The sequence below is a fragment of the Vibrio sp. 1731 genome (genome assembly GCF_033339955.1).
Lineage (GTDB): Bacteria > Pseudomonadota > Gammaproteobacteria > Enterobacterales > Vibrionaceae > Vibrio > Vibrio alginolyticus.
Window position 1 is genome coordinate 57,672 of record NZ_JAWOVO010000017.1, and the last position, 45,843, is coordinate 103,514.

General features: G+C 44.5%; 38 protein-coding genes, 4 tRNA genes and 1 pseudogene (1 of these 43 cut by a window edge). 34 read left to right on the top strand and 9 right to left on the bottom strand.

Going from position 1 to position 45,843, the window contains the following annotated elements; all coding sequences use genetic code 11:
• Window positions 1-559: the beginning of a DNA polymerase II gene (locus R7035_RS18145; protein WP_054574749.1), read on the bottom strand. The gene continues 1,805 nt to the left of window position 1, outside the view; the window shows 559 of its 2,364 coding nt (coding positions 1-559); it begins with the start codon at window positions 557-559; its stop codon lies off the left edge, out of view.
• A gap of 427 nt (window positions 560-986) precedes the next feature.
• On the opposite strand from R7035_RS18145, the gene uvrY reads away from it, so the two are divergent.
• From uvrY to nspC, 10 genes are all read left to right on the top strand, one after another.
• Entirely contained in the window at window positions 987-1,631 is a 645-nt protein-coding gene (gene uvrY / locus R7035_RS18150; protein WP_005386783.1) for a UvrY/SirA/GacA family response regulator transcription factor, read from the top strand.
• Window position 1,632: 1 nt separating this feature from the next.
• Window positions 1,633-3,465 carry an excinuclease ABC subunit UvrC gene (gene uvrC / locus R7035_RS18155; protein WP_132936801.1) on the top strand — a complete coding sequence of 611 codons (1,833 nt, stop codon included), beginning with the start codon at window positions 1,633-1,635 and terminating at the stop codon, window positions 3,463-3,465.
• 46 nt (window positions 3,466-3,511) lie between these two features.
• Window positions 3,512-4,069, top strand: a complete 558-nt coding sequence (pgsA, locus tag R7035_RS18160; protein ID WP_005394805.1) for a CDP-diacylglycerol--glycerol-3-phosphate 3-phosphatidyltransferase — start codon at window positions 3,512-3,514, stop codon at window positions 4,067-4,069.
• A 463-nt stretch (window positions 4,070-4,532) separates the two neighbouring features.
• Window positions 4,533-4,606 (top strand) — tRNA-Cys (locus tag R7035_RS18165).
• A 37-nt stretch (window positions 4,607-4,643) separates the two neighbouring features.
• Window positions 4,644-4,719: transfer RNA gene (locus tag R7035_RS18170), tRNA-Gly, on the top strand.
• 77 nt (window positions 4,720-4,796) lie between these two features.
• Window positions 4,797-4,883, top strand: a tRNA-Leu gene (locus tag R7035_RS18175).
• Between the two features lie 13 nt (window positions 4,884-4,896).
• Window positions 4,897-4,972, top strand: a tRNA-Gly gene (locus R7035_RS18180).
• 897 nt (window positions 4,973-5,869) lie between these two features.
• The gene (locus R7035_RS18185; protein ID WP_132936800.1) at window positions 5,870-8,746 is read left to right on the top strand and encodes a pyridoxal phosphate-dependent class III aminotransferase; all 2,877 of its coding nucleotides are present in this window, start codon (window positions 5,870-5,872) and stop codon (window positions 8,744-8,746) included.
• Window positions 8,747-8,764: 18 nt separating this feature from the next.
• Window positions 8,765-10,009, top strand: coding sequence for a carboxynorspermidine synthase (locus R7035_RS18190; RefSeq protein ID WP_132936799.1), 1,245 nt, complete (start codon window positions 8,765-8,767; stop codon window positions 10,007-10,009).
• Window positions 10,010-10,112: 103 nt separating this feature from the next.
• Entirely contained in the window at window positions 10,113-11,246 is a 1,134-nt protein-coding gene (nspC, locus tag R7035_RS18195; protein WP_132936798.1) for a carboxynorspermidine decarboxylase, read from the top strand.
• A 78-nt stretch (window positions 11,247-11,324) separates the two neighbouring features.
• Here nspC and R7035_RS18200 read toward each other — a convergent pair whose 3' ends face one another.
• Entirely contained in the window at window positions 11,325-11,837 is a 513-nt protein-coding gene (locus R7035_RS18200) for a glycine cleavage system protein R (RefSeq protein ID WP_005376814.1), read from the bottom strand.
• Between the two features lie 221 nt (window positions 11,838-12,058).
• A complete protein-coding gene (locus tag R7035_RS18205; RefSeq protein ID WP_005376815.1) occupies window positions 12,059-12,961 on the bottom strand; it encodes a DUF3943 domain-containing protein in 903 nt (300 codons plus the stop codon).
• 191 nt (window positions 12,962-13,152) lie between these two features.
• Between R7035_RS18205 and R7035_RS18210 the strand changes: the two genes are divergently transcribed.
• Window positions 13,153-14,385 (top strand): CinA family nicotinamide mononucleotide deamidase-related protein, encoded by a 1,233-nt coding sequence (locus R7035_RS18210; protein ID WP_301873209.1) that lies wholly within the window; start codon window positions 13,153-13,155, stop codon window positions 14,383-14,385.
• A gap of 96 nt (window positions 14,386-14,481) precedes the next feature.
• Here the strand turns inward: R7035_RS18210 and yfaE are convergent, their stop codons facing one another.
• The 4 genes from yfaE to ubiG all read right to left on the bottom strand — a co-directional run bounded on the left by yfaE (window position 14,482) and on the right by ubiG (window position 19,471).
• The gene (gene yfaE, locus R7035_RS18215) at window positions 14,482-14,763 is read right to left on the bottom strand and encodes a class I ribonucleotide reductase maintenance protein YfaE (protein ID WP_005376817.1); all 282 of its coding nucleotides are present in this window, start codon (window positions 14,761-14,763) and stop codon (window positions 14,482-14,484) included.
• On the bottom strand, window positions 14,763-15,896 hold the full coding sequence (nrdB, locus tag R7035_RS18220) for a class Ia ribonucleoside-diphosphate reductase subunit beta (protein WP_005376818.1): 1,134 nt from the start codon (window positions 15,894-15,896) through the stop codon (window positions 14,763-14,765). Before nrdB ends, yfaE begins: the two co-directional genes overlap by 1 nt.
• A gap of 83 nt (window positions 15,897-15,979) precedes the next feature.
• Window positions 15,980-18,262, bottom strand: coding sequence for a class 1a ribonucleoside-diphosphate reductase subunit alpha (nrdA, locus tag R7035_RS18225; RefSeq protein ID WP_017820470.1), 2,283 nt, complete (start codon window positions 18,260-18,262; stop codon window positions 15,980-15,982).
• 501 nt (window positions 18,263-18,763) lie between these two features.
• Complete coding sequence (gene ubiG, locus R7035_RS18230; RefSeq protein ID WP_017636129.1) at window positions 18,764-19,471, bottom strand: bifunctional 2-polyprenyl-6-hydroxyphenol methylase/3-demethylubiquinol 3-O-methyltransferase UbiG; 708 nt, start codon at window positions 19,469-19,471, stop codon at window positions 18,764-18,766.
• A gap of 475 nt (window positions 19,472-19,946) precedes the next feature.
• On the opposite strand from ubiG, the gene gyrA reads away from it, so the two are divergent.
• From gyrA to R7035_RS18245, 3 genes are all read left to right on the top strand, one after another.
• Window positions 19,947-22,658, top strand: a complete 2,712-nt coding sequence (gene gyrA, locus R7035_RS18235; RefSeq protein WP_017636128.1) for a DNA topoisomerase (ATP-hydrolyzing) subunit A — start codon at window positions 19,947-19,949, stop codon at window positions 22,656-22,658.
• A 123-nt stretch (window positions 22,659-22,781) separates the two neighbouring features.
• Window positions 22,782-23,405 (top strand): tetratricopeptide repeat protein, encoded by a 624-nt coding sequence (locus R7035_RS18240; protein ID WP_165935359.1) that lies wholly within the window; start codon window positions 22,782-22,784, stop codon window positions 23,403-23,405.
• A 42-nt stretch (window positions 23,406-23,447) separates the two neighbouring features.
• Window positions 23,448-24,002 carry a hypothetical protein gene (locus tag R7035_RS18245; RefSeq protein ID WP_318146214.1) on the top strand — a complete coding sequence of 185 codons (555 nt, stop codon included), beginning with the start codon at window positions 23,448-23,450 and terminating at the stop codon, window positions 24,000-24,002.
• Between the two features lie 127 nt (window positions 24,003-24,129).
• On the opposite strand, the gene nrfA is transcribed toward R7035_RS18245, so the two are convergent.
• Window positions 24,130-25,557 (bottom strand): ammonia-forming nitrite reductase cytochrome c552 subunit, encoded by a 1,428-nt coding sequence (gene nrfA, locus R7035_RS18250; RefSeq protein ID WP_132936792.1) that lies wholly within the window; start codon window positions 25,555-25,557, stop codon window positions 24,130-24,132.
• 450 nt (window positions 25,558-26,007) lie between these two features.
• Here nrfA and nrfB point away from each other — a divergent pair, with 450 nt between their 5' ends.
• The 15 genes from nrfB (at window position 26,008) to R7035_RS18325 (ending at window position 40,501) form a co-directional block, all read left to right on the top strand.
• On the top strand, window positions 26,008-26,610 hold the full coding sequence (nrfB, locus tag R7035_RS18255) for a cytochrome c nitrite reductase pentaheme subunit (RefSeq protein ID WP_318146215.1): 603 nt from the start codon (window positions 26,008-26,010) through the stop codon (window positions 26,608-26,610).
• A 1-nt stretch (window position 26,611) separates the two neighbouring features.
• Window positions 26,612-27,298 (top strand): cytochrome c nitrite reductase Fe-S protein, encoded by a 687-nt coding sequence (gene nrfC, locus R7035_RS18260; RefSeq protein WP_017636123.1) that lies wholly within the window; start codon window positions 26,612-26,614, stop codon window positions 27,296-27,298.
• Complete coding sequence (gene nrfD, locus R7035_RS18265; RefSeq protein WP_005386801.1) at window positions 27,295-28,266, top strand: cytochrome c nitrite reductase subunit NrfD; 972 nt, start codon at window positions 27,295-27,297, stop codon at window positions 28,264-28,266. Before nrfC ends, nrfD begins: the two co-directional genes overlap by 4 nt.
• A gap of 9 nt (window positions 28,267-28,275) precedes the next feature.
• Window positions 28,276-30,183, top strand: a complete 1,908-nt coding sequence (locus R7035_RS18270) for a heme lyase CcmF/NrfE family subunit (RefSeq protein ID WP_104975450.1) — start codon at window positions 28,276-28,278, stop codon at window positions 30,181-30,183.
• On the top strand, window positions 30,161-30,694 hold the full coding sequence (locus R7035_RS18275) for a DsbE family thiol:disulfide interchange protein (protein WP_054577026.1): 534 nt from the start codon (window positions 30,161-30,163) through the stop codon (window positions 30,692-30,694). Before R7035_RS18270 ends, R7035_RS18275 begins: the two co-directional genes overlap by 23 nt.
• Window positions 30,681-31,091 carry a heme lyase NrfEFG subunit NrfF gene (gene nrfF / locus R7035_RS18280; protein WP_085569796.1) on the top strand — a complete coding sequence of 137 codons (411 nt, stop codon included), beginning with the start codon at window positions 30,681-30,683 and terminating at the stop codon, window positions 31,089-31,091. The genes R7035_RS18275 and nrfF overlap by 14 nt, the downstream gene beginning before the upstream one ends.
• 146 nt (window positions 31,092-31,237) lie before the next feature.
• Window positions 31,238-31,414: a hypothetical protein gene (locus tag R7035_RS18285; protein WP_020480909.1), complete on the top strand. Its 177-nt coding sequence runs from the start codon at window positions 31,238-31,240 to the stop codon at window positions 31,412-31,414.
• Window positions 31,415-31,685: 271 nt separating this feature from the next.
• Window positions 31,686-32,282 (top strand): GTP cyclohydrolase II, encoded by a 597-nt coding sequence (locus R7035_RS18290; RefSeq protein ID WP_025767283.1) that lies wholly within the window; start codon window positions 31,686-31,688, stop codon window positions 32,280-32,282.
• Window positions 32,283-32,456: 174 nt separating this feature from the next.
• Entirely contained in the window at window positions 32,457-33,719 is a 1,263-nt protein-coding gene (locus tag R7035_RS18295) for an imelysin family protein (RefSeq protein WP_186584863.1), read from the top strand.
• Window positions 33,720-33,811: 92 nt separating this feature from the next.
• A complete protein-coding gene (locus R7035_RS18300) occupies window positions 33,812-35,194 on the top strand; it encodes a di-heme oxidoredictase family protein (protein ID WP_104979495.1) in 1,383 nt (460 codons plus the stop codon).
• A 10-nt stretch (window positions 35,195-35,204) separates the two neighbouring features.
• Window positions 35,205-36,242, top strand: a complete 1,038-nt coding sequence (locus R7035_RS18305; RefSeq protein WP_186584864.1) for an imelysin family protein — start codon at window positions 35,205-35,207, stop codon at window positions 36,240-36,242.
• The gene (locus R7035_RS18310) at window positions 36,223-37,305 is read left to right on the top strand and encodes a DUF1513 domain-containing protein (protein WP_186584865.1); all 1,083 of its coding nucleotides are present in this window, start codon (window positions 36,223-36,225) and stop codon (window positions 37,303-37,305) included. Before R7035_RS18305 ends, R7035_RS18310 begins: the two co-directional genes overlap by 20 nt.
• A gap of 153 nt (window positions 37,306-37,458) precedes the next feature.
• Complete coding sequence (locus R7035_RS18315; protein WP_005376852.1) at window positions 37,459-39,000, top strand: murein L,D-transpeptidase; 1,542 nt, start codon at window positions 37,459-37,461, stop codon at window positions 38,998-39,000.
• A gap of 166 nt (window positions 39,001-39,166) precedes the next feature.
• Complete coding sequence (locus tag R7035_RS18320; RefSeq protein WP_031778936.1) at window positions 39,167-39,715, top strand: DUF882 domain-containing protein; 549 nt, start codon at window positions 39,167-39,169, stop codon at window positions 39,713-39,715.
• 129 nt (window positions 39,716-39,844) lie between these two features.
• Window positions 39,845-40,501, top strand: coding sequence for an MBL fold metallo-hydrolase (locus R7035_RS18325; protein WP_005376855.1), 657 nt, complete (start codon window positions 39,845-39,847; stop codon window positions 40,499-40,501).
• Window positions 40,502-40,519: 18 nt separating this feature from the next.
• Here the strand turns inward: R7035_RS18325 and R7035_RS18330 are convergent, their stop codons facing one another.
• A complete protein-coding gene (locus R7035_RS18330) occupies window positions 40,520-41,185 on the bottom strand; it encodes a DUF2982 domain-containing protein (RefSeq protein ID WP_186584868.1) in 666 nt (221 codons plus the stop codon).
• A gap of 273 nt (window positions 41,186-41,458) precedes the next feature.
• On the opposite strand from R7035_RS18330, the gene R7035_RS18335 reads away from it, so the two are divergent.
• The 5 genes and pseudogenes from R7035_RS18335 to R7035_RS18355 form a co-directional block, all read left to right on the top strand.
• On the top strand, window positions 41,459-41,863 hold the full coding sequence (locus tag R7035_RS18335) for a hypothetical protein (RefSeq protein WP_005376863.1): 405 nt from the start codon (window positions 41,459-41,461) through the stop codon (window positions 41,861-41,863).
• Window positions 41,864-42,277: 414 nt separating this feature from the next.
• Window positions 42,278-43,369 carry a TRAP transporter substrate-binding protein gene (locus R7035_RS18340; protein WP_017636112.1) on the top strand — a complete coding sequence of 364 codons (1,092 nt, stop codon included), beginning with the start codon at window positions 42,278-42,280 and terminating at the stop codon, window positions 43,367-43,369.
• Between the two features lie 115 nt (window positions 43,370-43,484).
• The gene (locus R7035_RS18345; protein ID WP_005376869.1) at window positions 43,485-44,024 is read left to right on the top strand and encodes a TRAP transporter small permease subunit; all 540 of its coding nucleotides are present in this window, start codon (window positions 43,485-43,487) and stop codon (window positions 44,022-44,024) included.
• 12 nt (window positions 44,025-44,036) lie between these two features.
• Entirely contained in the window at window positions 44,037-45,323 is a 1,287-nt protein-coding gene (locus tag R7035_RS18350) for a TRAP transporter large permease subunit (protein ID WP_005376871.1), read from the top strand.
• 151 nt (window positions 45,324-45,474) lie between these two features.
• A pseudogene (locus tag R7035_RS18355) lies at window positions 45,475-45,774 on the top strand (histidine kinase); the annotation flags it as partial.
• Window positions 45,775-45,843: the final 69 nt, after the last annotated feature.

Consider the following 45,843-nt stretch of genomic DNA (forward strand, 5'->3'; position numbering starts at 1 on the left):
CGATCATGATAACGCGGGAATCCATGACGCTGTCTAATCCGATTGAGTAAAGAATGCCTTTCTCAGAGCATTCTAGATCTAACGAGACAACGTTTAACTTCGGCTCATATTGCCCCGCACGGCATTTTGCGCTCTGGACGCGTTGGTAGCCATTGGTGCGAGTCACATTGCCTGTAAACTCGATACTGCCTTTGATAAAACGCTCCATTAGGTAGCGATCGGCGAGGCGAATATCACTTTCATACGTAGTGATATCTTTTTGAGCGAATGTGTCTTTGAGTGCGAGAGCGTCTCTGGTTACATTGGTATAGCAGGCAGCAAGAGGCGTATGTTCAAACGTTTTGAGATCCAAAAGGCGGATGTCGACGAATATGTTTTTTTCTCGTGCGAGTGTCTTTGCTTGCTCTGAGTGTTTCTGAGCGATGAAAAATACTGGCTTCTCACCATTAATAAGTAACTGAGTAGGACCTGCTTCTGTCGAAAGCCACAGCTCGATTTGAGTTTGACCTTTGATGTCTCGTGCCTGTCGAGTTAGCAGGAAGCCTTGTTGAATATTCAAATGTGAGAAACCTTAGAAAACTTGAAGAACGTTAGTTTAACACTAAGAACTGTAAAAATAACCAGTAAAGAAAGCGTCTCAAATTTTTGCTGGAATTAGTGATTACAAGTTAGTCTTTGGTGCAAGAGGGACAGTGTCATTTTAAGTTATAGCGTGTTTCTCTGGGCAATATGAAACCTAGTTACTTGATTTATTGTACTTAATGTTGTTAATTGTCTTTTCTTAGATTTCGGTTCTGCTCATCACGCTCTAAAATAATAGAGTGGTTTATGAATAAGTTCTTGCTAAAGTTTGCGTTTCAGCACATATTCATAGAAAGCAATTTTTTGTCGATTACGTTAGTATATAGGCAGTCATACTGATATCCACATTTAACAAATAATGGTTATGTGGGTGCAGAACCAATACAAAGTGTGGAGATACAAGTTTGATAAATGTTTTCCTTGTAGATGATCACGAGCTGGTTCGCACAGGGATACGACGTATTATTGAAGACGTCCGTGGAATGAACGTAGCAGGAGAAGCTGACAGCGGTGAAGATGCAGTAAAATGGTGTCGCAGTAATCATGCTGACGTCGTTTTAATGGACATGAACATGCCAGGAATTGGCGGCTTGGAAGCCACTAAAAAAATTCTTCGCGTGAATCCTGATGTGAAAATCATCGTACTTACCGTTCATACAGAAAACCCGTTTCCAACCAAGGTGATGCAGGCAGGTGCGTCTGGTTATTTAACCAAAGGTGCTGGCCCTGACGAAATGGTGAATGCGATTCGTGTAGTTAATAGTGGGCAGCGTTACATCTCGCCAGAGATTGCGCAGCAGATGGCATTGAGTCAATTTTCTCCAGCCTCTGAGAACCCTTTTAAAGACTTATCCGAACGTGAATTGCAGATCATGCTTATGATCACCAAAGGCCAAAAGGTAACGGATATTTCTGAGCAACTTAATTTAAGTCCAAAGACAGTCAACAGCTATCGCTACCGACTCTTTAGTAAATTGGACATTAATGGTGACGTTGAGTTAACTCACTTAGCGATTCGCCACGGAATGCTGGACACCGAGACCCTTTAGCGTGAATCCTCCTTTCGATTCGGCTTCCTTTCTCAAGACAGTAACTCATCAGCCCGGCGTTTACAGAATGTACAACGCCGAAGCTGTTGTAATCTACGTAGGTAAAGCCAAAGACCTTAAAAAGCGCCTTTCAAGCTACTTTCGGAAAAAAGTAGACAGTGAGAAAACTCGCGCGCTTGTCAGTAATATCGCCAAAATAGACGTCACGGTGACTCACACTGAGACAGAAGCGCTGATCTTAGAGCATAACTACATCAAGCAGTATTTGCCGAAATACAATGTGTTGCTGCGAGATGATAAGTCTTACCCTTATATCTTTATTAGCGGTCATAAGCACCCACGGCTTTCTATCCACCGTGGCGCCAAGAAGCGCAAAGGTGAATATTTTGGCCCCTACCCAGATTCTGGTGCAGTAAGAGAAACATTGCATTTGCTGCAAAAGATATTTCCTGTGCGCCAGTGTGAAGACACTGTCTATTCCAACCGAACGCGCCCATGTTTGATGTACCAAATTGGTCGTTGTGCAGGACCATGCGTTAATACCATCATTTCTGATGAAGAATATGCAGAGTTGGTTGGCTTTGTGCGCATGTTTTTGCAAGGCAAAGATCAGCAAGTACTCAAACAACTGATCGAGAAAATGGAAGTTGCCAGTCAGCAATTGCGCTTTGAAGATGCCGCTAAATTTCGCGATCAAATCCAAGCGATTAGGCGTGTTCAAGAGCAGCAGTACGTCTCAGAAGACAGCATGGATGATATGGATGTACTCGGGTTTGCTCAGGAGAATGGTATCGCGTGTATCCATATCCTGATGATACGTCAAGGCAAAGTGCTTGGTAGCCGTAGTCATTTTCCGAAAATACCACAAAATACAAGCCAGCAGGAAGTGTTCGATAGTTTTCTGACTCAATACTATTTGAGCCATAACGAAGCACGTACAATTCCTTCTCGTATTATTTTGAATCAAGAGTTGGCAGAAGATATTGCGCCAATACAGAAAGCGTTAAGTGAAGTGGCAGGCCGTAAGGTTCATTTTCATACGTCGCCAACTGGCTCTCGAGCAAGGTATCTCAAGCTTTCGAACACGAATGCACTAACGGCGATTACCACCAAAATCAATCACAAAATGACGATTAATCAGCGTTTTCATGCGCTTCGCGAAACATTGAATTTGGAGTCTATAGCTCGAATGGAATGTTTTGATATCTCCCATACGATGGGGGAAAGCACGATTGCGTCATGTGTGGTGTTCAACAATGAAGGCCCCGTTAAGCAAGAGTATCGTCGCTACAACATTACTGGGATTACCGGTGGTGATGATTACGCAGCAATGGGACAAGCGTTGGAGCGCCGTTATTCGAAGCAATTGGACGTAGAGAAAATTCCCGACATCATCTTTATCGATGGCGGTAAAGGTCAGTTAAATCGTGCGCATGACATCATTTCGCAGTACTGGGGGGATTGGCCAAAGTGTCCTATCATGATTGGTATTGCAAAAGGCGTTACTCGCAAACCAGGTTTAGAAACGCTGATTACAGTCGATGGGGACGAGTTTCATTTACCAAGCGATGCTCCTGCGCTGCATCTTATTCAACATATTCGTGATGAAAGCCATAACCATGCTATAGCGGGGCACCGTGCTAAGCGAGGTAAAACCAGACGTACGAGTGCACTCGAAGGGATTGAGGGAATCGGCCCTAAACGACGTCAGGCGTTACTCAAGTACATGGGTGGGTTACAAGAACTTAAACGTGCAAGTGTCGAAGAAATCGCCAAAGTACCGGGAATAAGTCACTCTTTAGCAGAAATTATTTTCCAAGCATTGAAACAATAAGGAAAATCGCGCAACATTAAGCCGCAATGTGTAAGAGAATAATAAAATGCGTTTGAATATCCCGAACATTCTGTCTCTTCTTAGACTGTTCCTAATCCCTGTTTTTGTGGTTGTCTTTTATCTACCTTATTCATGGGCACCGTTTGCAGCAGCAATGGTGTTTTGGGTAGCGGGTTTTACTGACTGGCTTGACGGCATGTTGGCCCGTAAACTTGGCCAAACTTCTCGTTTTGGCGCGTTTATTGATCCTGTCGCTGATAAAGTGCTAGTGGCAACGGCATTGATTCTAATCACGGAACATTATCATTCAATTTGGGTGACCATTCCTGCGGTAACGATGATTGCGCGAGAAATCATTATCTCAGCATTGCGAGAATGGATGGCTGAAATCGGTAAGCGAGCGAGTGTTGCGGTATCTTGGGTTGGCAAAGTAAAAACTGTTTCGCAAATGTTCGCCTTATGGGTGTTGATATGGCGTTACGATGAATGGATGGTTTGGCTAGGCTTTGCGGCCTTGTATGTGGCAACTTTCTTGACATATTGGTCAATGATTCAATATTTAGCTGCTGCGAAAGACGATCTGTTGAATGAAGAGCACCATTAAATACTGATGTTAGAAAGCAGGCTTAGTAGCCTGCTTTTTTGTATCTAAGGCAATCTACAGCATTTTTTTGCTTCTCTCGCTTTTCAATGCTTGTTAACGGCCATGCTTGCAATTTGTATCTGGGGCTTTTGCTTCGATAGAGTTCTATTTGTGATCTAAGTCTTGTTTTTGTCCTTGGAGAGTCTTAGAGAGGCGAGTCTTCTGATTATTAATACTTCAATGCACGCAACGCACGGCCAGCAGTGTAAGGCGTAGCCAAAGTTTTATGATAAACAAGTGTATTTAAGCGATTTTTAGTATTAAAACTAAGCAATCCATCGTCTTTCGCACAAATTCTAGTCAAACGATTTAAAAAAATAAAAATAGTGTTGACTCGATCGCTCGAATCCGTAGAATGCATCCCGTACCCAAGAGAGCACGGCTCAAAAGGGTTGTGAAAAAGCTTAGCTTTATTCACAAATGAGGCGCCTTGGCAGAGTGGCTATGCAGCGGATTGCAAATCCGTGGACCTCGGTTCGACTCCGGGAGGCGCCTCCATTATTCTTTTGAGAGCGAATGGCTTTCGAGAATAAATGCGACACTAGCTCAGTTGGTAGAGCGCAACCTTGCCAAGGTTGAGGTCACGAGTTCGAACCTCGTGTGTCGCTCCAAGTTTTATTGATATGGCATTAGCGGTATCAGATGGTGTTTTACTTTTCTGTAAAGGCATCACAAAGAATATTTGTGTGCCCTGGTGGTGGAATTGGTAGACACAAGGGATTTAAAATCCCTCGACGTTCGCGTTGTGCCGGTTCAAGTCCGGCCCGGGGCACCATCTCATATTAAATGCGACACTAGCTCAGTTGGTAGAGCGCAACCTTGCCAAGGTTGAGGTCACGAGTTCGAACCTCGTGTGTCGCTCCAGATTTAAGGCCTAACATGAAAATGTTAGGCCTTTTTCGTATTTTTTGAAAATCTCAAACTTCTTTTCTGTCACAGACTTCGTTAAGTAACGAACCCTTTGTCTCATTGACTCAAGTGATTGTTCATTCTGCCATTGCAAAGCATCTTAGCCATTCCTACTAGTCTATGTTTAAACCATCACTTGTGGAGAATAACCACTCTTGAACCAGGCAAAGCTGTGACGAGAATGCTATCTTTTTAAATGTTCCGGATATAGAAAGGAATGTTTTACGATTAAGCAGCACAACCTTAAACCTCTGTTGGGTGAGGTGATGATATCTCAAGAATATTTGTTTAAATAACAGCTGTTTGAGAGAAGCAGAAAAGCATAGCTCATGAATATGAACATGCGAGTTACGATGGGGTATGTTTTGTTGTGATTTACATCACTGTTACTAATATGAAAAATCGTTGCCAGAAGATTTTATTTTGTGATAAATTCGCGCGCAATCTCGGAGCGTAATTAACAACGTTTGATCTCTGGGGGATACGCGTAGTGACCATTCAAGCTGATTGTGACACTGCGTAGGGTAGGTATCGGCAAAGCCTTTTGTCGATAGACGGGATACTAATGCTGTAAACGCGGCATATTAATGGGAAACCCAACATTGAAACCTTTGAATAAACACACACTAATCAGCTTCATACTGCCGAAATGTCCTGTTTTACAAAACGGGTGCATTACAGAACCTTGATTAATCCCTTTTACATATAAAGTCGCGAGTATCGTGGCGGATGATCTGTATTTGTCATTTATGCACTGACAAATGCGGAGGGGTATTCACACCTCCTGTAATTTCATTCTAATGATTATTAATACAGGATACAGAATTATTATAATTCAAGGGATTATGTAGTATGAGCACTGCCTTTGAAGTCGATAGCAATATCGCAAACATTTTTTCGTCTCAGGTTCCTATCGTTGAGGGAACGTATGACTTAACGCCAGATCAAGTATTGATTGATCAGGCTGAGCATGAATCTGAAGTACGTTCTTATCCACGTCGTTTGCCGATCGCAATTAAACAAGCCTTTGGGTGCTTGGTTGAAGATACGCGTGGACAGATCTTTCTAGACTGCCTTGCTGGGGCAGGCACTCTAGCTTTGGGGTATAACCATCCTGAAATAAACCAAGCTCTGAAAGAGCAATTAGATTCAGGACTGCCATATCAGACGCTAGATATTGCAACATCAGCAAAAACGACGTTTATTCAATCTGTTAAGTCTTTTCTTCCTCAAGAGTTAAGCGAGAACAGCGTTATCCAATTTTGTGGCCCGTCTGGAGCTGATGCGGTTGAAGCTGCTATCAAGCTCGCGAAACAGACTACCGGTCGCAACACTATGTTTGCCTTCCGTGGCGCATACCATGGTATGACTAATGGTACGATGGGGATGATGGGTAACTTAGGCACGAAAGCTCGTCGAACCGGTTTGATGTCGGATGTGCACTTTATGCCTTTCCCATACAACCTGCGTTGTCCTTTTGGGCTTGGCGGTGACGAAGGTGCGAAAGCAAGTATTCGCTATATCGATCGTCTTTTAAACGATGATGAGTCAGGCATTATGAAGCCTGCCGCGATTATCGTGGAGCCAGTGCAAGGTGAGGGTGGTGTTGTTCCTGCGCCAGCATTCTGGCTACGAGAGTTACGTCGTATTTGTGATGAACACGGTATCTTACTGATCTTCGATGAGATCCAGTGTGGTGTTGGTAAAACTGGCTACAATTTCGCGTTCGAAGAGTCGGGCATTGTTCCAGATATTCTGTGCTTATCAAAAGCAATTGGCGGTGGATTACCAATGTCGCTATTGGTTATCAACAAGCAACATGATACATGGAAGCCGGGCGAGCACACAGGTACATTTCGTGGTAACCAGTTAGCCATGGTCTCTGGTGCGAAAGCATTAGAAATTATCCAACGTGATAATCTTGTTGAGCATGCCAATATTGCGGGTCAGTACTTGCGCTACGGCCTTGAAAGTATTCAAAAGCGTGTGAACTGTATCGCAGAGGTTCGTGGCAAAGGTTTGATGCTAGGCGTGGAGATTAAAAATCCAAACGGTGAGCTCAATAAATTTGGTGAACCTCAAGCGGATAGTGAACTCACACTTTCTATTCAACGCGCAGCACTCGAGCGTGGCTTGATCGTTGAGAAAGGTGGACGCGAAGGCGCAGTAATTCGTTTCCTTCCTCCTCTTATCATCTCGTTTGAGCAAATCGACTTTGCTTTACGTGTATTTGAAGACGCGATTTTAGCCGCTGGCGGTAGTCACATCGAAACTCAGCCACAAGATGAATGGAAGAAGCATTTCATCCACACTGGAGAGATGGGCAGCAATGAATTTGCTTCGGTGATGAATCACACTACTACGGCAATGAAGTCAGTGTTTGAACAAGTGACTGCACCGTATTCAGGTATGGATCCAAAAGCATTGGAAACAGCGATTCACGACGTTGATCTTGATAATGGAAATGCGCCTCTTAAAACCGTTATCGACGATGCTGCTGAGCTGGTCGCGAAAAACGCAATTTTTACTCAACATCCAGATTGTATTGCTCACCTACATACTCCACCGTTGATGCCAGCGATTGCGGCAGAGGCAATGATTGCGGCTTTGAACCAGTCGATGGACTCATGGGATCAAGCTTCATCAGCGACTTATGTTGAACAGAAAGTTGTGAACTGGCTATGCGATAAATATGAGTTAGGTGAAAAAGCGGACGGTATCTTCACGAGCGGCGGCACGCAAAGTAACCAAATGGGTTTGATGCTTGCGCGAGATTGGATTGCTGACAAACTCAGTGCACACTCAATTCAAAAGCTTGGCCTTCCTGAATACGCAGACAAGCTACGTATTGTATGTTCGAAAAAATCCCACTTCACGGTTCAAAAATCAGCCTCTTGGATGGGATTGGGTGAAAAAGCGGTCATGACCGTCGATGCTAATGCCGATGGAACGATGGATGTCACTAAATTAGACGAAGTTCTCAATCAGGCCAAAGCAGAAGGTTTGATCCCATTTGCCATTGTTGGTACAGCGGGTACAACGGACCACGGTGCTATTGATGACTTAGACTTTATCGCCGATATCGCAGCGAAACATGACATGTGGATGCACGTCGACGGTGCATACGGTGGAGCTCTGATTCTAAGTAGCCAAAAAGCGCGTCTGAAAGGTTGTGAGCGTGCACATTCCATCAGCGTAGACTTCCATAAGCTGTTTTACCAAACCATCAGTTGTGGTGCGCTATTGGTAAATGACAAGTCTAACTTTAAATTCCTGCTTCACCATGCAGACTATTTGAACCGCGAACACGACGAACTACCGAACTTGGTGGATAAGTCTATTGCGACAACTAAGCGTTTTGATGCGCTCAAAGTGTTTATGACGATGCAAAGCGTAGGGCCAAAAGCCCTAGGCGATATGTATGATCATTTGCTTGAGCAGACGCTTGAAGTGGCGGACATGATTCGAGATACCAAACACTTTGAGTTGTTGGCTGAACCATCACTGTCTACGGTTCTGTTCCGCGCGACACATGAATCAGCGGATCTTGATGAACTGAACAAAACGTTGCGCTTAGAAGCGTTAACACGCGGTATCGCGGTATTGGGTGAAACCATTGTCGACGATAAAACTGCATTGAAATTTACGATTTTGAACCCGTGTCTGACGACGGCGGACTTTGAATCTTTGCTCTCAAAAATCAATACGCTAGCGGCAGAGCTAGTTTAACAAAGGTAACGGAAAACTATGGCAATTCTACAGATTGGTGCAGGCGGCGTTGGCTGGGTAGTTGCACATAAAGCAGCACAAAACAACGACGTTCTGGGTGATATAACAATCGCATCACGTACCGTAGGTAAGTGTGAGAAAATCATCGAATCGATTCAGAAGAAAAATAATCTGAAAGATTCAACTAAGAAATTAGAAGCGCGAGCGGTAAACGCGGACGACGTAGATTCTTTAGTTGCTTTAATTAAAGAAGTACAACCTGACTTAGTGATCAACGCAGGTCCTCCTTGGGTGAACATGTCTATTATGGAAGCATGTTACCAAGCTAAAGTGTCATACCTTGATACATCTGTTGCGGTTGATTTGTGCTCTGAAGGCCAACAAGTACCTCAAGCTTACGATTGGCAGTGGGGCTACCGTGAGAAGTTTGAAGAAGCGGGCATTACAGGTATTCTTGGTGCTGGTTTCGATCCAGGCGTAGTATCGGTGTTTGCCGCATACGCAGTCAAGCATCTGTTCGATGAAATCGATACTATCGACGTAATGGATGTAAACGCAGGCGACCACGGTAAGAAGTTCGCAACTAACTTTGATCCAGAAACGAACATGCTTGAGATTCAAGGCGATTCGTTCTACTGGGAAAGCGGCGAGTGGAAACAAGTACCTTGTCACTCACGTATGCTTGAGTTTGAATTCCCGAATTGTGGTTCACACAAAGTGTACTCAATGGCGCACGACGAAGTTCGATCTATGCAAGAGTTCATCCCTGCGAAACGCATCGAATTCTGGATGGGCTTTGGTGACCGTTACCTAAACTACTTCAATGTGATGCGCGACATCGGTCTACTCAGCCCAGATCCACTAACGCTTCACGACGGTACGGTTGTTCAACCTTTGCACGTGCTAAAAGCACTACTACCAGATCCAACATCACTCGCGCCAGGCTACACTGGCCTAACGTGTATCGGTACTTGGGTTCAAGGTAAGAAAGATGGTAAAGAGCGCAGTGTATTTATTTACAACAACGCTGATCACGAAGTCGCATACGAAGATGTTGAACACCAAGCTATCTCATATACCACTGGCGTACCAGCGATCACTGCTGCTTTGCAGTTCTTCCGTGGCAAATGGGCAGACAAAGGCGTGTTCAACATGGAGCAGCTAGATCCTGACCCATTCCTAGAAACCATGCCATCTATTGGTCTAGATTGGCATGTTCAAGAACTGGAGCCAGGACAACCTGTTATCCATAAATTGAAGTAAGAATTTAGCGACTCTTATTTGTACGTTTAAGCCGATGCACTTGCGTCGGCTTTGTTCGATTTTATAGTGCCTTTGCTAAGGCGAAGGGACGTAAGGTATCAAAATGCAACAAAACGAACTAAAAACGCCATACTTCATGATCAATGAAGACAAGCTGATTGAGAATCTAGAGAAAGCAAAACAGCTAAAAGACATCTCTGATGTGAAGCTTGTATTAGCACTGAAGTGCTTCTCAACATGGGGTGTATTCGACATCATCAAGCCTTACCTAGACGGAACAACAAGTTCTGGCCCGTTTGAAGTGAAGCTTGGCTACGAAACGTTCGGTGGTGAGACACACGCATACAGTGTGGGTTACAGCGAAGATGACGTTCGCGATGTGGCGGACATCTGTGACAAGATGATCTTTAACTCTCAGTCACAGCTAGCGGCTTATCGTCATATTGTCGAAGGCAAAGCATCGATTGGCTTGCGCCTAAACCCAGGTGTGAGCTATGCAGGGCAAGACTTAGCAAACCCAGCGCGTCAATTCTCTCGTCTTGGTGTTCAGGCTGATCACATCAAACCGGAAATTTTTGATGGTATTGATGGCGTAATGTTCCACATGAACTGTGAGAACAAAGACGTGGATGCGTTTATCGGTTTACTCGATGCTATTTCAGATCAGTTTGGCGAGTACCTAGATAAGCTGGACTGGGTAAGCATGGGCGGCGGCGTGTTCTTCACATGGCCGGGGTACGATATCGAGAAGTTGGGGTTAGCACTTAAAGCGTTCTCAGAGAAACACGGCGTACAAATGTATTTAGAGCCGGGTGAAGCGATAATTACTAAGACAACTGATCTCGTTGTAACAGTGGTTGATATTGTAGAGAACGTAAAGAAGACGGCGATTGTCGATTCAGCCACAGAAGCTCACCGCTTAGATACGTTGATCTACAATGAGCCAGCGTCAATTCTTGAAGCATCTGAAAATGGTGAACATGAGTATGTGATCGGCTCGTGCTCTTGTTTGGCTGGTGACCAGTTCTGCGTAGCGAACTTCGAACAGCCTCTAGAGATAGGACAGCGTCTGCATATTCTAGATAGTGCCGGTTACACCATGGTGAAACTGAACTGGTTTAACGGTCTACGTATGCCGTCGGTTTACTGTGAACGCTCGAATGGTGACATTCAAAAACTGAATGAATTTGACTACTCTGATTTCAAACGTTCACTATCTCAGTGGTCAGTGAAATAAGACGCATCGCGCCATAAGCACCAAAAGAGCAGCTTAATCGCTGCTCTTTTTTATTGGGGAAACGATAACAGTACGTGATTAACTCTCCACAATCACACGAGTGTCTTCACTCAGAGATTCTAACTCATTGGCTATGTCTTCAATTTCTAGCTCGCTAGGCAGTTTTATCGCCATTTTAGCGCTGAATAAGCTAGAGCTTACCCCTCCGCCTCCAGCAATGAATACACGCTGACAATCCATATCTAAAATTGAGATACCTTGATTATCGAGAACGTGAGTAATTTCATTCACAATACCCGCTCTATCGTTGGCATCTAAACGAAGTTGGAAGATAGTGTCTTCACGATATGAATGAGGCTCAGAGTCGACGAACCTAACAACAAGAGTCTGACAAGAAGAGAACGCCTGTTTAACGATGTCGGCATTTTCTCTTGGAAGCTCTACTTTGATGACACCTGCAACTTGGTCTTCGATAAAGTTTACTTTGCTGATCAGCCATTTCCCGCCGTTTTCGTGTGTGATTGCAGCGAGCTCTTTAATCGTGGCGGGTGACGCTTGTCCGACAAAATTAACAATAAATACGGTGTTCATAATGTCCCCTCCTGGAATCAAGGTTTGGACGCAGTACGAATAAACGTGCTACTTAAGTTATTGGAATAAATCCTTTTATTTAGTGTAGGTGCTAAGGGCGGGTAATGTTTGATGAAAGTCAATTTTTAACACTAATTCGTGATGTAAATAATTAAAACAATGTTCAGAGCACAAAAAAACAGCCATCGTAAGGCTGCTTTTTACCGAGTATCAACTTAGGATTAGAAGGTTACTTTTAACTCGACACCATAAAATTGACTGTCATAGTTTGCGCCTGCGTCCATGGCGAATTTTGCAACATCTTGGTTTCCAAACCAAGGTGATGAATTGAATTGTAGTTCTGCACTACCGCCCCATGCATCAGTTACCCAATAATGAATATGTCCAACAGGGTTTAAGAAGAAGAGCGAAACATCACCTGCGGTTTCAGAACCCATAACTTCGCCGCCGTTTGCAATAATGTCTTGCTCAGCCGTTAACATCATTTCACCAACAACAGCACCAAAGAATGGTGTGATAAAAATATCCTGCCAAGATGGTACTTCTGCGAACGCCTCCACGCCATACTCCCAAAAGAACGTCGACATCGTTGCGGAGTACAAAAACGACTGAAATTCATTATAGCCAGCGTGACGTGCTGCCGTGTAGTAAACGCCGCCAAAATATGGGTGCATGATGTAGTTGAGGACATGTTCATCGCGATCCCAAACGGGGCCGTCAGAGACATTATCTTTCCACTTTTGCCCCAACTTACTCATGTCTCGGTCTTCTTCGTCCCATTTGGTGATACTTTCTGGAAGAAAAGTCATCATGCCTACGGTCGCGATACTGAGACCTAGAATGGTGTAGGTTTGACCCATCAGATAATCCCAGTCTTTATCTTGAGGGATGATGAGATGTTTAGGCTGAAGCCCTGCGTCAAGGTTTAGCGAATCATCATTATTCTGTTCATACATAACACCGCGATTTTGAGCCTCGAAGGTGTACAGAGTCGTCGTTTCGCAGTAACCTGACAAGCAATCAGGTGTGTAAGAAAACTCTGTATGACGGCTTAGGTCATAGTGACTTGCGTGCGCAAGCGCTGACGAAGCCAAGCAAAGGCCTGTTAGAGTCGTCTTGAACATGGATGATTTTGACACAAAGGTCTCCGAGTTAATGGTGTATGTTCGGGCTCGTAATTATCCCTCAAAACATCAATCATTTAAACACTTGACCCTTATTTAGTCCCAACAAACCTCGGCGAGATTTGTCCAAATAAAAAGAAAAATAAGCGCTATAACGAAAATAGGATTGTGCTTACGTTCAGGAGTCAGTTGTGAAAATAGCAATGCTTAGTACTGGTGAGGAAGTCCTCCACGGTGATATTGTTGATACTAATGCGGCATGGTTGTCTAGCCTGTTTTATCAACATGGATTTGGCTTAACAAAGCGCTCAACGGTTGGTGATAGCCTATCGAGTTTGGTTGAAGAGTTTTTAATGCTCAGCTTTAACAACGATGTGGTTATTGTTAATGGTGGTTTAGGCCCTACAACGGATGACATGAGTGCTGCCGCCGCCGCGAGAGCCGCCGATTGTAAACTGGTGCTATTCAAAGAGTGGTTGCAGCATCTAGAAAGTTTGTATGCTCGACGTGGCATCCCTATGCCGGACAGTAATTTAAAGCAAGCAATGCTGCCAGAAACGGCAGAGATATTGGACAACCCGATAGGCACTGCTTGCGGTTTCAAAATGCTGATTAATGATGCCATTTTTTATTTCACACCGGGTGTACCAAGTGAATTTAAGCTCATGGCAGAGACGCAAATTCTTCCCGATCTGAGAAGAGTGTTTCCCGATGTTCAAGGTTCATGTTGTAGTCGAATCTACACGTTTGGTCTATCTGAATCCGGTGTTTCAGATAAGCTAGATCAGCTAAAACTTCCTCAAGGCTATGAGCTAGGGTATCGCTCTTACTTGCCTTTTATTGAAGTGAAACTTTTTGGTCCTTCAGATCAGCTTGAACAGCGTTTGAAACTCGTACAGATAATTAATAAACACCTTGAGAGTAATACCGTTAGTATTGATTTACCTATGGTTGAAAATGTCGGCCAGTTGTTGGTCGATAAAGGACTAACAGTGTCGACCTCCGAAAAAAGTAGCGGAGGATACTTAACGTACTGGCTAAACGGTGATGAAAACGCTGAAAAGCAACTAGGGCATGGTTGGATACTACCGAGCCTGACTCAAGCGATGGCCAACAGCGGAGATCCATTAGCAGAAACGTTTGCTCTGGCTGGTGCTACGCGAGAGAAGTGTGGGACGGATTTATCACTCGTTACTGGCCATATTGAAGAGGGTGTTTTTTCCGTCGCTTTATCGACACCGTCAGGCGAGTGGGGAGCGTTATATAAACTCTCGAAAAAGTATCAGCGCAGTGATCAAGTTAAAGTGATCAGCACGGCAGCTCTAGACTTGTTGCGTCGCTACCTAGAACGTAAACCGATGTTTGCGCATTATGCATTTTTAGAGAAAGTTAAAGAGATGCACCTCCCGAGCAGTGCTTTATAACCAAAGCTCTCTACAGTAGTCTGAGAGACAAAAAACAGAGACAAAAAAGCCAAGGTGATTACCTTGGCTTTTGCATTTTATACCGTCGAGTCAACGTTATGCGCGCTGCTTTTCTTTCATCGCGTAGTTAACGCCGCTAAGTGACAAATCTGATTTTGCTTTACAGATACAAGGTAATATTTCATCACTTTGTGTGTAAGCCATGGCAAAACCAACATACTCCACTTCACCAGACTCCAATTTGCAGCGACAGGCGCCGCAGTGCCCATCACGGCAGTTGTATTCTGGTAATAGGCCAGCTTGCTCCATTGTTTCCAAAATCGTATTGGAAGGGTTGGATTCAATGCTGATCAGTTTGTTGATTTTGAGTGTTGCCATTACAGCTCGAATCCTTCGAAGTCATCTGCGCGAACTTCATTGTCAATTTGACCCACAAGGTAAGAAGAGATTTCTGCTTCTTGAGGCGCAACTTGAACGTTATCTGAAGACAACCAAGCGTTAATCCATGGAATTGGGTTAGTTGTTGCTTCTGGATACGCTGCTGGTAGACCTACCGCTTGCATACGAATATTTGTGATGTATTCAACGTATTGGCTTAGGATGTCTTTGTTTAGACCGATCATAGAGCCATCTTTGAATAGATACTCTGCCCACTCTTTTTCTTGCTCAGCCGCTTCTTTGAATAGGTCAAAACAGTCCTGTTTTGCCTCTTCTGCGATTTGCATGAAAGTGAAGTCATCTTGACCGTTACGTAGCAGGTTGATCATGTGCTGCGTGCCATTTAAGTGAAGTGCTTCGTCACGAGCGATCAGCTTGATGATTTTCGCGTTACCTTCCATTAGTTCGCGTTCTGCGAAAGCGAAAGAACATGCGAAACTTACGTAAAAACGAATAGCTTCTAATGCGTTAACAGACATCAGACAGATGTACAGCTTCTTCTTAAGATCGTACAGACTAACCTTAACCGTTTCACCGTTAAGGACATGCTCACCTTCACCGTAGCGATGGTAATCATTCGTCGCTTGAATCAAATCGTCGTAGTAGTGCGCGATGTCTTTTGCACGCTTCAGAATGTGCTCGTTCTCAACGATATCATCAAACACTACAGCAGGGTCGTTCACGATGTTACGAATAATGTGTGTGTAAGAACGAGAGTGAATCGTTTCAGAGAAAGACCAAGTCTCAATCCAAGTCTCTAGTTCTGGTAGAGACACAAGCGGCAGCAGTGCCACGTTAGGGCTGCGGCCTTGGATAGAGTCAAGAAGCGTTTGGTACTTCAAGTTAGAGATGAAGATGTGCTTCTCGTGATCTGGTAGTTTGTTGTAATCGATACGGTCGCTAGATACGTCTACTTCTTCTGGACGCCAGAAGAAAGAAAGTTGTTTCTCGATAAGTTTTTCGAAAATCTCAAACTTTTGTTGGTCGTAACGTGCAACGTTTACTGATTGACCTAGGAACATTGGTTCCTTCAATTGGTCATTCTTTTTTTGGTTAAAAGTACTGTAAGCCATAATGCCTCAATTCCTTTTAAACCTCCCCGTGAGGGGGAGGTTATCGATAGTCTGTCTTTACGGGTTCGCTAGGTACGGGAAGATTAAATCTTACAACCGCCGCCAGCACAATCGTCATCTTGTGGTTGAACAGCGTCTTTCTGTTCATCTTTCGCGCCATCACGAGTGTTGTGGTAGTAAAGCGTTTTCACACCAAACTTATACGCTGTTAGCAGGTCTTGAAGTAGTTTCTTCATTGGAACCTTGCCAGTCTCGTAACGTGACGGGTCGTAGTTAGTATTAGCAGAGATAGCTTGGTCAACAAACTTCTGCATAATACCCACAAGGTGTAGATAACCGTCGTTCGAACCGATATTCCAAAGCAGTTCATAGCTGTCTTTAAGTTCTGTGAACTCAGGTACAACTTGCTTCAGGATACCGTCTTTCGAAGCTTTTACTGAAACGTAACCACGTGGTGGCTCAATACCGTTAGTTGCGTTTGAAATCTGAGAAGAAGTCTCAGAAGGCATTAGTGCAGTCAGTGTTGAGTTACGTAGGCCGTGCTCCATAATTTCTTTACGTAGGCTGTCCCAGTCGTAGTGCAGCGCTTCGTCACAAATTAGATCGATATCTTTCTTATACGTATCAATCGGCAGTAAGCCTTTCGCGTAGTTCGTCTCGTCGAATGAAGGACACTTACCTTGTTCTTTCGCCAGTGCTACAGATGCTTTCAATAGGTAGTACTGTATTGCTTCGAACGTACGGTGAGTTAGGCCGTTCGCGCTACCGTCAGAGTATTTCACGCCATTCTTCGCTAAGTAGTAAGCAAAGTTAATCACACCAACACCTAGCGTACGACGGTTCATAGTCGATTTGTATGCCGCTGGTAGAGGGTAATCTTGGTAATCAAGCAGTGCATCTAACGCACGAACAACAAGATCGGATAGCTCTTCGAAATCATCTAGAGACTTGATAGCACCTAAGTTGAATGCAGAAAGCGTACACAGTGCGATCTCGCCTGAGTCATCTTCAACGTTAGTTAATGGTTTCGTTGGCAGTGCGATTTCTAAACATAGGTTCGACTGACGAACTGGAGCGACTTCAGAATCAAATGGGCTGTGAGTATTACAGTGGTCCACGTTCTGGATGTAGATACGACCCGTTGATGCACGCTCTTGCATTAGCAGAGTGAACATTTCAATCGCTTTAACCGTTTCTTTCTTGATTGAAGGATCGTTCTCGTACTTCACGTATAGACGCTCAAACTCTTCTTGGTTTTCGAAGAATGCGTCGTACAGACCAGGTACATCAGATGGTGAGAATAGCGTAATATTGCCGCCTTCAACTAAACGTTGGTACATCAGTTTGTTTAACTGAACACCGTAGTCCATGTGACGAACACGGTTTTCTTCAACACCACGGTTGTTCTTAAGTACCATTAGTGAGCGTGCTTCACCGTGCCACATTGGGTAGAACACAGTAGCTGCGCCACCACGTACACCACCTTGTGAACAACATTTTACTGCTGTTTGGAAGTACTTGTAGAACGGAATACAACCAGTGTGGAATGCTTCACCACCGCGAATTTCTGAGCCTAATGCACGGATACGACCTGCGTTGATACCAATACCAGCGCGCTGAGATACGTAACGAACAATTGAGCTTGCTGTTGCGTTAATAGAATCAAGACTGTCGCCACACTCGATCAGAACACATGAGCTGAACTGGCGAGTAGGGGTACGCACGCCAGACATAATTGGCGTAGGTAGAGAAATCTTAAATGTCGATGTCGCATCGTAGAAACGTTTGATGTAATCAAGACGCGTCGCTTTTGGATATTTCGCAAATAAGCACGCTGCTACAAGGATGTATAAGAACTGAGCACTTTCGTAAATTTGGCCCGTAACACGGTTCTGTACGAAGTACTTACCCTCTAGCTGCTTAACTGCCGCGTATGAGAAGTTTAGGTCGCGTTTATGGTCGAGGTACGCATCAAGTTCGTCGAGTTCTGCTTTTGTGTAGTCTTCTAGAATATGTTGATCGTACTTACCCATATCGACGAGGCGAGACACGTGATCATAAAGCGTTGGTGGCTCGTATTGGCCATACGCTTTTTTACGCAGATGGAATACCGCTAGGCGAGCAGCTAGGTATTGGTAATCCGGAGTCTCTTCAGAGATCAGGTCTGCCGCAGACTTGATGATTGTCTCGTGAATATCTGTCGTTGTGATGCCGTCGTAAAACTGGATGTGAGCGCGAAGTTCTACTTGAGAAACCGAAACATTATCTAGACCTTCTGCAGCCCAAGTGATAACGCGGTGGATTTTATCCAGATCGATACTTTCTTTACGGCCATCACGCTTGGTGACGGTAAGTTGTTGGTTCATTCTGCTTTATTTCCCTAAGAAAACTGATAAAAGCCGTATTTTTGTTTGTTTATGTGCAATATGAGTAAAGCTTGCGGCGGCTTTGTGATCAAAGTCTATCTATATATTGTCGCTTAAACACAACATATAGGGGTTCATTTGTTTGCGGGTTACAAGATAGTGCTATTACACTGATTTATCAAGGTACAGATCGGGGATGACTTGTGGATAACTGACAAAATGAAAAAAATCAGTAAGTGAACACTAACCGATGAGAAAAGGGCAGACTTGAATGGTTAAAAGTACGGTTTCGAGATCGGTTTAGAAATAACCGCATGCAAAAATATTTTCCTTGATCTTTGGCCGTTTTTATCTACGAAAAATGGCTTGGTCAAAATGGAATCTAGAGCACGAATTTTAGCCATAAAAAGACAAAAAAAGCGGCAACTTTGTGCTACCGCTTCCGATTCATTTTCTTTAAAAAATGTCAATCACAAAACTCATTTTTTAACTTAATAGCGTTCAGTATTTTTTAGTATGAACGATGTAGTTTACATCTACATTACGACCGAGTTTGTAGCTATCATTTAGAGGGTTGTAATGAAGCCCAGTAATGCCCATTTCCGTCAGGTCAGTTTGGTCTATCATCTTCATCATTTCGGCTGGCTTGATAAACTTATCGTGCTCATGAGTGCCTTCAGGAACAATCTTAAGAAGCTTCTCAGCACCGACAATAGCAAATAAGTACGACTTAATGTTTCGGTTCAAAGTTGAGAAAAACACGTGACCACCGGGTTTGACTAGCGCAGCACAAGAGCGGATAACGGAGAGAGGATCTGGAACGTGTTCAAGCATCTCCATACAAGTCACGACATCGTAAGTTCCTGCGTTTTCTATAGCGTGGTCTTCTATTGTGCTCTGAATGTAGGTCAGTTGAGTGCCTGTTTCTAATGCATGTAGTCGCGCGACTTCTAATGGTTCTTTACCCATATCAAGCCCCGTCACAATAGCGCCTTCTTTTGCCATGCTTTCAGCAAGAATGCCACCACCACAGCCGACATCAAGTGTTCGCTTGCCAAACAAGCCATTTGCTTTTTCAAGTACATAGTTCAAACGAAGTGGGTTAATTTGATGAAGCGGCTTAAACTCGCCTTCTAAATCCCACCATCGAGAAGCCATGTCCTCGAATTTCTTAATTTCACTTGGGTCGACGTTTTGTGCTTTAGTCATAATTGGTTTTATTGCATTCAATCTGAGTCCTTTAGAGGGCGCCAGTATACTCCAACGTTTTACACCCAAACAACCTCGATGTGCTTAGTTAAGGGACAATGACAGAGTCCATTGGCGCGGCAATCGAGACAGGTGCCTGTAATTTGTAAAGCGCTAACTATTGTTTTTGGTTCATCCTTGAACTGGTGCCAGTGATAATAACTCTAAAACCTGCATTTTCGCGTTGTGTGGTTAAAGGAATTTACCTCGCTTTTCCGCGTAAAGGGTCCGATTTTGCTCAATATTGACCGAAATATAACCACTAATCAGAAAGATATGGGATGAGTGTGCAAATTCTCGACATTTGATTCATAACCAAGCTCACAACCTGATAAAAGGAGAGGGAAAGTGATGCCGAAGTGATGAATTGTGTGTTATATTTTTGCACCTTACACGTATCGTAATTACGATCAGATAATAGAGGGATAATGGCTCTATGAGCGATTTAGCTAAAGAGATCACGCCCGTAAACATTGAAGATGAGCTTAGAGGTTCATACCTAGACTATGCGATGTCAGTCATCGTGGGTCGTGCTCTTCCAGATGTGCGTGATGGCCTAAAACCAGTACACCGCCGCGTTTTATTCGCGATGAACGTACTAGGCAACGATTGGAACAAACCATATAAAAAATCAGCCCGTGTTGTCGGCGACGTAATCGGTAAATATCACCCACATGGTGATAGTGCTGTGTACGACACAATCGTACGTATGGCTCAGCCGTTCTCGCTTCGTTACATGCTGGTCGATGGTCAAGGTAACTTTGGCTCGATCGATGGCGACTCTGCTGCGGCAATGCGTTACACCGAAGTTCGAATGGCAAAAATTGCCCATGAACTATTGGCTGACCTAGACAAAGAAACCGTAGACTACGTACCAAACTACGACGGTACTGAGCAGATCCCAGCGGTTCTTCCAACTAAAATTCCAAACCTATTGGTTAACGGTGCTTCTGGTATCGCAGTAGGTATGGCAACCAACATCCCGCCTCATAACCTTGGCGAAGTGATTGATGGCTGTCTTGCATACATCAATAATGAAGAAATCACTATTGATGAACTAATGGATTACATTCCTGGTCCTGATTTCCCAACGGCGGCGCTTATCAGCGGTCGTAAAGGCATTGTAGACGCGTACAAAACAGGTCGCGGCAAAATCTACATGCGTTCGAAAGCGGACATCGAAGTGGAGAAGAATGGTAAAGAGACCATTATCGTCACTGAAATTCCTTACCAGGTGAACAAAGCTCGCTTGATCGAAAAGATCGCTGAGCTAGTTAAAGATAAGAAAGTAGAAGGTATCAGTGCACTGCGCGACGAGTCAGATAAAGACGGTATGCGCATTGTTATTGAGTGTAAGCGCGATGCTGTGGGCGAAGTAGTTCTAAACAACCTTTACGCTCAGACTCAGCTGCAAACCACTTTCGGTATCAACATGGTGGCCCTAAACAATGGCCAGCCACAGCTATTCAACCTAAAAGATATGTTGAAGTGCTTTGTTGATCACCGTCGTGAAGTTGTGACACGCCGTACTATTTTCGAACTGCGTAAAGCGCGTGAACGTGCTCATATCCTTGAAGGTTTAGCTCTAGCGCTTGCTAACATTGATGAAATTATTGAGCTTATCCGTAAGGCACCTACACCGGCTGAAGCAAAAGCGGGTCTTATCGCTCGTGGTTGGGATTTAGGCAACGTTTCAGCAATGCTAGAGCGTGCTGGTACAGATGCTGCGCGCCCTGAATGGCTAGAGCCTGAATACGGTATTCGTGATGGTCAGTACTTCCTGACTGAGCAACAAGCACAAGCTATCCTAGATCTACGTTTACATAAACTAACAGGTCTAGAACACGAGAAGATTCTAGGCGAATACAAAACACTTCTAGAAGAAATCGCTGAACTCATGCATATCCTTGCGAGCACTGAGCGTTTGATGGAAGTGATCCGTGAAGAACTTGAAGCGGTTCGTGACGGCTTTGGTGACGCTCGTCGTACAGAAATCACAGCTGCGAGCCATGATATTGACATGGAAGAGCTGATCGCACGTGAAGACGTTGTGGTTACTCTATCTCACGGTGGTTACGTTAAGTACCAAGTACTGAGCGACTACGAGTCACAGCGCCGTGGTGGTAAAGGCAAGAGTGCGACTAAGATGAAAGATGAAGACCATATCGAGCGTCTTCTAGTGGCGAATACCCACGATAACATCTTGTGTTTCTCTACTCGTGGTAAAACATACCGCCTGAAAGTTTACCAATTGCCTCTAGCGAGCCGTACTGCGCGTGGTAAGCCAATCGTAAACATCCTTCCACTCGAAGAAGGTGAGCGCATTACCGCGATTCTACGTGTTGATGAATTCTCTGAAGACAAATTCATCTTCATGGCAACAGGTGACGGTACGGTTAAGAAAACGCCGTTGAACCAGTTTGCAAACGTACGTTCAAACGGCCTAATCGCTGTGAACCTACGTGAAGACGATTCGTTAATCGGTGTGGATATCACTAACGGCGAAAATGAAATCATGCTGTTCTCTAAAGCGGGTAAAGTGGTTCGCTTTAAAGAAGCAGAAGAGATTCCAGTACTTGATGAAAATGGTAAACCAGTTCTTGATGAGAATGGTCAGCCAGAGATCAAGTTTAAAGGTGTTCGTCCTATGGGTCGTACCGCCTCTGGTGTTCGTGGTATGAAACTGGCTGAAAATGACCAAGTTGTATCACTTATTGTTCCTTCGCACGAAGGCGACATCCTAACGGTTACAGAAAACGGTTATGGTAAACGCACAGCACTTAGCGAGTACCCGACAAAAGGTCGTGGCACTCAAGGTGTAGTTTCTATCAAAGTTTCTGAGCGAAATGGCCCGGTAGTTGGTGCTATCCAGGTTGTTGAAGGTGATGAAATGATGATGATCACCGACGCTGGCACGTTAGTACGTACTCGTGTGGGTGAAGTTAGCCAAGTTGGTCGTAACACACAAGGTGTAACGCTTATCCGTACTGCGGAAGATGAATCAGTTGTTGGTTTGCAACGTATTGAAGAAGTTGATGATGAAGAGCTGCCTGCTGATGAAGATGCAGAAGCGTTAGAGTCAACAGACGAAAATACGCAGCAAGACGCTCCAGCTGCTGATGATGCAGAGGAAGGTAACGAAGAGTAATCTTACATCGTTATCCTGATATGAAAAGCCGAGCCTTAGTTGCTCGGCTTTTTTGTATCTGTATCAACGCATTTAAAGTAAGAAATGCGTACACTGACGTTATCTTTGTTTACAGGACGTGTTATGTCTGTTTGGTTTTTCGCTGCCATCACTCTGATGGGGCTGTTTATCGTACTCTTATCACTGAGTGCATCAAAAGTTAAACCCGCTCAATGGTTTGGCTTTTGCCTGTTAGTATTTGTCGTGACGAGTGCCAGTTTCTTATTGCTGCATCAAACTCCGCCTAAACCAATACAAGCGGAAATGTCACGAATGATGACTGCTCGTGACATCATGAAAGAGATTCAAGACCAGTTGCGTGAAGATCCGAACAACGCTGAATTGTGGTTCCAACTCGGGCAGGGCTACCTGCTAGAGGGGGAATTTGATGGCGCGCTGATTTGTTTTGATTACGCGATCCAACTGACTGAGCCAGTCAGTGCCACGCAACTTGCCGCAAAAGCGACGACCTTGTACTACATTCACCAGCAATCAATGACGCAAGAAGTTAGCTTGCTTTTGGAGCAAGCTTTGCAGATAGAACCGCACAATGAAGCCGCTTTGTCTTTGATCGCAAATGATCATTTTCTGTCATTCCGATTTCAGGAAGCGATTGATGCCTGGGTACTATTATTAGATTCTAATGATCCAAATTTAGATAGGGTGCAAATCATTAACTCTATTAACAAAGCAAAAGAGCTGTTGTAAGCGTACAATTTAACAAGCAATAGAGGGAAAGGTGGGCAACGAATGAAAAATAAAGCACTAAGCATATTGGTTTTGCTGTCCGGCTCTGTGCTGGCGGGTTGTAGCTCTTCCGATCATTCTGGCTCTTCCTCTACGGTTTATTATTCATCGGGTTACTACGACCCGTGGTGGTACGATCATGACGACTACTGGATTTATTACTATCCGGGCTGTTGCGATAACGACGATGAATACAAAGAGAAACTGGAAGAGTGGTGGAATGGTTTAGATGAAGACCAACAGCAATCCATCAAAGACAAAATCGAAGATTGGAAAGACGACGATATGTCCGCCAATATCGATAACATGAAACGCCAACTCGACGATCATTGGCAATCATTGCCTGACGAGCAAAAGCAAGAGATTAAAACCAAATGGGAGAATCGTCCGGAACGTATTGAGCCAGCGACTTTACAAGACAAAGCGGTAAAAGAAAAGGTTCAACAAAGAAAAGCATTACCGGAAACGAAGATCCAGCGTCCAGTTGCTCGTCCAAATGTGCAGATACCTAAAGCACGTCCAAATATTCAGCCTAGACCGAGGCTTCCTCGTCGCTAGTACGTTCGATTTTGTCTCTCGATAGAATCGGGGATGAAGAAATAAAGATAACAAAGAAACAAAACAAAAAAAAGGGGCGTTCAGTACGCCCCTTGTTGTATCTATAAGTTAACCGTTGCCAGTTAGACTAATACGTGGCTTCGCGTTCAGCTGCTGCTTTATCCCACTCTGGCGCTACTGTTTCTAGGAAGTGTTTCTTGTCTGCGTTCATCTTATCCATATCCATGCCCAGTGCTTGTTGTGCTTTCGCTTTGGTCGAGATATCTGGAATTTGAACAGGGTCAGTAATGCCTTTGGTTGCCAGTAAACGAACCAATTTGGTACGGGCGTCAGCAGCGCGGTCAACTGCAGTACCTAGTACTTCAAGTGCTACCTCAGGAGCATGCATGTGAACACCGTGAGAAGCAATCGCGTAGTCCCAACGCCATTGTGCATGGCGAATATCTTGTAGGATAGGTTCCATCTCTGCTTCTGTTGCACCTGCTTTCCACGCTGCTCCTGCTTCAAAGTGTGCCGCTACGATTTGCTTCTCGGCGGTTAGCTTCATGTTCAGTACTTGCGCTTTGCGAGTCGAGACGATGCCTTGTAGCTGCTCTTTAGTTTGGGTATGGCATTGCGCACAGGTGTCTTCAAAACGATCAAATGGGTTACCCACTTTGTGGTCTGTGTACACCGTACCGTCTTCTTTGGTCACTTTAGGCATGTGGCAGTCCACACACACCACTTTGTTTTTACCATGAATACCCGCTCTCCAAGTTTCGAAACCTGGATGTTGCGCTTTTAGCATCGGCGCTTTAGATACGGCATGCGTCCAATCTTTGAAATTCAACGCGTCGTAGTATTTCTCCATGTCATTAACGGTGGTGCCCATATCCCATGGGAATTTAACCGCTTTAGTTGGGCCGGTGAAGTAGTATTCAACGTGACATTGAGCGCAGACCGATGCTTGCTTATCTAGGCGAGACTGTTCATCAAAGTTTTTACCAATAGTATCAAAAGCACGCTCGACGTATGGGCGAGTCAGTGCTAGCGCAGGTTCGCCTTTCTTGAAGGCTTCAGAGCCTGTGTTGTGGCAATCGGAACAACCGATAGGGTTGACGATTTCTGAGCCTAAGCGTGCCCATTTACCTTCGAAATAACCGTCTTCACCACGTTCATCAATCACGCGAGCAACGTCTGGGCTTTTACAGCTCCAGCACGCCATCGGCATAGGCCCGGACTTCTCGTCGGTTGGTGCGCCGGTACGTAAGGTTTGGCGAACATCATCAAGTGCGTAAAAGTGACCGCGCGCTTTGTTGTAGTCTTTCGCGAAGCCATAACCTGCCCACAGGATAACCATGTTTGGGTCTTCACTTAGAGCATCTTCAATGTGCTCACTTTCGGATGTTGCTTTCCAAGAATGGTATTGATCAGAGTGGTTCTGTTCAAAGACATCGTTACGAGGATCGATAAAATCCTTCTCTTCTGCCGCTAACGGAGCGCCGACCAAAAATAATTGGCTGGCGAATAAGGTCGCAACCGCAATAGGTGCGCTCATCCAGTGTTTTATGCTCACAGTGTTATCTCCATATTCGTTTTTATTAGCAGCGTTGTGAGGAGCTATTCCAAATAAGAACTGGAGATCTACGATTAATAATATTGCTTAATTGGATAGATGAAATAGTGAGTGAATCTTGTCTTGTTTTAGATCAATTTACACCAGTGATCTCAGTCATGTTTGAATTTATATACCTCTAAAGTGGTAGTTGTTAAGTCATTGTTCTGCAATGCTTTGGGTTTTTAACCTTTTTAAAAATAGGGTGATTTAGTTCGCTTTTTGAGCAGGCGTTTCTACCCCTTATGAATAATAGAGGTATTATAAATATAGGTTTAGCGTTGTGGCTTTCCGAAATAAGAATTGATGTCATTTGAAGATCTAAAAAATATCTTCAGAGGAAATTAATTGTCGCTCAAATAAATAATTGAGAATAGTTATCAATTATTATCGAGCTAAGGAAAGAACAATATGGGCAATATAAAATTGACCATAGAGACAATGCTGAAACTTCTCTTCGTCTTTGCCATCTATGGTTTCTCCATCGCCGCCCATGCGACTTCTTCAGAGCCGATTGAAGGTGCTCAAGCTGAGCGTCACCAAGTCGAGTTGATCCGTGACCGTGACTACAAGTGTCTGCAATGTCATAAGGATGTAAAAGAGACTCTGAACCTTTCGCATGACCCGCAAGCTCTACTCAGCCAAGGGAAGCAACTTAATTGCACCAATTGCCATAGCAACATTGGTCCCGACCATCGTGAAGGTGCGCCTGATGTGATTAAGTTTTCTGCCGCGCAATCGAAAGAGGTACACGACAAAGTGTTCCTTGATCCAAGCATGATTCTTAAAGCCAACGGCCAATGTGTGGATTGCCACGCACCGACACAGCTGAGAGAAAGCCACTGGACGCACGATGTGCACGCCAAAAACCTCACTTGTTCAAATTGCCACGATGTACACGCAGCGAAAACCAAAGCGTTGTCGTACGACAGAAAACAACTGATCAAGCAGTGTGTGGATTGTCACTCTGAATTTGCCGTCGAACCTGAACTTGCCAAAGAAGAGGAGAGATAGCATGAAATGTTCGAGAAGAAACTTTTTAGCCGGCAGCGGCGCGTTGATTTTAACTACAGGCGTTGCAGGCACTTCCGTTGTTAGCTCCTCTCTCTATGCCAGCAACAGTGAACAAGCGAAACGCATGGGTATGGTTCATGATGAAAATGCCTGTATTGGCTGTACCGCTTGTACCGATGCTTGTCGCGAAGTAAATAAAGTCCCCGAAGGCGTAACGCGACTTAAAATTCATCGCAGTGAACCGATTGGCGAATTTCCAGATGTGGAATACCAGTTTACTCGCGAATCCTGTCAGCACTGTGATAACCCACCATGTGTGTACGTTTGTCCAACAGGCGCTGCATACAAAGATGAAGCGACCGGCATCGTGGATGTGCACAAAGAGAAATGTGTCGGATGTGGTTATTGCCTTGCCGCTTGCCCTTACCAAGTGCGCTTCTTTAATCCAGTCGATCACTCTGCGGATAAATGTAACTTCTGCCGTGATACCAACCTAGCGCAAGGTAAACAGCCAGCTTGCGTGGAATCTTGCCCAACAAAAGCACTCATCTTTGGTGATTTGAATGACCCAACTAGCGAGGTGAGCAAAGCTATCGAAAGCCATGTTGTCTATCGCGATAAATCGCATTTAGGTACGCAACCTAAACTGTACAAAATTCCGCATAGCAAAGGGGAGGTGTCATCATGAACGGCTTCGAAAGTGCATTCCACTTTGACTCGTTAGTCTGGGATTGGATCATCGCGATTTACTTATTCCTTGCTGGGATGTCAGCAGGTGCGGTGATGATTTCTATCTATTTAAAACGCAAAGTGATTGAAGGTGATCCCGCAAACAACGGCATCATGAAAGCGATGGCTTGGCTTGCGCCATTTGGCATCATTGCTGGGTTGGCAATTTTGATTTTCCATTTAACCAAGCCTTTAGAGTTTTGGAAGATCATGATCTACTACAACCCAACGTCTGTGATGTCGATGGGCGTGATCTTGTTCCAAGTGTACATGCTGGTGCTGTTTGTTTGGATCGGCGTTATCTTCCGCCATCAAATCATCAGCTTTTGTGAGGGTAAGTTACCGAGCAAACTGTTGGATTTTGCCGATGGCATTTTGATTAAGGCGGGGAAAGCCAACAACGCAATTGAATTGTTCTTGGGCTTCTTAGCCATCGTGCTTGCAGCGTACACTGGCTTTCTATTGTCTGCATTGAAGACTTACCCAATGCTAAACAATCCAGTACTGCCAATCTTGTTCCTGTTCTCTAGTTTGTCCTCGGGTGCAGCGGCATGCTTGATGTTCGGCATCTTGGTGTTTAAAGAGTCGACCAGCAGCCCAAGTGTGTCTTGGGTGCACGGATTTGAACGCCCTGTAGTGTTGTTTGAGTTGTTTGTCTTAGTGACATTCTTTACTGGACTGATCTTCAGCGGTGGTCAGAACGAAGTCGCGGCTTGGAATGCTATTTCGAGTGGATTCTGGGCTCAATGGTTCTGGGTTGGCGTAGTGTTCATCGGCATGATTACGCCTTTGACTCTCAATTGGTTAACGCCTTCAGAAGTGCGCCACAAAGGCAGTTACGTTTTTGTGGTCACGACGTTGAGCTTGGTTGGCGTACTTATGCTACGTACTTTCATTCTCTATGCCGGTCAAATGACCATAGTGTAAGGGGGAAAAATGGAGGCTGAGCTAGGGTTCTTCTTACTGATATTGGTGGCTGTAACATCGACTTGTGCATCGTTGCTGCATTGGCTACGTCGTGCTATGGGTAAGAAGGCGACATTGCCGCATCAAGTCGCGATGTCCCACATCATTAGCTTAGCTTCCATCATTTGTTTAGCACTTCTGATCGTCTGCTTCGTGCAAGACAACTTCGCGTTGGAATATGTTGTTACGCATTCCAACAGTCAACTTCCCGTGGCGTTCAAAATTGCTGCCGCTTGGGGTGGGCACCAAGGCTCCATGTTGTTTTGGGTCGTCACCTTGAGTTTATGGGCGTCGTTTATTGCATTTAAGTCACCGCTCAACGCCCAATATACTTGTGACTGTTTAGGAATCATGAACGTTCTTATTGCGACATTTGCTTGGTTCACGTTAATGACCTCTAACCCGTTCGAGTATGCCCAAGTATTGGCGTCGGAAGGACGAGATCTAAACCCAATGTTGCAAGATGTTGGGCTTATCATTCATCCACCATTGCTTTATCTCGGTTATGTCGGTTACGCAGCAATATTAGCTTTTGCATTAGCAGCGCTATTGGGTAAACAACCGATGAGCGATTGGTATGTGGTTGCTCGAAGCGCAGCGTTTTTTGCATGGGGAACGCTCACGTTGGGTATCTTGGTGGGATCATGGTGGGCGTACAATGAGCTAGGGTGGGGCGGCTGGTGGTTTTGGGACCCTGTGGAGAACGCTTCTCTACTCCCTTGGCTTACTGGTACTGCTTTGTTGCACAGCGGTGTTGTCGCAACACGTAACAGAGGCGCAATTTGGAGCACCTATGCACTGGCGTTTGCTACGTTCAGCCTAAGCATTTTAGGGACATTCGTGGTGCGCTCTGGCGTGCTGACTTCAGTGCATGCTTTTGCGGTGGACCCAACTAAGGGTTTAGTGCTGCTTGGTGTATTGAGCTTGCTTATCATCATCACTTTTGGCGTATTGATTTTGCGAGGAGAACAACTCCCTCGCTTCAAACTTCAATCTCTAGCGAGCCGAGCTTACACTGCTTACATCGCCAAAGGGCTGCTGGTTATTGCGACTGCTATCGTTTTTCTTGGCACTTTTTATCCGATGGTTTATCAACTGCTCGGTTTAGGGAACATTTCAGTTGGCGCACCTTATTTTAATAGTCTGATCTTCCCATTAAGCATACTGGCTCTGATTTCCTTAGCTTTCACGCCGCTGCTGAAATGGACAAAAGGCACAGTGCCGAGTGTAAGCGCTGATATTGCGATCAGTATTGCGTTATCTCTTGTCTCTGGGATCGGGTTTATCTTCTTAGTGCACGCACTGCATTTCGAAGTATTGCTAACCATAACGTTGGCTACTTGGGTGATTGCGGCGCATCTCGTTATGCTGTTTCGTTGTTCCAATAAGCGCAAACTCATGCCAATCGTGATGGCACATATCGGTTTTGCGCTGGCGGTGAGTGGAGCTGTATTCAACAGTCACTACTCATATGAACACAATTTACGTGTCGAACCCGGCAGTTCTCAACAAAGGGCGGGGATCACTATCGATTATCATGGTATCGAATGGCTGGTGGGGCCAAACTACACCGCTGAACAAGGACAGATCACCTTGCACTTGGAAGATGGCCGCATGCTCAATTTCAACCCGCAAAAGCGTCATTACCCTGTGCGAGTGATGAATATGACCGAGCCTGCGATTCGTTCACTATGGCATGGCGATTATTACGTGACATTGGGTGACAAAGTCGACACTCATGCTTATGCGATTAAAGTTCAGTACCGCGCAGGCATTTGGTGGATATGGTCTGGCGGGCTATTAGCTGTGTTTGGTGCGCTATTAACAGGCCTAAAGAAAAGGAGAGAGGCTATCAATGCGATCGAGAAATACGCTTAAACTCGCAGGTCTCGTTGTGGCTGTTGCCGTGTTTGCTGTAGTTACTGCGGTGGCCTTGTCTGAGCGACCACATGTCGAATTGTCCCCACAACGAAATTTAGAGACACCTAATTTTCGCTCTACTTCTCTGATCTCTGATGACATAGTTTCTGAGCAATTGTTCAAAAGCGACGGATATAAATTATTGAATGTTTGGGCATCTTGGTGCGGGGTATGCAAGCGAGAGCATGAAGAGTTATTGCAGTTAGCAGAACTCGGTGTGCCTATTATTGGGCTGAATTATAGAGATCAAAAACAAGCTGCCCGTGAATATTTGAGCTCTAAACGAAACCCATATATTGAAGTAATTAGTGACCCTAATGGAAAGCTCGCTGTGGAGCTAGGTGTTATAGGAACGCCGGAAACTTACTTGATTGATCAAAATGGTCGTATATTGATCAAATATCGTGGAGAGCTAACGGCAGATAAATGGAACGATATATTTTCAGGATACTTGAATGTTTCGATTTAATAATCTTCTCCTCACTTTAATCCTATTTATACTATTTTCTCCTTTCACGAGAAGTGCGGATTTAGAACAGAATGTTGATCTGTTTGATTTTCATTCTGTTGAAGTGCAACAGCGTGCAACCTCGCTAGCCAAGACATTACGCTGCCCGCAGTGTCAAAACCAAAACCTTGTCGAGTCTAATGCACAGGCGGCCAAAGACCTGAGGTTGAAAGTGTATACGATGGCCAATGAAGGCAGCTCAGATCAAGAAATAAAGGACTATCTAGTTGCTCGTTATGGGAATATTGTTCTGTATCAACCACCATTAAATTATTCCACGGCGCTGTTGTGGATCTTTCCTGTGCTATTTTTGATCTTTTTTGTCTTATATTCGATCCGAATGGTGAAGCGTAATTAATGTGACCGTTATTCCACTATTAAAAATAAATTGTGCACTTAACAAGCAGAATGTTATCATTTTTCCGAATTTATGAAGTTTCCAGTATAAAGAAAATAAAAATTTTGAGCTGGATAAGTAATAAAAGAACGAAATAGGTGCACGCAGTGGATTCAGTTATATTACAACTTAAAAAAGACTTCTATTCGCAGATTCGTGCATTGCAATCACCGAACCTGCCTCAAGTTACTTCAACGCTCGCCGTGTTGACCGACGAGGAAATCCAAGAACTCGAAGCAGTTTGGATTGAACTCGCCGTTTGGAAGCGCAGTCAGACTCATTAAAAGATAGACCAAACGACCTTCTTGAAACCCCAGACAAAATTTGTCTGGGGTTTTTTATTGTAGTTTTTTTAAATTGTTATAATATAACAATTGTTCAGTTGGAGAGTGTTTCTCTTTTGCTGTCTTGAGTGGATAACTGCCCTCAATTGTGATCTCTATATTGCAAAATGCGGTATCAGTCCCCATAGTTGAAGAGCAACGAGTAAATCCCATGAATGCAATAACGAAAACGCATCAAGCGCATCAAGCAATAAATCGAGTGAGTATAGATATGGCGGAAGTACGTGCCAGAGTAGATTTTAAAGTCGGGGCAAAAAGTAACATTGATGCCGAAATTCTGTCTTTCCATGGTCTGAAGACAGACAAAGAGCATGTTGCTATTATCTTTAAACAAGCGGACCAAACTCAGGACATGCCTTTAGTTCGTATGCACTCTGAGTGTTTGACAGGCGATGTGTTTCACTCTTCACGCTGTGACTGTGGTGAGCAACTAGAAGAGACGATCAATCGCATGGGCGAGTCCGGTGGTATCATCTTGTATCTCCGTCAGGAAGGTCGTGGTATTGGTTTGTACAATAAGATCGATGCATACCGCTTACAAAGCCAGGGCATGAACACGTACGAAGCTAACAACCATTTGGGCTTTGATGATGACCTGCGTGATTTCACAGAAGCAGCACAAATGCTAGAAGCTTTAGGCGTGAATAAGATCCGCCTCGTGACGAACAACCCTAAGAAAATTCGTGAGTTATCTGAGTACGGAATTGAAATTGGCGAGGTTGTCAATACCTCTGCACATATCAAAGATGGCAACGAAAATTATCTGAAGGCAAAAGTCTCTCACGGAAAACATGACCTAAAGGTTTAATCCTAAAGATAAAACTGACAATAAAGCCTGTGAAAAACCTCATTTTTATGAGGTTTTTTTGTATCTGGAGTTGCAAATAAATTGTAAATTTGTATTATCTCGAGACTAAAGTGCAAATAAGAATAATTAGCACTACTAATACGATAATTGAAAAGCTCAACAAGGATGCTTCAGATGAATGCAAAAAAAGTTTTAGTCCAATCTATTGCTGCATCACTCCTCATTGCCAGTGGTTCTACCGTTGCTGCCACAGTAACTAAACAACAAGTAGTCGAACATTACGCGGACGTTGCCCATGCTGTGTTTGCTGATTCAGTAACAACAGCGAAGGCGCTTGACGTAAAAATCGACGAATTTCTAAAATCACCATCAGCGAAAAAGCTTGAAGAAGTAAAACAAGCTTGGCTAGATTCTCGCGTGCCTTACCAACAGTCTGAAGTTTTCCGTTTTGGTAACGCGATTGTTGACGATTGGGAAGGTCAGTTAAACGCGTGGCCACTTGATGAAGGTCTGATCGACTACGTAGCAGCGGACTACCAATACGAATTGGGTAACGAAGGTGCGGCTGCAAACATCATCGCAAACACAAGTCTGCAGATTGGTGCTTCTAAACTGGACGTTTCAAAAATTACGCCAGAATTACTAGCAGATTTAAACGAAGTAGGTGGTTCTGAGGCAAACGTTGCATCAGGTTACCACGCGATTGAATTCTTGCTTTGGGGCCAAGACCTAAACGGCACTAACGCAGGCGCAGGTCAACGCGCTTACACTGATTTCGTTGTGGGTTCTGAGTGTACGAATGGCCATTGTGAGCGTCGTGGAGAGTACCTAAAAGCAGCCGCTGATCTACTGGTTCAAGACCTTGAGTGGATGGAAAAGCAGTGGTCTGCTGAAGTAAAAGGTAACTACCGTGAAGAGCTACTGAACGACTCAGCGGACAATGGTCTACGTAAGATGCTATTCGGCATGGGTTCTCTTTCTCTAGGTGAGCTAGCGGGTGAGCGCATGAAAGTGGCACTAGAAGCGAACTCAACTGAAGACGAGCACGATTGTTTCTCAGACAACACGCATAATTCTCACTACTACAACGAGCAAGGCATCTACAACGTTTACACAGGTACATACAAAGGTGTAAACGGCAAAGCGCTATCTGGTCCAAGTATTGCTGATCTTGTTGCTCAAAAAGATAAGAGAGCCGCGACCGACATTCAAAAGCAGTTTGATACAACACGTAGCCAAGTTGGTGAGCTAGTGACTTCTGCAGAGAAGAACAACCAGCACTTTGACCAACTTATTGCAGCGGGTAACGCACAAGGCAACGCGCTAGTAAACGACACCATCATGTCGTTGGTAGCACAAACCGGTGCGATTGAGCGTGCGGCAAGCATTGTCGGCATCGACAGCCTAAGCCCTGATACTGCTGACCACGAGTTTTAATAAGAAAACCATAATAAATAAGGGCTCTTTGTGAGCCCTTTTGACGTTTGAGCTCGTTGTTATCACCCTTGTTGTCTATGTAGAGCAATGATATGAAGCCATACCTAATTTCTGCGCTAGCCGCGATCCTTTCTTCTTCTGCCATGGCTTATGATGTTAAGTCTGGTGGCAAAACCAGTGTTAAAAAAGACGGCGCGAATGCCTATTCTCTTCCTGCTGCTAACTTGCCAATGAGCAAACGCCTCGATTTTAGCGTCGGTAACAGCTTTTTCCGCAACCCTTGGGTACAAGCGCCAGCGTCAACAGACGCTCGTGATGGCTTAGGCCCGCTTTTTAACACCAATGGTTGTCAGAATTGTCACATCAAAGACGGTCGTGGTCATCCGCCAGAGAAAGATGATTTACATGCAGTGTCTATGTTAGTGCGCTTAAGCATTCCTGCGATGACGCCAGAACAAAAGAAAGCTTACATCAAAGATGGCGGCATACCTGAGCCGACTTATGGTGGCCAGCTTCAAGATTTCGCCCTGCAAGATCAAACGCCAGAAGGCAAAATCGAAATCACTTACACCGATGTCCCAGTGAAATTTAAAGACGGTACGACGGTGACGCTAAGAAAACCTCATTTGAACATTACCGATCTGGGTTACGGCGATATGCACCCTGATACCGAGTTCTCAGCACGCGTGGCACCGCCAATGATCGGCCTTGGTTTGTTAGAGAGTATTCCCGACGAAACGCTACTTGCTTGGGCTGATGAACAAGATGCCGACAAAGACGGTATCTCAGGCAAAGTCAATAAGGTGTGGGATATTGAGAAGGACGACTTCTCGATTGGTCGTTTTGGCTGGAAAGCAGGACAACCGACGCTAATGCAGCAAAATGCAGCAGCATTTAATGGTGATGTGGGTCTTACGAGCCATTTATTCCCAAATGAAAACTGTACCTCGAAACAAAGCATTTGTGACGACATGCCAAATGGCGGCAAACCAGAAGTGAGTGAAAATATTCTCGACTTCGTAGAGTTTTACAGCCAGCACTTAGCTGTACCTATTCGCCGTAATGTCAATGGCCCTAACGTGAAACTTGGCAAGCAAATCTTTGCTGCGTCTGGCTGTGAAAGCTGCCACAAGACCAGTGTTAAAACGGCGAAACGACCAGAGTTACCAGCGCTTTCTGAGCAGCTTATCCACCCATACACCGACATGCTTTTGCATGACATGGGTGAAGGCTTAGCCGATAACCGTCCGGAATATCAAGCAAACGGCCGCGAGTGGCGAACAGCACCGCTATGGGGCATTGGTTATACCGAAGAAGTAAACGCACATACTTACTTTCTACATGATGGCCGCGCTCGTAACCTGATGGAAGCGGTGTTGTGGCACGGCGGCGAAGCTGAAACGGCGAAACAAAACGTCTTAGCACTGAACAAAAAAGAACGTGACGCATTGATTGCGTTTCTGAATTCTCTATGAGGAAGCAACCATGAAAAAAACACTATTAGTGAGTGCGATTGCCGCAACGTTAAGTTTGGTTGGTTGCCAATCGACCATCGGTTCGAGCGTTGCCAAGCCTGAGAGTACAAGTCATATTTCTCAAAGCGTGTACGAGGTCGAGTTTCAATCAGCTCAGACGTTTTTAGCGCAAACCACAGAACTTGAACAACGCTTCGCAGGTTACTGCGCATCAGAGTCGAAAGATGATGCACAAGTAAAACAGCAGTGGCATCAAACGATGCTTGCGTGGATGGCATTACAAGGTCAAGAACGTGGCCCTGCTACGGCGCTGGAGCAAAGCTGGAATGTTCAGTTTTGGCCAGATAAAAAGAACACTACTGGTCGTAAAATGTCTGTATTGACGAAATCTGACCAAGCTTGGAGTGCAGAAGATATCTCCACCCAAAGTGTCACCGTGCAAGGTTTAGGGGCTCTGGAATGGCTGCTTTACGATAAAGCGTCGACCTTATCTAGCAACAGCAATACTTGTGTGACAGGCGTAGCGATTGCAGAAAACCTCGATAACAAAGCGCAGATCATCGCGGATTCTTGGGCAGAGAACCCTTGGAAATCGCTAGAGATGACGGAATGGGAATCTGAGTACATTTCACTGCTCTCGAATCAGCTTGAATACAGCATGAAGAAGTTGAGCCGACCGCTAGCGAAGATTGGTAAGCCTCGCCCGTATTTCTCAGAATCGTGGCGTTCAGAGACCTCGCTTTCAAACTTAAAAGCCAACCTTCAAGGGATGGAAGCGTTGTACTTTGCTAACGGGAATGGTTTAGATGCGCTACTTAGAGAGCAAGGCCATGCAGATCTCGCAGACCGTGTTGTTCATCAATTTGGAATGGCGTTAGAAACTTGGCCAGAAGATAAGAGCTTGTTTGTTGCACTACAAACAAAAGAAGGCTATCGCATGGTGCTCGCTCAGTACAATAAGCTAGAGCAATTGAAGTACCTGATTCACGAAGAAGTGGCGATCGAGCTTGGCGTGGTTATAGGATTTAATGCAACCGATGGTGACTGATCAAACCCGCCGAAACTTACTGAAAGCCGCTCTATTCGGGGCGGCTACACCTATGATGCCATTTGGTTGTGCTTCAACAAGCTCACGTGAGCCTGCGTTGATCGGCTGCTCTATCATTGGCCGAGATAAATATGCAGCGGTTGTAGCGGATGAGCATGGTATGCCGCTATCTTCATTGCCGATTCCTGAGCGTGGTCACGGTGTAGCAACAAACCAACAAGGCCACGCCGTAGTCTTTGGTCGTCGGCCAGGTACTTTCTTCATGGTGTTTGATTATCGTTCAGAGCAGATGATCAAACTGCAGCTAGCAAAACCAAACCGCCATTTCTATGGGCATGGCGTTTACTCCCATGATGGCACGTTGCTATTTGCCACTGAAGGGGAGAGGGGGACAAGTCGTGGGATCATTGGTGTTTATGATGTGCAGAAGCAATATCAAAAAATCGATGAGTTAACGGGTTTTGGCCTTGGCCCTCATGAAGTGATCATGATGCCTGATGGCGCACTAGCGATTGGCGTCGGTGGCGTACACACCAACGGCCGTGAACCTCTCAATCTTGATAGCATGAGACCGAGTCTGAGTTACCTTTCACAGGAAGGGGAGCTATTGGATCAAGTGTCTTTACCGGATCATAAGTTGAGTATTCGCCACTTAGCCCATGACGGTGCGGAAACCGTGCTTTGTGGTCAGCAATATCGTGGTGAGCCGGACGAGTATCCAGCTTTGATCGCCATGCACACACGCGGTGGTGAAATGCAAGATCTTCAAGCCGAGCCTGAAGAGTGGGCGCGTTTCAATCACTACGTTGCGAGTATTGCAGCAACCGATGAATGGATCTTAGCCACTTCGCCTCCGGGCAGTTGTTATGGTATATGGTCTAAATCTACTGGCAAATTGGTCGAGCTAAGTGCGTTACCAGACGCTTCTGGTGTTGTGGTCTATGGCGATGAGTTCCGAGTCAGCTCTGGGGCGGGAAAAGTGGTAGAGCAAAAGCCCGAAGCGTCAAAAAATACCTTCGCAAGCGGTGTGCAATGGGATAACCATTGGTCGAGAATTATCTAGAAAGATCATTGAGTAATTACTTATAGAGAGTTTTGTTGTCGTTTTCGGCATCAGATTCTTAATTTTAAACCTGCAAGCTGTGAGATATTTGCCATACTTTTTATTATGGCAAGTAGCGCAAGGATCATTTCAGTGTTTGCTAGGGTTTTAATCATGACGGCACTTCTGGTGCCGTTTTGCAGCTTTTCCACCGTCGTTTCTCTCGAAGCTTCAGCGCAAGTCGAGCAAGAGGGAGCGGTACAAAAGCTGTCTGTAGAAAAAATGATCCATTATCCAGAGGTGATTGATCAACTGTATCAAAGCACCAATTACCGTTTGAACTGGGAAAATGAAAGTGATATTGAGCAGTTTCTTTTTCAAGTAAACCTGGTCGCACTTGCGGATGTCACCGATGAATTCGAAAATCAACTTCACCGGATAAACCAAGTAAGGTGGCAGGGAGATAATCTCGACTTCGATTTAGTGATGACAGATTCACTCTTGATGTACCTTAGTTATCTTGAGCAACTCCCCGAAGAAGGGATTAATTGGCTATTTACAGACAAAGCCCATGTTACGTTACCCGCTCCTAGCATCGATACTTTATCGGTTCTGAGTAATGAGATTACGGTTGGCAAACTTGGTCAGTTTTTGGCAAGTCTCCGGTCTCCATTACAAACAGATGATGCTTTCTACTCCGCCTATTCTTCGCTATCGGAACATTCTCAGTACCAATATCCTGCCTATCAACAAACTGGGCTAGCACGTGTTGGCGATATATTAGAAAACAGACCCCTATTGATTGAGCGAATGGAGATCGTAGGCGTAGATGTTTCTTACTTGGATTTAGTCACTGAAGAATATGACGAACAATTAGAGCTTGCGATAAAAGAGTTCCAGCGTATTCATGGTTTGAAAGAAGATGGCGTTATCGGCCCGAATACCATTCGATGGATCAACTTTTCTCCTCAAGAGCGATTGCATCTGTTGGCGTTGAATTCTGAGCGTTCAAGAATTTGGTCGAAAGAAAGGGATAATGTTGTCTTTGTTAACGTGCCTGGATACGAAGTCACGTATTGGCATGACGGTCAACCCTTGTTTGAGTCTAAAGTCGTGGTAGGGAGAGCATCAAGAAAAACGCCCATCATGTCGGTAGCACTGGATTCAGTTATTCTCAACCCAACTTGGAACGTGCCTTGGACTATCATGGTTAAAGACATTATTCCTAAAGTAAAACGTAATCCGATGTATTTGATTAACCATAACATTCAAATCATTCGGTCTTGGACTTCGAACGAAATTATTGACCCTACAACCATCAATTGGGCAACGGTGAATCCGAGAACATTTCCTTATCGTATGCGACAGGCGTCGGGCTTACAAAATGCACTGGGATTGTACAAGTTCAATATGCCTAACCCACAAGCTATTTATTTGCATGACACGCCAAGTAAGAACTTGTTTGAACAGGACAGACGCGCATTCAGCTCAGGATGTGTTCGTGTAGAACATGCAGACCAGTTAGCAGAACTTCTGTTCAAAACTCAGGGGTTGGAAGAACGTTTAGCGAAAAAGCGAGAAAGTTCTCGTCGGTCTAACACGTCAGTTCCTTTGGGAGAGCGCATTCAAGTACACATCATTTATCAAACAGCATGGTTGGAAGAGGGAACGCTTTACTACCGTGATGATATCTATAAGTACGATCACCGCAGTTGAAATCTTTAAGGAAAATTTACAAAACGAAGAATTCTCTTTTCGTTCAATAATTAAGCAATAATTACTGCATCTGAAAATCAAGATGGAGCGTTTTATGCATTTGACGTGACAAATGTGTTTGGTTAATGTCCACGACTTGTCTAGTTGTTGAGCACTGTATTTTGAAATGGTAAGTCGTAACTTTTCCCGCCGAGATTTCCTTAAAATGACCGCTGGTGGTGTGGTGTTGGCGTCTGCCCTGCCATCATTTTCTTGGGCTTCACTCCCTGACGAGCCACGTGCGCTGGCGATGAACAATCTTAATACTGGAGAGATCCTCGAAACATGCTATTTCGATGGAAAACGATACATTAATGATGAACTTCAAAGGCTGAATGAGTTTTGTCGAGACCATCGACGGAATGAGGTTCATCCGATGGATCGACGCTTGTTCGATCAAATAAGCCAAATTCAAAAGTTAATTGGTACAGAAGCAGAGGTGATCGTCATTTCAGGTTACCGTTCTCCTGCCACTAACGCCTCGCTGCGCAACGGGTCTTCTCGTGTAGCGAAAAAGAGCATGCACATGGAAGGAAAGGCCATTGATTTTCGTTTAGACGGCGTGAAGCTTTCAACGGTTCGTGATGCTGCATTAAGCCTAAAAGCCGGTGGCGTGGGTTATTATCCAGGTAGTAACTTTGTTCATATCGATACGGGAGCTGTTCGTTCCTGGTAGTGCTAGTTGAGACAAGGTTTCTAGTCTCAGAACGTCGTCGATTACCCACAGTTCAAAGCTTGAAGTCGCTAGGCCTTAGTGTCATAGTTGCGGCAGTTTTCATGCAAATTTATTCGGTATAGGTTATCTATGGCTCTGAAATACCAAGTTGTTCCAGTAACATCTTTCTCTCAAAACTGTTCTATTGTCTGGTGTGACGAAACCATGAAAGGTATTGTGGTTGACCCAGGCGGCGATGAAAAGCAGCTCGCTATGCTTATCAAAGAGCTGGGTGTTGACGTGGTAAACCTAGTGCTAACACACGGTCACTTGGACCACGTAGGTGGCACGGAACCGCTGTCTGCACTGCTTGGCGGTACAGAGATTGTTGGTCCTCACAAGGCAGATAACTTCTGGTTGCAAGGTTTGGAAGGTCAGAGCCAAATGTTTGGTTTCCCGCTGACAGAAGCGTTTGAACCGCACCAATGGCTAAATGAAGGTGACACTGTCACTTTTGGTAATCAAGTGCTGAACGTATTCCACACACCTGGTCATACACCTGGTCACGTTGTGCTTTACAGTGAAGAAGCGCGTTTAGCGTTTGTGGGTGACGTTTTGTTTAACGGTAGCATTGGTCGAACTGACTTCCCACAAGGTGATTTCAATACGTTGATTAGTTCTATCAAAGAGAAATTGTGGCCTTTAGGCAATGATGTCACGTTTGTCCCTGGTCACGGCCCTCAATCGACTTTCGGTCATGAGCGTAAAACTAACCCGTTCGTTGCTGACGAGATGCCGCTTTACTAAAAGTGCGTGTACTAAGCATTATTCTGGCTCGGCGGCAGCTAAGTATCGCCGAGTCAGTCCCACAAAATCCTCAGCCTCACGATCTAGATCACTTGCTGATATAAATAGATCGTAGCCATAAAAGCCTCTCTGATACTTCATCCGGTTGGCGAGCATCGCTAACAAACCTTTGTACTCAATCCCATCTCTGTTTATATACGGTTTAGGGTCAAGCACTATATCCTCAAACTTATCTTCACACTGATTTTGTTTCGCGCCTAAGTAAAGCAGTGCTCGCTGGCTGAGGAGAATTTCTGTCGCTATACGAGGGCAGATTGAATTTAAGTAGGGCGAGTAGTGTTTTAGACGAATACCGATCCAAGGTAGCGGTTGGTGCCACCCTTCCTGTTGGTAGCTACAAATACCGATTGACTCAATATTTCGCCATCGGACGACCCAACCTCCTTTAAAAAGGTGTTGCTGAAAGTGAGAAGCTGTCAGCGTAAAAGTGACTTGGCTTTTCTTAATCATCAAGATGGCGAAACCAACGATTGCAGACATCAAAATGACCGAGAACATGGCTTGCTTCCATCCCGGAGAAATGGCAACCAAAAACAAAGTGATGAGTGCAACAAGCAACAAAAGTATTCTGTTGATAGGGGAGTCGGGTTTGAAATGTGAATTTGTTAGGTGCAGCGTTTCCATGCTTATAACCTCATCGAATACTTGTCCAAAAATAAGTGGGTAGCTTTATGTGCATTGATTTGCATTTAAAATAAAACAAACCTCTGTTTTTATACCCAGTATTCAATAAATCCGTTCATAAAATATCTGATTAAATAGTAGACGTTCTATGCTTTGAGCGCATTTTTCATCGCGTTTCGCCGCTAAAACCTACAAATTGCTTGTGAATTTTGGTATAAAACGCGCTTCAAATTTTCATCCCTGCTGAGATGCAGTGAACTGGAGAAATATTCAATGAGACTTGCTCATAAGCGTAAAGTGCAGATGAAACTGCAAAAACGCATTAAAGCGACAGTAGCAAACTTAGCTGCAGCACCTAAAGCAGTGAAGCCTGTTGCGGAAAAAGCAGTAGCACCTTCTGTTGCTGAAAAAGCTGTTGCGGAGAAAGTAGTAGCTGATAAAAAAGTAGCTGCAGTGAAAACAGTTGATGTTGCCCTTACTCCTAAGCAACAACAAGTATTAGACATCGTTATGGCGAATGCTGAAGGTATTAACCCTAAAGGCATCGGTCTAGCTGCAGGTCAAGAAGATACTAAAGCGGCATCATGGGCTACTGGCGCACTAAAGAAGCTTCTTGAAGAAAACCTAGTTCAAAAAGAGCAGTTAGCAGGTAACAAAGTTATCTACAAAGCAGTTTAATTACCGCTACCGTTCTAGATTGAATACCTCGGCCGATGCCGAGGTATTTTTTTATCTTGGTATTGGAAATAATGCATTAAGTACTGACTTTAACACTGCCAATAAGTGGTTTGTCACATTTTCTTAAATACTATGTAAATTTTTTGGCAGAAAAATACGTACGTATTGTCTTTTATTTTTATTCATAGATAAAAATATAATTTATTGATTTTGCTATTAACAGTCTTTTGTCATGACGGTTGTCCTACGTACTTGTACGTAATACCTTAGGCTAATGCCTTATTGATGAATTACTCGCTTCCGTGTTCATGCCCATTTCGCATTAGACAACATTGTTACATCTTTTATACCGAATACAGCCAATCCTAATGAAATGGATGACAACAATAACCTTGGTGATAAAGGACGTGAACGATGAGTCTAATCCAAAAATCTTTAAAACGAGTGCTCAAAACAACCGCTGTCGCTGCCGCGATGGCACTCGCAGCGACTTCTGTAAACGCTGCTGAAAAAGTCTATCGTTTAAAGCTTGCTGAAACTTGGGGGCCTAATTTCCCAATTTTTGGTGATACCACAAAAAACATGGCCAAAATGGCGGAAGAGATGTCCAACGGACGTTTGCAAATCCGCATTGATTCCGCAAACAAGCATAAAGCGCCTTTTGGGGTGTTTGATATGGTTAAGTCGGGTCAGTATGACATGGGTCACTCAGCGTCTTATTACTGGAAGGGTAAGGTTCCAAACACACTTTACTTCACTTCTATGCCCTTCGGTATGTTGCCAACTGAGCAGTATGCATGGTTTTACTACGGCGGTGGTATGGAGCTGATGGAAAAAGTGTACTCTCCACATAACTTGATGTCTTTCCCTGGCGGTAATACCGATACTCAGATGGGCGGGTGGTTCCAAAAAGAGATCAAGTCCGTCGAGGACTTACAGGGTTTGAAAATGCGTATCCCAGGGTTTGCTGGTGAGATTTTGGCTGAGTTAGGTGCCAAGCCAACGAATATCGCCCCTGGTGAGCTATATACTTCTCTAGAGCGTCGCACAATTGATGCCTTGGAATGGGTTGGTCCATCGCTGGATCTACGTATGGGCTTCCACAAAATCGCGCCTTACTACTACACAGGTTGGCATGAGCCAGCGACTGAGCTTCAGTTCCTCGTTAACAAGCGTACCTGGAACCGTCTACCTGATGATCTAAAAGCGATTTTGCAAGTAGCCATGAAAACGGCCGCTTACGATATGTACACGCAATCGAAACACGAAAGCGGCAAAAACTGGGCGTCTATTAAGTCTGAATACCCAAATGTTGAAGTAAAAGATTTCCCACCTGAAGTAGTAGCTGCGTTGCGAGAAGCAAACGATCGTTTGTTGAAAGAACATGCAGAGAAAGATGCTTTGGCGAAAGAGATTCAAGAGTCGCAAGCGAACTATATGAATCAAGTTCGACCATGGTCAGATATTTCGCACCGAGCGTACTTAAACAGTCAAGCTCAACAATAACGTTATGAAGCAGGCGATGCCGAGAGGTTTAGCCTGCTATCGAAGCCCAAGAAAACTTCATAATGAATGCTCCGCACCATAGCGGAGCGCATCTAAACGTTCCACGGAGTTCGGAATGAGAAGTCTTATTTATATTGAGCGATTATTTAACCGCTTTAGCGATTTTCTCGGATGGTTATCCAGCATCCTGTTTATTTTGTTGTTAGCAAACGTTGTGTACGACGTTGTCATGCGTTACGTGTTTAATGATGTGTCTATCGCATTCCAAGAAATGGAATGGCATCTATTCTCTGCCGTGTTCTTGCTTGGTGTGCCTTACGCAATTAAGTCCGGTGGGCATGTTCGCGTCGACATTTTTTATGAACGGTTATCTTACAAAGCACAATCCATCATCGACATCATAGGCACACTATTTTTCTTATTCCCTTTTTGCCTACTGGTGGCTTGGTTTGGTATTGATTTCGCCAAGGAAAGTTACGCGTTAGGCGAGACGTCTGGTGACCCAGGTGGCTTACCATATCGTTGGATTATCAAAGCGATGATTCCGCTGTCATTTTTCTTTATGGCGGTGAGTGGTATTGGATTGTTACTCCATTCAATCAACAAAATTGTCAACCCTCATCTCATCTATGCCGGTAATAACGGTAAGTCGTAAAAGGAAGTCATTATGATCGGTATAGTGATGTTTTTTGTTGCGCTCTTTGCGCTTCTATTGGGATTTCCCGTTGCCTTTACTTTTGGTGGTATCGCGCTGATTTTTGGTGTTTGGGCTGAAGGCATCGAGATGTTTGCTTTTATGCCATATCGAATTCAGTCCATTATGGAAAATACGGTGCTAATGGCCGTACCGCTGTTCGTTTTTATGGGGCTAGTGCTACAGAAAACGAAGCTTGCTGAACAGCTACTAGAATCAATGGGGCGTTTGTTCGGTGGCGTTCGCGGTGGTATCGCTATTTCTACCGTGTTAGTTGGCGCATTGCTTGCAGCTTCAACGGGTGTGGTAGGCGCATCAGTTGTTGCGATGGGCTTAATATCTCTTCCTGTGATGCTCAAGTACAATTACGACAAAGGTTTAGCGTGTGGGACTATTTGTGCGTCTGGCACGTTGGGCCAAATTATCCCACCTTCTATCGTGTTGATCTTGTTGGGTGATGTACTTGGCGTACCGGTAGGGGACCTATTTCAAGCTGCGATCTGGCCCGGTATTACACTTGTTGGCGCCTATGTGATCTACATTCTCATCTACGCGAAGTTGAACCCTCAAGCCGCACAGGCGATAGAGCGCGATGAGTCGATCAGTCGTAAACAAGAAGTGCTCACCGCACTGAAAGCTGTATTGCCACCTTTAGCATTAATCATCGTGGTATTGGGCTCCATCTTTGCAGGGATTGCAACACCAACAGAGTCAGCGGCACTGGGTGGTGCAGGTGCAATTATTTTATCGCTATTGTATAAGCAGTTTAGTTGGTCGATGATTTATGATGCATCAAAAGAGACAGTTAAAGTAACCGCAATGGTCTTTGCGATCTTACTTGGTGCGACCGCCTTCTCAATGGCATTTACCTACACTGGTGGTGATTATTTAGTTGAAGAGTGGATGTTAGAACTGCCGGGTGAAAAGTGGGGATTCCTTATTATTACCATGGTGGTGATTCTGATTTTAGGTTTCTTTATCGACTTCGTTGAAATCTGTTTTATCATCGTGCCAATTATTGCGCCAGTCGCTGAATTGATGGGCATTAATATGACGTGGTTTGCGATTCTTATTGCGATGAACTTGCAGACGTCGTTCCTCACACCGCCATTTGGCTTTAGTTTGTTTTATCTAAAAGGTGTCGCTCCAGCAGGGGTTACTACGCGTGATATCTACAAAGGTGTGATGCCATTCATCGCGATTCAGATTGTTGTGTTGGCGTCTTTGCTGTTTTTCCCAGGTTTTTACGGTATGAGTTAATCACTCGATAATAAAGAGATTTTGTGAACTGAGAGTTTTTACCTTTTGAGACAAGTTGTTAAGCTGTTAATTATGTCTATGCAGACACAATCGATTGGTTTGTACTGCTAAGATAGTAAGCTGTAAAGGCAGCGTTTCATGGAGGGAAGGGATGCCTCTCAAAGCAAAGTTAATTCTGCTGACACTGATACCCGTGGTATTGGTGTCAGCGAGTATCAGCTGGATCTCTATCTATCAAACCAAGACCCTTGGCAAAAGGGAGGTAGAGATCTTTCATCAAAACCTGATCCAATCAAAAGAAGCGGCGCTGAAAGATACGGTCGACGTCGCTTTTGACTCCATTTCTTACATCTACAACGATCCGACATTAGAAGAGAGTGTTGCCAAAACGCGTGTGAAAGCGATTTTAAATCGTTTGAGTTATGGGTCTGACGGCTATTTTTTGGTTCATCGCGGATAAGCGGGAACTCAAAACAAAAACGGTAGTAAGTGATAGAGTTTTATCGCCAAACAAAACCTA

Coding starts and splice junctions, on each gene's coding strand:
- nrdA (WP_017820470.1), bottom strand. CDS start 18,262: ATGAACCAACAACTTACCGTCACCAAGCGTGATGGCCGTAAAGAAAGT.
- pgsA (WP_005394805.1), top strand. CDS start 3,512: ATGCGTTTGAATATCCCGAACATTCTGTCTCTTCTTAGACTGTTCCTA.
- nrfF (WP_085569796.1), top strand. CDS start 30,681: ATGTTTCGATTTAATAATCTTCTCCTCACTTTAATCCTATTTATACTA.
- R7035_RS18330 (WP_186584868.1), bottom strand. CDS start 41,185: ATGGAAACGCTGCACCTAACAAATTCACATTTCAAACCCGACTCCCCT.
- R7035_RS18245 (WP_318146214.1), top strand. CDS start 23,448: ATGAAAAATAAAGCACTAAGCATATTGGTTTTGCTGTCCGGCTCTGTG.
- R7035_RS18325 (WP_005376855.1), top strand. CDS start 39,845: ATGGCTCTGAAATACCAAGTTGTTCCAGTAACATCTTTCTCTCAAAAC.
- R7035_RS18340 (WP_017636112.1), top strand. CDS start 42,278: ATGAGTCTAATCCAAAAATCTTTAAAACGAGTGCTCAAAACAACCGCT.
- ubiG (WP_017636129.1), bottom strand. CDS start 19,471: ATGACTAAAGCACAAAACGTCGACCCAAGTGAAATTAAGAAATTCGAG.
- R7035_RS18300 (WP_104979495.1), top strand. CDS start 33,812: ATGAAGCCATACCTAATTTCTGCGCTAGCCGCGATCCTTTCTTCTTCT.
- R7035_RS18320 (WP_031778936.1), top strand. CDS start 39,167: ATGGTAAGTCGTAACTTTTCCCGCCGAGATTTCCTTAAAATGACCGCT.
- R7035_RS18290 (WP_025767283.1), top strand. CDS start 31,686: ATGGCGGAAGTACGTGCCAGAGTAGATTTTAAAGTCGGGGCAAAAAGT.
- R7035_RS18205 (WP_005376815.1), bottom strand. CDS start 12,961: ATGTTCAAGACGACTCTAACAGGCCTTTGCTTGGCTTCGTCAGCGCTT.
- nrfB (WP_318146215.1), top strand. CDS start 26,008: ATGGGCAATATAAAATTGACCATAGAGACAATGCTGAAACTTCTCTTC.
- R7035_RS18350 (WP_005376871.1), top strand. CDS start 44,037: ATGATCGGTATAGTGATGTTTTTTGTTGCGCTCTTTGCGCTTCTATTG.
- nspC (WP_132936798.1), top strand. CDS start 10,113: ATGCAACAAAACGAACTAAAAACGCCATACTTCATGATCAATGAAGAC.
- R7035_RS18185 (WP_132936800.1), top strand. CDS start 5,870: ATGAGCACTGCCTTTGAAGTCGATAGCAATATCGCAAACATTTTTTCG.
- R7035_RS18295 (WP_186584863.1), top strand. CDS start 32,457: ATGAATGCAAAAAAAGTTTTAGTCCAATCTATTGCTGCATCACTCCTC.
- R7035_RS18270 (WP_104975450.1), top strand. CDS start 28,276: ATGGAGGCTGAGCTAGGGTTCTTCTTACTGATATTGGTGGCTGTAACA.
- R7035_RS18345 (WP_005376869.1), top strand. CDS start 43,485: ATGAGAAGTCTTATTTATATTGAGCGATTATTTAACCGCTTTAGCGAT.
- R7035_RS18335 (WP_005376863.1), top strand. CDS start 41,459: ATGAGACTTGCTCATAAGCGTAAAGTGCAGATGAAACTGCAAAAACGC.
- nrfD (WP_005386801.1), top strand. CDS start 27,295: ATGAACGGCTTCGAAAGTGCATTCCACTTTGACTCGTTAGTCTGGGAT.
- R7035_RS18275 (WP_054577026.1), top strand. CDS start 30,161: ATGCGATCGAGAAATACGCTTAAACTCGCAGGTCTCGTTGTGGCTGTT.
- R7035_RS18305 (WP_186584864.1), top strand. CDS start 35,205: ATGAAAAAAACACTATTAGTGAGTGCGATTGCCGCAACGTTAAGTTTG.
- R7035_RS18310 (WP_186584865.1), top strand. CDS start 36,223: ATGCAACCGATGGTGACTGATCAAACCCGCCGAAACTTACTGAAAGCC.
- R7035_RS18200 (WP_005376814.1), bottom strand. CDS start 11,837: ATGAACACCGTATTTATTGTTAATTTTGTCGGACAAGCGTCACCCGCC.
- yfaE (WP_005376817.1), bottom strand. CDS start 14,763: ATGGCAACACTCAAAATCAACAAACTGATCAGCATTGAATCCAACCCT.
- R7035_RS18315 (WP_005376852.1), top strand. CDS start 37,459: ATGACGGCACTTCTGGTGCCGTTTTGCAGCTTTTCCACCGTCGTTTCT.
- gyrA (WP_017636128.1), top strand. CDS start 19,947: ATGAGCGATTTAGCTAAAGAGATCACGCCCGTAAACATTGAAGATGAG.
- R7035_RS18240 (WP_165935359.1), top strand. CDS start 22,782: ATGTCTGTTTGGTTTTTCGCTGCCATCACTCTGATGGGGCTGTTTATC.
- nrdB (WP_005376818.1), bottom strand. CDS start 15,896: ATGGCTTACAGTACTTTTAACCAAAAAAAGAATGACCAATTGAAGGAA.
- nrfC (WP_017636123.1), top strand. CDS start 26,612: ATGAAATGTTCGAGAAGAAACTTTTTAGCCGGCAGCGGCGCGTTGATT.
- R7035_RS18190 (WP_132936799.1), top strand. CDS start 8,765: ATGGCAATTCTACAGATTGGTGCAGGCGGCGTTGGCTGGGTAGTTGCA.